Here is a 44,623-nt window from a genome sequence, read left to right on the forward strand (position 1 = left end):
ATGTATGGTTATCTTCTACTGATAAATTATATAACTTTTTCTGATTTTTTTACTTTTATTATACCAGTTTTAGTTTCTATTCCATCATTTTCTTTTAAATCCTTAGCTGGTACACATCAAATACCTTTTGCAAAGAATGGATGTACTTCTGTTGATTCTATTTTTCCTATTATTATATTCTTAAAATATGCTCTATCTCATATTTTCAACCTTTTATAAAAGTTCACTCCAAAATGTAATATGAGTTAATTTTTCATAATTTATATCACTTTGCTTTTTATTTCTAAACTCTATTTCTAAATATGAAACTAAATTTTCTCCATAACAAATTATATCTGTATCATGTATTGAGAATATTGGAACATTCCTTATATTGACCTCTGGAATATATCTATGAAAATATATAGGTTTTAACCTAGAATCTTTTTTAATAAATTTCTAATTATAACTATTTTTTCAGATTCATTATTAGGTTCTTTTCCTCATTCATCACGCCAATATATTTCACCTTCTATATTATATTCTTACAAGGGTAATTTCACTTGATGATATAAAACACTACCTTTTACATAATTAATTATTTCTTCATCTATTATAGTAATCTTATCATTTCCCTTAGTAAGCATACTTTCATCCAAATATGAATAACTAATTTCATCAAACTTATACTTTATAAGTATCCCCTTATATCTACATACATAAAAATAACACCCTAAGTGGAAAAAGTTAGTCTCTTTCTCCTAGGATGCTACTAATTTTAATTGTTGTTATTTAATTTTATACTTTTTAACTCTATCATCATTTATAACACCTTCAAAATTAAGTCCATATGCAAAATCATATACATTACCTAATTCATCTTTATAACATTCCATATCATGTGGTACATCTTCATATTGGTTTTCTACAGTTTCCATATTAATTGGCATTTGGAATGGTAATAGCCCACTTGGTTTTACAGTTTCGCTAACAATATCAAGTATCCCTTGAGTCTGCACTCCAAATTCAGCTATAATAACATCACAATACTTTTCAAATTCCCCAACAACTGTAGGATTAGTCATATTTAAAGATACTATTACAGGCTTATCTCCTATAGATTTTTTGGTTTCTAATATTATATCTAAATCTGCTTCATTACTTGCATAATTTGTTTTACCTTTATATGTTCTATTAATAGATTCTTCTAAAGGATCTCCACCTGCAATACTTGTCTCTCTTGCATTTACAGCAGTATATGGTCTATATTGTAAGCTAACTGGTAAATATCCATCCTCTGCTGTATAACCAACAGTTTTAGGTGATTCTATAAAAATTAAGGCAAAATCTGCTTCATCTATATTATTAGTTACATTGTAGAACTTTTCTACCACCTCTCTATTTACAGGATAAACCTCATGCTCTGGTATCACATTTCCAAACCAATCTTTAGATTCCTTAACTCTTCTTTTTGGTATATATACAGTTTTTCTTTCTTTTATAGGTAATACATTATTTTTATTTTTTAGCATTACAATAGATTTTAGTTGTGCTTCATAACCTTCTTTCATAAACTCTGAATTTCCAACTGTATCCTTAGTTTCTTCTATATCAAGATATGGATTTTCAAATAAGCCTACTCTAAAAATATTACGTAGTAATCTTACGGCAGACTTCTCAAATTTATTACGCATAAATTCTTCACCATATTCTTTTACTCCCATTTTATAAGCTTCAATTACAGGTTCAGCTTCATTATTTCCGCCAAATTGATCAACACCAGCTATTAAGGCTTTATAATGTCTTTCTACTTCTGAAAGCCCTTCAACTCCCCAACATTTACCTGATATAAAAGCATCTAATACAAGATTATCTTTAGTTATTAACCAATCGGTACATACAACACCATCATATTGGTATTGTTCTCTTAATAAATCATTTATTATATATTTGTTGTAAGAATTACCTACATTCTCATTATTCTTTTTATCTTGATTATAAGATATTGTATAATATGGCATTATAGCAGAAGCAATTTTTGTTTTACCTTTTAATTTAAATGCGCCTTCTGTAAAGGGTTTTAAATGCTCATCAAAATTATTTCCTGGGTAAACTGCATATTTTCCATAAGCATAGTGAGCATCTCTACCACCTTCACCACTTCCCCCACCTGGCCAATGTTTAACCATAGCATTTACACTTTCATATCCCCAGCCATCTTTTATCTCAAATTCATCAGTTGAATTTTGGAAGCCATCACAATAGGCTTCTGCCATATGAGCAGATAATTTCGGGTCTTCACCAAAAGTTCCAAAGAATCTCATCCACCTTGGGTCAGTTGCAATATCTACTTGTGGCGATAAGGCTGTAGCTATTCCTAAAGCTCTGTATTCTTTTGCTGCAATTTCTCCAAATCTTCTAACTACTTCTGGGTCAAATGTAGCTGCAAGTCCAAGTGATTCAGGCCATTTTGAAATATCTCCCCCTGATCCTGCATTAAACTCACTATCTGCACTTGCACCATGTCTTGGATCTGTACTAATGTTTACTGGTATACCAAAACCTAATTTTTCAGCTAAAGCTTGCATATTATTATTCCACTTTGCTGATACTTCTCCACTATCTACTACAGTTAGTAGTACATGTCTTAAATTATCATTTATTAAAAATTCCTTCTGCTGATCTGTTAAATCGCTTATGTCAGACTTACTTTCATCTAATTTTTTACCATTGTATGTTCCTGCAAACATCTTAGAAAATGGATCTTCTCCTGATGAAACAGCTTGGTGTGCACTATAAAGCATTAATCCAGCTATTTCTTCTATGCTTAACTTTGATGCTAAATCTTTTGCTCTTTCATCAACTGATAATCTCCAGTCTTCGTATTTTTCTAACTTACCACTTTTACTTAAGTTTTTAAAAGCAAGTCCATCATATTCAATTATTTTAACACCTGAATTAGGGTCATAAGCTATGTTTTGTCCGCCTTCATTTATTATTAAGTTATATCCATCTTTTTTTACTTCTTTCCAACTATTATTCATTCTTATTCCTCCTATTGTTTTATTATTTATAATCTTAATATATTATGTTATATAAGGCATTCCTACTTTTGACTTTATTTCTTCCAATTCAAGACCTTTGTATTCCTTTACAAGTAAAATTATAATAAAAAAAAATCTATCAAAAAGATATTTTCTATTTTAATAATAATTTTCCTTTTCCATTCTCACATATTCCTGCCCAAATTAAAATATTAACTATAGGCGTAATTCTTCTGAACACGCTATCACCTATTTTTTTACCATATACTTCTTTTGCAATATAACCTTCTATTGAATCAGTAGGTAACTTACCAATTCCTAGTCTGAATCCCATTGCATCACCTTTTACTGCACAACCACCCTTTTGTTCTAAAAGTTCTACAGTTTTTTCAAATACATTCCATGTTAAAAGTGATTGAGTATGTAAGTTATCAACCATTACCCCATCTTCTTTTAGTATTACATTGAAATATTTTTCTCCCTTCAAAAGTTTAATTTTTACGTTTCCTCTGTTATTCTCAAGTTTTTCTTTTATTCTCCCAACTACATCCACAATATACACCCTCTCATTCTAAATACTATTGTTATTTTATCTATCAAGAAATGCGCAAATTAGTATTTGCGCAATTTTAAATACATTTAATACCTTCATATATTTCACTTCTTATATTATTATACCTTCAAAATGATCCATTTCATGCTGAATAATCTGTGCAGTAAACCCTGTAAATGTTTCTTTGTGCTTCTTAAAGTTTCTATCAAGATATTCTACCTCTATTGTTTCATATCTCTTTGTTTTTCTGAAACCCGTTAAAGATAAGCAACTTTCTTCAGTCTCATAGCATTTATCTTTTTTTAATATAACTGGATTCACCATAGGAACTACTATTCCCCCTACACTAAATACCAAAATACGTTTTTTTACTCCTATCATGTTGGCAGCCATACCAACACAAAATTCTAAGTTTGCTCTTAACGTATCCACTAAATCATCAATAATTGATATATCATTTTTAGTTGCAAGTTCTGACTTCTGCCCTAAAAATAAAACATCTTTCATAACTGGTTTTATCATCTCAATTCCAACCTTTCTATTTGACTAAGTAGTTTTAGTCATATAACTCTCTATTTATATTTTACGATTATAATAATATACATAAATTAATGTAAGTACAAACTTAGTAAAAATAATTCCAGAAATAATAGCCCATCCAATATAACTCTTCATTAATACTGCTGTTATAAATAATAGGGCAATTAATATCCAATTCATTATTTTTGATACCGAGTGAGATACCTTTTCATTAATTGTCAAAAACCTCTCATCATTCATCAATACTTTTTGCTCTTTTGCTGAGTTACACAACAAACTCCTAACACCTTCACTTTTCATATTATTCCTCCTCATAAATAAAAATTTCCTCAATAGTCATTTTGAAATATTTAGCGATTTTAAATGCTAAAAGTATAGATGGATTATATCTACCCTTTTCTAGTGAACTAATTGTTTGTCTTGAAACTTCAAGCGTAGATGCCAATTCCTCTTGCTTTATTCCTTTTTGTTTTCGTATTTCTTCAAGGCGGTTTTTCAAAGTATCACCTCTCTCGTGCAAAGCTACCTTCCCATATTTTTACAATATCATGTAGCACTACTAATGTCAAGTTAACTTTACATATAAAAATAGCAGACACTTACTAAAGTCTGCTATCACTATATAAATATTATTCATTTATCTTACTTTTTTTCCACTTTCGTATCTTTGTTCTAAATGACTTAAATGGTGCAACAGTATTAATATAAATCCATTTCCATATAGGCCAATTCGATGGGGTGGATGATGCCCACTGCCTTTTTCCTTGCTGAAATAATTCTTCCACTGAATAATTATTAATCAATTCAATAATTTCTTCTTCTTTTTTCATGAATAACATAGTCAACTCTTTAAGACTATACTTATCATACTCTTTATAAAAATTATTATATAATCCACTAAGGTTATTCCATTTGTATTCTGTTGTTGGAGTTACAACAGTATTGCCCTCTTGTTCTTGGCTCTCCCAACTAAGTAATAAATTCATCCATCCTAATTGATATGCAATCATTTGAGCTGGAGTCCTATCAACTTCATCAAGTAATATATCCTTATCCTTTTCATCAATATTATCAAATTCTTCTATAAATAATTTAGCACAATTAGAAATTTCTAAAATCAATTCTTGCTTATTTTTATATTCTCTCATTTTTCCTCCTTCTATTTCCAAAATTATTTCTAACTTAAATACTTTTCTGGATAGTTCAAAATCTGTTCGATATCATTGTAGAACAATGAACAATGATATCCATCTGCTACTGCATGATGAATTTGTAATGTTAATGGCATTAAAATTTTATTATCATGCTCAAAATATTTACCCCAAGTTACCATCGGAAAAAGGAACTGATATTCGCTTTCATTAGAAGCATTAAATGATGTATATGTAATCCATGGCAGGCATGACACTATAAATGAATTAACCTGCGCTTTTGTACCCTTACCATAATTTTTATAAGCATTCAAATCATCTACCATATTATTATAGAATATCTTGAATTCACTATTATATTTAGTACATAGCGTATCCATTATTTTAGTCCTATCATTTAAAACAGAGTAGTCAGGATTAACTGTATCATAATATCCAATATTTCTATTATCATCATACCCCATTTTAAATTCTTTATAATTATTAATTGATCGTGAAACTATCCAAGTAAAAGTTGGGTATAACCTATAGTTATTTTTCTTAATAAAATCAATAAGTTTTGTTATATCCATATTAACAGTCAGACTATAAGTACTCTTTGCAATTGAACTAAAGTGATTAAAACATTCTTTTCTCTCCCAATTTTCGAAATTAATTTTATTAAATACCATTCTATTTTCTCCTCTATAAATTGTATTTTAATTTAATTCATGTTCTATTATAATTATTGATTCTTCATGTTCACCAATCATTTCAACTGATATTTTTCTGACTACAGTGCTGAATTTATCACTATACTTATTTACGTCACCCAATGCTTTATCAAGCAACTCCATTGAATACACTTTTCCAACTGTCATATGAGGAACATAATCCTGTCCTGCTTCGAATTCCTTTAATTTATCTTTATATAGAACATCATGAATACCTTTAATTTCATCCATGCCTTGTACTATATTTAAAAATAAATACTTTCCATATTTATCTTCTTGTTTGCTAAACCCTTGCAATTCAACTTTAAATTGTTTTATGCCCCTCAAACATTCTTCTAAATATAAATTAAGATCATAATTAGTCAACTCACTATCAAACGGAAATACCAATGTAATATGTGGCCTTACTAAATCAGCTAATGGATCATATTTCTTACGTATATCATTAATAATATCTATATTTTCAAATTCAGGAAAAATCATAATAGTTCTTGTATTCATACTCCATCTCCTCTACACTCCGGTATTTAAATATATAATTTTGAATAAATAGATTTAATAAACTCTTCTTTTCCATTTGTATAAGCAACTCTATCATCAGGATATCTTTTAGAAAGTTCTAATTTTAATAGCTCATATTTTTTGGCCTCATCACAGTGATCATTTAGATAATCACGAAAACCGACTAACAGCTTAAATTCCTTTTCTTCTTTATCATAACAATGAATATGCCTTAAGGATATTTCTCTATCACCTCGTAATACAAATAAATGATATTTGAGATTACCAAATTTTGAGCCGCAATAACTATACCCTTGTTGTTTTAATAGTTCAATATTCATATCTGAGATTGATTTTAATTTTATTGCAATATCCAAAATAGGTTTAGCATATATAGCTGTAATCGCTGTACTTCCCACATGTTGAATATCAATTATATTCTCTCCCCAAATTTCTTCCAATTCATTTTTTGTTTGTAAAAATTCATATTTCCATTTCAAATTATTTTGTATCAATCTAACCTTATTACGTTCTACTCCTTCCATAATTTATCACTCCTTATAAATTAAACTTACACCTTATTCTTTAGAATTCTTTCCTTTGCATATTCATAGACTTCTTGAATAATTTAATATTCTTATCCTTTCGACCCAATTTATTATATGTTATGAAAATATCGCTTTGCCTCATTCATCCATTTATGTGGACATAAAAGTTTATTATTATTATATAGATAATTAATATATCTTTTACATGCATATTCTAATGATGTATCTAGCCCATCTATTATAATATCTATATAAGGAGGTTCCCCTTCTTGATCCCATGAAATTTTATCAGCAAGAAATAATACCATTTCATATTTAGTTGGGTTACTTTTCAATGTAGTATGACATTCAATTGATGATAAGATATCTTCATCTGTAATATTAAAATAATCAAATGCTATTAACTTAGAAATCCTTTGATGTAATAAAAAAGGATATTTTTCTTCTGACTTATCTAATAACATATTATTTTCATTTGCTATAATAGTCATATGCTTTGGCTTTATTAACGCACTAATATCATGTAACAATGCTGATTTATAACATATTTCAGAATTCAACTTAAATCTATCAGCCAATTTCAAGCTTGTTTCCGCAACTTTCAATACATGTTTTCTAGTATTATTCTTATCATTTATCTCAAGCAACGTACATACATCTTTAGTGAAATCTCCTGATTTTTCTATACTATTTATATACTCAAAATTATCCAATCTAATTGACATAATTATCTCTCTCCTACAAACACCTATTTATACAATTCATTAATTTCTTCCCCTTAACACAAATAAACTTAGTGATAATTAAATACAAGAGTACTTCACTTAAATTATTTATATTTTACCATATTAAGTATTAATTAGGTTAATATACCTTATTTAAAAATATAAAATCTATACTCAATCTTACAAAAAAAGACCAAGAATAACCTATGTATTCTTAGCCTTTGGCTCTAACCATATTAAAATTATTAAATTAAAATTCTCTTAACGAAAGTATTTTATTCCTCATCTTCAAGTTGCATTTCTATTCGTATTTGCTTTTTCTTATTTACAATATATATTACTTGAAGAACTACAAATGTAAAAACTGATGCGCATATAAATGTAATTACTGACGCGATTATCATATCGGACATATTATCTATAAATAAGCCTCTAAATTTTATATAGTTATGCGTAATATTTATAGCTGTAACTATGACCCCACAAATAATGCTATTTATAATAACAAATTTTTGATTTGCTTTATCAGAGTCAAAAATATCATTTCCAACTATTATATTTCTTACTATAACATACAGCGAACCTACTATAAGTAGTATCACTTCAACTGCATATTGAGAAAACGTAAAATTAAAAATATATGACTGAACAAAAATTGATAAAAATAAACCTAAAAAAAGTATTTGAAATGCATCGCTTCCAATCTTTCTTTTTTGTGATAGAACTCTTTCATCTTGTTTTTTTTCTTTCATCATTACTATTCCTCCCAAAATAAATCATTTAATGTTTTACCAAGCACTTTACATATCGCTATACAAAGATTAAGTGTAGGATTATAATCACCTGCTTCAATTAATCCAATAGTTTGCCTTGTAACTCCAACAGCTTTAGCTAAATCTGATTGCTTCATGTCACATTCAATACGCGCGATCTTCATTCTTTTATTTTTCATATATAATCATGACCTCCTTATATTATATATTGTATTCTATATATTACCAAATGTAAACTATATATTGCATTTTATTAATAAATATTGAATTTTTTATGAATTAGTTGTAAATTTAAAGTATATTTTATAAGGAGGTTTTCATGAATATTATTTCAATTATTCTTATATCAATTATAATAATCGCAAGCATGTTTGCTTTAACATGGTTAATGTTAATAAATTCCGCAACCAAAAGAAAGTTTAAAATCTTAAATGCTTTTGCTACTTTATTTTTTATTTTATTTATTTTGATGATGTTTTGTAATGATAGTACTATCTTATTATTCATTCAAATTATTTTATTCTTTGCTTTAATTAATTGCATTTTGTCAATTATCTATTATTTAGTAAATAATAAATATCAATAATAATTTAGTTCTTGCTCTGCTTATGTTTCATTTTTGTCCAATTGTAGAATCCATATATATCATTACAAAGAAACATAATAAAGCAAATTATCATTGGGAAAAATGAAATATTTTCACTTGTAGCAAGTACCCATAAAATTATTAATACAATATCATTAGCTCCATAAGCCATGGCATATGCAGAGCTACGGAAAAGCATAAGATAAGATGCAAGGAAGCTTGTGGCAATAGAGATTGTACTAATTGTAAGATTTGCTGTATCAAAATAAGCTAGAATGAAATAGAAACAAAATGTTACAACAATAGTTAACATAATCATTATCACTATATTTTTTTTGCTAAGATGTGCAATTTCAACTTCTGCTTTTTCACCTTTATATGGGTGTTTTAACCATGAAACAACTGACATAATAGCAATTGGAGTCGTCATTCCTAAATAGGTAATCATTTCTCCATAATATTGAAACTGATATGAAATAAGAGCATAAAACAAACTGAAAATAACAGTTAATACTTGTCCAACCACATGACCTTTTGCAACAAATATCAGTGCAGTAACACCAATTAATGAAGCACACAGCGTTAGAATACTACCTTCTCCTACAAATACAAATGATATTGTAACTACAGCAATAGAAAGTATCCATAGACAGAATTCAAACTTAGTTAAAGTGTTAAAAAATTTATAAATTTTCATAAAAAAACCTCCAAAAATAATAAGCACCCATATTACACATCTTCAAAGACCTACTGATGTGTATATGAATGCTTACTGCATTACTGCCCGGTGGCAGTTCACTATTTTTTTAATATTATCATTTCTAATTTTAGTTGTCAATCTTGATTTATATGATTCCAACCTTAATAAAGTTAACTCTTTTTTGAATGTATTCACAAATTGTAATTTATCAAGGAGTAAAAACTGTAATTTCTGAATAAGAATTTTGTGGAATAGTTCAATATATAAAAATAGCTATTATCAAGTTATTTTTACAACTTGATAATAGCCTTATAATTTATTAGTTAAGCATAGCTTTATCAATAAATTCACCAACACTATTTACAATATTAAATGGTTCGTATTCTTTCCACATCTCTAAATTAGATAATAGTACAACCTGTTTCTCTTTTCCATCTAATTTATAATTCAATAAATCATCTATCATATCAACTTCTTTAGAATCATTTGACCCGTATACCACTGAGCCTACAGAATTAAAGTTTTTAACTAATATATAATACATTTCTTAAATTCCTCCTTAAAATCATCTTCATTTTCGATTATCCCTTTATCATATAAATCCTTTAACTTAATCCCTATCATATTGTCTTTATATTTATAAATATATTTATGTAACCACATGTTAAAGATATAATCTCTTTCGGTAAAAAACTGTACTTCAATTGGATAATGATAATTACTCTTCTTATAGTAAATGTGATAACCTCTATATCCATCATCATTCTTCTTACCATTTGACATATCTACATGTCTTATATTTTCATCACTTAAATCAATATCGTAATCGAGAACTATAATTCTAATGCCTAATATATCATTAAAGCATGTTCCAATTTCCTTAGCAGGGTAATATCTATCATACTTCAAATTTATAGAATGTAATGACTTTATTCTGTAAGTATATTGGTCTAGCAACCTTCTTCTTTTCTTTAAAAACAGCCTATAATCATTAAGTTCGTCCATTAAGAGATCTTTATCTACTTTTCTAAGAGTATTCTTTAAGTTTTTTCCAAGTTTAGTTTCATAACTTATTGCATCTAAAGTCCTAATTAACTTTTTAGTATCCACGTTATTTCCCCTCTACAAATAAATAATATAAATTGATATTATTTCTATGTCTAATTATAACATAAGGCAATAATACTTTTAATATTATTGCCTTAAATTTTTACTATTAATAAATATCTAATCGAAAACTTTGGATTTATCGGTCAGAGTAATTAACATTATCTGTCCAAATCATAAATAGCCTATAATTTCTACAATCCTTGTTTTTGACCCGTAATTATCCATAACTATATCTGCAGATATCTTAGCAATTTTATAGTTTTCTTCTTCTAAATAAATTTGCGCTATCTCCTTACCATTCTCATTTAAACTTGGACAATTTTTAGGTGCTTTTTCTAAATTATTTTCTATATAAGTTAATTCTTGTTTTGAATCTATTCGTCAACTTGAAATTTGGTTATATATTGAAAACCTTAAATTTGTTAATTATCTAATTTACGTTTTCTATTTCCATTAATAATTCATAGATACTAAATTTTCTATTTCCTAGTATAGTTACCTCAATTTTTTTATTAGGATATACTATTGACTCAAAGCTAACACCAGGGTCTCCACCAGCTATAAAATATTTATAAATACCATCATCTCTTTTTACTATATAAATACCATAACCATAGTATACGTCGTAATTAACATATACTTGTGGGGTCAATAATTCATTTCTAAAACATTAAAGATGTTTTCTTTTACAAAGTCAACAAATCTTATTCCACTTACTTTTTCAACTATATAAGCTAGGATTATATATCCTCCATTATTATATTGGTATTTTTCGCCTGGCTTGCAAACACTTTTTTGTCTTATAATAAGAGGAAGAAAATCTTTTGGTTCTTTCAGCATATACATAGGTGAACTTATTTCAGTAAAATCTACATAAAAATAATCTGGCAATCCTGAAGTATGTGTTAATAAATGCCTTACTGTTACATTTTGATCAAAATTATCACAATCTATATATTCTTTTAATAATGAGTCAAACTTAAGTTTTCCTTGTTCAACTGACTTACATATAGAAATTGCAGTTTAAAACCCATATTATGTATAAATATTATTATAAATTGGAATTTATAAGCAAAATATATTTAATTACTTATTTGATTAAAACAATTAAACCAATACCTATTTATTAAAGATTTTTTCTTTACATTAGTAGTTGACTCTGCTGCTATTCCAATCGGAAGTAAACAAATTAACTCATATTCATCTGGTACATTAAGTATCTTTGATATTTGTTTTCCTATATTATCTGAATCAGTTATGTGACCTTCAATCCAGCAACTCTGATATCCTAATGCGATACATGCAAGTAGCATATTTTCAATAGCAGCTGAATAATCTTGAATATTGTAACATTTATCTCTATATGCATATATTTTTTGAGTTAATACACAAATAACCGCTGGTGCTGTTTTGCCTATAGGATGAATAATTACACTACGTATCTTATCTAAAATATCTTTATCATCAATAACTATTAAACTGGTTGTCTGTTTATTGCAACCAGAAGGCGCAGCAAGACCTGATTCAACAATTTTAATTAAGTCATTCCTTGGCACACTAATATTTTTATATTTCCCCCTATAACTAGTTCTTGTTCTAATTGCATTAATAGTATCCAAACACATCATCCCCTTTAAAATCATTCTTACTCACTTATACAAGTTCTCTATTTTTTATAAAATCCATATTTATGAGATTCATACCACACATTAATTTTTTCTTCAGATTTAACTTTTAAATGTATCATTATTTCTTTAGCAAATTCTAATGTTGCTGTTCCGTTTGCAGTAATAATATTAGAATCATTAACTGCTTGCTTATCCACATAATAACTATCTCCTTTATAATTAGGAGCATACCCTTTTAAAAATTCTAGTGTATTACTTGAATGTTTTCTATAATCTAAATATCCATTATCTCCAATAAATAAAGTTGCACCACAAATAGCAGCTACTGGAATATTATTTTTAACAGCATATTCAACAATAGTTTTAGCATCATTATTTTTTTCTTCTAACCATGCATTTCCACCTATTAATAGTAACATTTCAAAATCTTTAGGATAATCACTCATAGAGTAATCTGGAATAACAGTAAATCCTCCCATTGACTTCTTTGGTTCTTTATCAAAACTTAATGTTTTAATAATATATCTGGAGTCCTGTGCATTAAGCTCTGAACATATGTAAGCACTCTCCCAATCCGCATACCCATCAAAAATAAATGTCAATATCTCTTTTTTCATTTCTATTAAGCACATCCTTTCTTATATATTGTATAAAAGAAAAGATGACACCTATATGTCATCTTTATAAATTTTGTTCATATTTTTTATTTGTAATATTACTTTTTCTTTTAATTCTCTTGGATACAAAACTTTAACTCTACTTTGCAAATTTATAATAAAATCTACAGTCCAATCTAAATCACTTACTTTAAAAACTATTAATCCTTTTTCTTTATTATTAATTCTTTGAAAGAATTTAGCATCAATTTTATCGGTTAATAAAAACTCATTAGCTTTATCATATTCAAGCTTAATCTCATATATAGCATTTGAATCCTCACTAAAACATAAAGGACTGTTACTATTTCTTTTAAATTCAATTTTATCTAATGTCCTGAAAGTAAAGTTTTTATTTAAAGCCTTATAATAAACTATTCTATTAAGCTTAAACAACCTAAAATTGTTGCTCGTCTCACAAAAGCCATATAAGTACCAAAAGGATTGTTTAAACACAAGTTTATATGGATGAATAATTCTAACTTTTCTAGATGTCTTAGATATATATTCAATTTCAATACATCTAACCTCTTCTATTGCTTCGCTAATCCAATTAATTTTTTCTTCAGCTATACTATCTTTAAACCAAGAAGATAAATCTATTAAATATTGACTTTCAGAAAATATCTTGTCAGTTTTCTCTGGCATAATTTTAGCCATTAAATTGATTAAGTCATTGCTTTTCTTGATACTCATTAGTCCAGAAAGTGCAGTAAATATATTTCTAATATCTTTTCTTGAAAAAGAATTATTATTATACTTATACCCTTCAACAACCGATACACCACCACCAATACCTGAATATGTTACTATCGGAATTCCTGATCTATCCAACGTTTCTAAATCTCTAAAAATTGTTCGTTTAGATACTTCGAATTTTTCAGCTAATTCTTTTATTGTAACTCTATCTGTATTAACCAATATTGTTAATATCCCTAATAATCTATCAATTTTCATAATAACTCACTTTCTCGATTTATCTTTTATTTGATTTATAAATTACTATATTCGAACATAAAATTACTAAAGTTGATATAAATATTGTAATTGCCACACCATATTGGGTTCCTTTAATAACTGCTAATATAAGATTTAATGAAGAAAGAGCACATGCAATTAATGAAACAGCTATTCCAAACTTTGAAATCTTAGTACTACTTTTCATCTTTTCACCTCCTAATGCAATATTCATATTAATCCTCATTTTTCTTTAGAAAAATCCACCATTGCTTATTAAAGCCATCAAAATATACTTCCTTGAAATATCCACTTGTAGCTAGCCATGTTCTAATTATAGGTATTAAATTTTCAAATATTTCTCTAGGATATCCTAACTTCAAATCCAATTCAAACATATAATGATTTATTGCTATAATTCCATCCTGTTTTAGCACATAAGAAAGTTCATTTATAAATTCAACAAACGGCTCCTTTAAGCTCTTCTCAAAACTATTCTTATTAACCTCTTTATTTACTAATTCAATCATTTTAGGTAAACAATCCATCCAGTCCGAATTAACTGTATCAATATTTTCACGAGAACAGAGCATTGCTTGCAAAACATCATTTACGCCATGTTGAAAAGCTATTATATCAATCTCATGATCATCTATATAATCTCTTATCTTTGAAGCATCATCATCAATTAGTTGTAACTTTATATTTAAATCATTAGTTTTTCTCAAAAGACTATCATTTAGAATTTTATTCATATTGGCTGATATATACTTTGAATTAGGATTAGAAATTGACAAGGTCTGAGGAATCATATCAGCATCCCCTGAAGCTATTTCTAAGACAGCTACTTCATTAATACTGTGTAATTGATTAAATAGTTTGGCCCACTTTCCTCTAAAGTAAAGCTCTGTCACATCCGTCCAATCATTTATAGGCTCCTCTAGTACATTTACTAGTAAACCTTCCCTTACTTTACTATCAAGATTTTTGAAATTTTTATATTGTTCTTCATCTAAAAACTTCTTTGCATTTTCTAATGATATAATCTCTTTGCTAAAACAATCTATATATTCCACTTTATTCACTCCTAAAATATACTTTTTATACTTATTTTAGCATGTCTTTAGTGGTATATATTTTTTGGAAGTACTAAATATATAATTTGAAAACTATTTCTATATTAAGTTCACTTAATATACCCTACATACTTGGCATTGGTGCTTCATAACAACCAAGTTTATAAAAGTTATACCATTCATTAATCTTACTTTCAGGTGTAACTTCTAATGCAATCATTACTTCTTTAGCAAATTCCAAAGATGCTGTACCATTAGCTGTAATAATATTATTATCTCTAACCGCAGGCTCCATTACATACTTTCCTTCTCCATTATAGGCATCTTCAGCCCATTGCTTTAAGTCATTTATATCATTACTAGTATGTCTAACATCATTTAGCACACCCATTTTACCTAGAAAAACTGATGCATCACAAATAGCACCCAAAACTTTTTTATTTTTTAATGCTTCCTGCACCAAAGGCCCAATTTTCTTGGCTTCCTCAGTTCTCCATGACATTCCACCAACAAGGACTAATCCCTCAAAATCCGCTGTAACAGATTCAATATCATAATCCGGGATAACAGTAAATCCACCTAAAGATTTGATACTATTTTTTGTTAAAGAAACTGTTTTTACCGAAAATGTATCTTGTCCTAATGCAAGGATCAAAGAAGATAAATATGCAGCTTCCCAATCAGAATATTTATCCAAAATAACAAATAAAACATTCTTTTTCATTTAATCACCTCTAAAATTCATTAGTAATAATTATATCATATATAGCAAATTATACCTATTAATGGAAATTTCTTTATTAATATTTCTATTAACCTATAATAATGTTATAATTTATAAAAATATTGAAATTCAAAGGAGGAATATTATGAATCAAGGTCAAGAAAAATTTTTTAGTTTCATAATGCAAAATGTAGATGAACAAAATCAAAGTAAAGCTAACAAACTATTATTAGAAAGTTTCGAAAAACAAAATAATGGTACATTTAATCAAGAATATATGATGACTTTCATTCCAAGAATGTTAGAACTAATAAAGCCAGAAAATATCGAACAAGTAAAAAATATTATGATGAATCATAAAGCGTAAGTTTCTAAAATACTCTCCTTTCTAATATTATCTAGTTATGAATTATGTTAACCATAAAACATCACCGATAATTTATTTATGTAACCTAAAATATTATTAAATAACTTAAAATAAAGATATAAGTGGTCACTAACCTCTTATATCTTTATTAATTAACTGTATTATAAAGTATTTAATTTTTATAAATTATTACTAAACCATTCAGCCGGTGATTGATTAAAGTAATGAGCTGAAAACTCCGTAACTTTATAATCTTGAATGCCAGCAAGTTTAAATGGCTCAGCTGCAAGATACTCTTCTAATTTTTCAAGAGTGTCAGCTTTCATAACAAATATTCCACCACTCATATTAGCCTTAAGTCCAGACATTAATATTAATCCAGAGTTCATTGCTTTTTGAGTATATGCCTTATGTGTTTCCATTAAATTATCATTCATCTTATCTTCGTTTTTTAACATACCTTCAACTATAAAATATTTCATTTATAACCACTCCGTTCTTTAATTCAATTTTTTTCACTACTTTACAATTTTATAATAAAGCTTTGCTGTTATAAAATACACTACTCCATAGCAAATAGCAAAAGCCAAAGAAGTTACAACAGTGTAAATACAATACAGCTTAGTATTAGTAAAGTTTAAAGCTGCTAAAAGTCGTGTTATTGATGGAAAAGCAAATGCTATATTAATTATTGCAAATATTAATGGCATAAAGAATACTATTAAAACTTGACTATTAATAGTAGATTTAATTTCCTTCTTACTCAATCCAACCTTTTGCATAATATCATATCTTTCTTTATCATCATATCCTTCTGATATTTGCTTATAATACATAATTAAAATAGTTGCCATTATAAATAATGATCCTAAGAAAATCCCTAAGAAAAATAATCCGCCAACCATAGAATAAAGTGCATCTCTCATTTCATTTATTGATTCAACATTAATTCTATCATTCTTACTTGTGCTAGAAAGATCACTCTTTAACCTTTCATAAACATTATTTTCTGACTCTTTATTAGCTAAATCAAATCCGTAATAATACTCTACTTCATGCCCTTTTAAAATACTATCAAATATTTTATTATCCTTTACAACAATGTAATTCGTATTGAATATATTAGCTCCTTCACTACCGTTACTAACACATTCATTTAATTTTTCCTTTATATTAAAATTTCTACCTTCTAAGTTAAATGAATTATTTTGATATTCTTTTTTGTTTGAATAAATAAAAACCTCATTATCATTTAAAGTTTTATCTTCATTCATAGCTCTATTATAATCATCTAATGTAGTAATAATTAAATTATTTAAATCCCCTGACCCTATATAGTCTTTTCCATTATGAACTTTAAATTTATCATTTTCCACATATATATATGTTGATTTTGATTTATAATTAACTAAATCTTTTTCTTTTAAATTATCACTTCTTAGCACATTATTCACTGTAGTGTTTACTTTATTTATTGATTTATCTGAAGCATTGCTTACACTAATACTTATATCCCTTGGATATCGTGAATTAACCATATCCTCACTTCCAACATAAAGAGCAATAGTTGAAGATACCATTACTAGAACTGCTGTTGATAGTATACATATATTAGCAAGACCTATAGCATTTTGCTTCATTCTATACATCATAGTGGATATAGAAATAAAATGATTAGTTTTATAATAGTAGTTCTTATTTTTGCGTAGTATTTTTAATACAGTAATAGACCCTGAAGTGAATAAACAGTATACTCCAATACAAACAAGAATTACTGTTATGAAAAATAGATTAACTACTGCTAGTGGATTAGTTGTTGTTACTGAAATATAATAACCTGTCCCTAATGCTATAATCCCTATAATTGTAATAATCCACTTATTTTTAGGCTCCTTTTCACCTATATTACTACCTTTAATTAATTCTATTGTCTTTGACGCATATATTTGCCTTACAGTATTTAATAATACTAATATAAATATAATAGAAAATAAAACTATAGTTCCAACTAAAGCTATAGAAGAAAAGTGAAAACCCATTGTTACTTTGAACCTTAATATCTTTAAAAGAAGTAAAAACATTAATTTATTTAATAATAAACCAAAGAAACTTCCTAGGACTAAGCTTCCAAATGATACATATAGATTTTCAAAAAAAAGTATCCTTGCTATATGTCTTTTTTCCATTCCTAAAATATTAAATAAACCAAATTCCTTTTTTCTTTGCTTAATTAAAAAACTATTTGTATAAAATATAAATACCGTTGAAAGAATCGCCATTACTCCAACGCCCAAATCTAATAAGATTTTTACTCCTGTAGCTCCTGGTAATTCCTTTATGCCTGGATTGTTTGCAAGTTCAAAAATAACATAAAACATTGAAATAGTTATGATACAAGTTAATATATAAGGTATATATAACTTTGAATTTTTCTTAATATTAGTTGCTGCAAGTTTTGGATAAAGTAGGCTATTCATCCCTGTCACCACCTGTAGCGATTATAGTTAAAGTATCTGAAATCTTTTGATACATCTCTTCATTACTCATATCGCCCTTATAAATTTGATGGAATACCTCACCATCCTTTATAAACAGAACTCTCTTAGCATGACTTGCTGCTTTTGTACTATGAGTTACCATTAAAATTGTTTGACCTTCTTCATTTATTTCACTAAACATTTTAAGTAATCCCTCTGTAGATCTAGAATCTAATGCTCCTGTTGGCTCATCTGCTAAGATAAGTTTTGGCTTTGTAATAAGTGCTCTAGCTACAGCCGCTCTTTGCTTTTGACCACCTGATACTTCATAAGGATATTTTTCTAATATATCTTCTATACCTAATTTTTTTGCTATAGGCATAAGTTTACCATTCATTTCATCATATTTTTCACCTGATAAAACTAATGGTAAAAATATATTATCCTTAAGAGAAAAAGTATCTAATAGGTTAAAATCTTGAAAAACAAACCCTAAATTTTTTCTTCTAAAAGATGCTAATTGTCTCTCTTTAATTTTTGTAATATCTTCTCCATTTAATAAAACTTCACCACTAGTTGCCTTATCTAAAGCTGCTAAAATGTTTAATAAAGTAGTCTTTCCGGAACCAGACTCTCCCATTATAGCAACATATTCTCCCTCTTCTACTGAGAATGAAACACTGCTTAAAGCTTGAACAGTATTCCCTCCAAGTAATGATGAATATACCTTTTTAAGACTTTTCACTTCTAAAATTGTCATATACTCTCCTCCTTAACTGTTAATTTAAGTATAACAAGCTAAAGTTTATGCCTCCATAGATTCACCTTACAATATGAAAATAAACCTTACACTGTTGTAAGGTTCATTATTTCTAGATTAATTTTAATCCTAGTATACTTTGAAACTTCTGATTCTATTTGGATTTGATGAGATAATTTTTTAAGAATGTTCTTACATAAATATAGACCTATCCCTGTAGACTTCTTATCATCTCTTCCATTAAAACCTGTAAATCCTTTTTCAAATACTCTAGGTAAATCTTCAGCTTTAATTCCGATTCCACTATCTTCAATAATTAATGTTTTAGACTTTCTCTTATCCATATATATAGAAATAGTTCCACCTTCACAGGTGTACTTAATAGCATTTGAAATAATTTGCTCAACAATAAAAACTAACCACTTTTCATCTGTTAATACTGTAGTATTTAACGCCTTAAAATCGAGCTTAATATTTTTACCAATAAACAGCCTTGCATACTTTCTTACAGCTTGCTTAACAATACTATCTAAAGAATAGTTTTTTAAAACTAAGTCTGATGATATGCTCTCCATTCTAAGATAACTTAAAACCATCTCAACATATTGCTCTATTTTAAATAGTTCATTCATTAACACCATATTATTTTCACTCTCTTCACTTTGGAGTAAAATGTTCATGGCAGCAATTGGTGTCTTGATTTGATGAGCCCACAGAGTATAATAATCAAGTATATCTTTTTTATCTCTCTCACCTTTATCAATTGCTTTAGCCTTTTCTTGAAAAATCATATTAACTAAACCCTTATAATCTTCTTCAATTAAACTATTGGTTGCTGGTAAATTATCAATAGAAGATATTCCAGTCTTCTTTATCATACTTAATGTATGGTGCTTCTTTTTATATTTTAATATATCTATTAACGCATAAATAATACATACTACTAAAAATAATATAATTCCATATAAAATTGGTTCAAGGGGTAAGTTATATAGGTAAAATACTATTAAATATATAATTGAAAAAATTATACTAAAAACAATTACCTTTAAGTTATCTTTTAAATAATTCAAAATAAGTTTCATCTATTCCACCATATATCCTATACCTTTTTTAGTTATTATAAAATCTGTAAGCCCTATATCTGTAAGCTTCTTTCTTATTCTAGTTACGTTAACAGTTAACGTATTGTCATCTATGTAGTTATCACTCTCCCAAAGCTTAGTCATTATACTACATCTTGAAACAATCTTTCCTTTATTTTCAAAGAGAAGCTCTATTATTTTAAATTCATTTTTTGATAAATTTATTTTTTCACCATTATAAGTTAAGGTGGCATCACTAATGTTTAATATAACACCTTTATGTTCTATAAGATTGGTTTGTACTGAAAAATCATAAGTTCTTCTTAGAAGAGCTTGAACTTTAGCAGTTAAAAGATTTAAATCAAATGGCTTTGCAATAAAGTCATCTGCTCCTTGAGTTATTGCTAACAGAATATTCATGTTATCTGAAGTAGAAGAGATGAATATTATTGGTACTTTTGAGATCTTTCTTATTTCGCTACACCAATGGTATCCATTGAAAAATGGTAATGAAATATCCAAAAGTACAAGCTGAGGATTAAAGGCTGCAAATTCTTTTAAAACATTATTAAAATCAGTTACAACCTTAACATCATATCCCCAATTTTTCATATGATCCTTTAGTGTTTTACTAATAACTAAATCATCTTCTACTATTAAAATTTTATACATAATATAACTCCTTCCCAATATTTTCTTATCGTGATTTTATTATACTATATAATTTTAATTTTTTAGACTTAATCTTAGGATAACTATAAAAAGCACCTCCCCCAAAAGGAGTGGTGCTTTAAGTTCTTAATTTTCATTATTTATTTTATCACTAAATGAAATCATATCATCTATACTATTAAACCCTTCATTAGGTATATTAGCTAATATACCTCTATTTTTTTCTATCACTATACTATAATCTTCAAAATTTATGCAATGAATTCTATCTGTTATTCTTTTCTTGATCATATTATATTCCGTATAAATATAAATATATTTATCATCAATATAAATATTATATTCTTTATTAAGTTTCCAACTCTTTTTTAAACTTTCTTCATTTCCTTTATATAATAATTTGTTAAGTTTAAAAAGTTGACTGTATAATATTAGAATCGTAAATATTATACAAACTATAAATAAAGCTGACTCCCAAAATAAATATACGATTATTAAAATAAATAAAAGCAAAATCACTTGAAATAATAAAATGCATCTCTTGATACTTTTTACTGAATCCTTATAATAATCTAATTTACTTATAAACTTTAGTTCTATATATAAGTTATTAATATCAACTTTATATTTTATAGTATTTATTATTTTTTCTTTCACCTTAAATTCTAGCTTTATATCATTATCTTTATTATCTTCAATTATATTTATAAACCGATTAATTTCCTCATCATCTTCAAAGTACTTTAAAGGAATAATATCAAAGCTATTATCCATAAATTCAATATAAATATATTCACCTAATTTTTCAATTAACTTTACAAAGCTTAGCATGCTTTTTGTTACACAGTCATTACTCTCAATTATTAATTGTTCATCTGAAAGTCTTGCTATACATATATTTTCACATGACATATTATTCTGTGATTCATTAATTGTATCTATAGCATTATTTTTTAATCTTTTAGCTACTATATTTTTAATAGTTTTATATGCTAATTGAATAATACACATAAACAATATATAAAATATTACAGTTATTTCAAGACTTTCTTTTAACGCACTTGCTCCATCAGCTAATATGCTAAATAGAGGGAATATAAAAAGTAATAGTGGAGCTTTATATTTAAAATTTTTTATCTTCTTATTTTTATTAAACAGTTTATCAATTTTATATTCAACTAGTATATCTATTGCTTTTTTATAATCCTCTGTAGTTTTTTTATACCGTATATCCATAACATCAATCCAATCTTTTACACATTGCTCTTATTTCAAAATTATACTTTCCAATATTATTTCAACTTAAATGTTTATTTGTACTTTATATTAAACAAGGCAAGATCTTATTTTATAAATTGATTTTTTTACTATATATACCTATTTTTAATATATTTTATATATTATAGGTTGTTTATGTCCATTGCGCGAACAATTTGTATATTTTAGTTTAATTTTAAAATTTAAAATCAACTCGCCTAATTAATTTAATACTAAAATGATACAACAAAAGCCCTTGAAATCTTGTTATATGACAAAACTTCAGGGCTAATTTTATAGAATTGCACTTTATTAGTGCCCTCATTAAAAATCATTTATTTTTTCTGTTTTACTCGCTATATCGCGATTTAGCTTTTCACCAAATTTATCAGTCCATTTTTTAGTATCACGTAAAAACTCATCACAAAATCCAACTACATCTTTCCCTGTCACTTCAAGTACATTTTTTCCATCAGCTGCACTAAGTTCAAATAATTCTAAAAGTTCTTGTTGAGCTTTTAGCATATCAGACCCATCCCCTCCAGCTAAGCTCCACATGTATCCATGAATTTTTTCAAATACAAATCTATAATCTTCTGGTAACTTTTCTGCTCTTGCCATTTGTTCTTTATACTCTTTTTTATCACCGATCATTTTTTTAATGAGATTAATCATAGTTATTCTCCCTCCTTATTAAGCTTTTCCATAATTTCTTTATTTAGTTTATCTTTTAATGATTCTTTATTAGGAATATGAGCACTCATAAATTCATCAGAAAATTTACTTACATCACTTCCAATTACATCAATAACTTTTCTTCCATCTGCCGCACTTGATTCAAATAAATCTAATAAATCCATAAACATTGTAAGGTCATTAAATATTGTCATATTACCACCAGGCGCACCAACACTATACATATATTTTTGTATCTTTTTAAATGCGTATTTATAATCTTCTGGCAACGCATCAACTCTCTTCATCATTTCTCTATATTCACGTTTCTCATCTAAATCACCTATTACTAATTTAATAAATTTATCAATCATTTTTGCTTTCCTCCTTTAATTGATTTATTTTTGTAGAAACAAACTCCCATTTATCCCAAAACTTCTTAAGTTCCTCACGTCCTGCGTCATTTAATGTAAAAAACTTTCTTGGTGGTCCCATTTCTGATTTCTTTTTCGTCGTTTCTACTAATTTATTTTTCTCAAGTCTAACTAAAATTGTATAAACAGTACCATCTACAACATCTGAAAATCCAATAGTATTTAGCTTCCTTGTTATTTCATAACCGTATGTTTCATCATGACTAATAATCTCAAGTACACAACCTTCTAACACGCCTTTTAACATTTCTGTTATATTGTCCAAATAATTCACCTCTTTACTACTTAGTATTACTTAATACCACTATATAGTATCACTTAGTAGTGGCACTGTCAATAAAAAAACCTCATTCACAATATTAAAAGTAAATGAGGTTTATTAAATATTATTCTGTTAAATACTTTTAATAAATTTTGCTGGAACTCCAGCATAAACACAATTATTGGGTACATCTTTAGTAACAACAGATCCAGCTCCAATGACAGAATTTTGTCCAATAGTTACTCCTGGACAAATAGTTGCACCCGCTCCAATCCAAGCGTTTCTTCTAACTTTTACTCCTTTTAAAATAACTCCACGTCTATTTTCTGGATTTATAGGATGATTAACTGAAAGTATCTTTACCTCTGGTCCAATTAGAACTTTATCTTCTAATTCAATACCTCCTAAATCAACAAACATACATGATTTATTAATAAAAATCTCCTTACCTAACTTAATATTGGCTCCAAAATCAGTATTAAACGGTGTTAATATTTGAACTGATTCATCAATTTTATTACACGTAATTTTTTCTAAAATATATCTTATTTCTTCTGCATTTCTATATACTCCATTTAATTCTGAAATTAACTTTAATGTACGATTAAGTACAAAATTAATTTCTGTAAATATAGTATCCTCATATGGAATATATTCTCTCCTTTCTATCTCATTTAATAATTCTTTATACATTACTACCTCCAAAACAATACCTAATATTTATAAAATTTATTTTTATTATATAAATATTATAAATTTCAGTTTTATATATTCCAAATACTTATATAGCATTGATACATATGCTATGATATTTTATAAATAATACGTAATTTGGAGGTTTTATATGGAAATAAGGTTATTAAAATATTTTTTAGCAGTTACAAAAGCTGGTAGTATTTCAAAAGCGGCTGAAACTCTTCACTTAACTCAACCAACTCTATCTAGACAATTAAAAAATCTTGAAGAACAACTTAATACTACTCTTTTTATACGAGGCAATAAAAATATAACTCTTACAAATGATGGTGTTTTATTACATAAAAGAGCAGAAGAAATATTAATGCTAGTAGAGAAAACCGAAAAGGATTTTCTAAGTAACAATGATATTATAAGTGGCGATATTTATATTGGTTGCGGTGAGACTGATGCAATGCGAATAATCGCACGTATAATTAAGAAACTTCAATCAGACTATCCACATGTAAAAGTTCATTTATTTAGTGGTAATGCTGATGATATAACTGAAAAATTAGATGAAGGACTTTTAGATTTTTGTGTTCTAATTGAACCTGCTGATATACGAAAATATGATTTCATACAACTTCCAATAAAAGATCAGTGGGGACTATTAATGCATAATAATAGTAAATTAGCTTCTAAAGATGTCATTACTAGCAGTGATTTATTAAATATTCCTCTTTTAACATCTAGACAGACATTAGTAAGCAATCAAATCTCAGGCTGGTTTGGATCAGACTTTGAAAAACTTAACATAGTCGCTACTTACAATCTTATTTATAATGCTTCCTTAATGGTTGAAGAAGGTTTAGGCTCCGCACTTTGTCTAAATAAATTAATAAATACAACTGGGAACAGCAACTTGTGTTTTAGACCACTTTCACCAAAACTTGACTGCTTCCTTGATATTGTCTGGAAAAAGAATCATATTTTTTCAAGTGCTGCTTTAAACTTTTTAAAAAGATTAAAAGAAGAAATAATAGAAGTATAGTTTGCCTTCTATTACTTTCTTCCAGATATAATTACACCATTTCCTAACACTTTTTTATTTAATAAACCATATGGTAATTCTATTACATCCTCAATATTTTCAACCCTTAACTCTTCAAGTCCTAGTGAGTCTATACCATTAAAGAATTTGTTATTATCTCCAAATATTTTTTCATCACGAAAAAGATCTAAAAATACAAACTCTCCTCCTTTTTTTAATACCCTTAAAGATTCTTTAATTAATTGTATTTTATCAACTTCATCTTTAACTTCATGAAATGTCAAACAACTAACTATTCCATCAAATTCTTCGTCCTTAAATGGTAATCTCGAAGCACTTCCCTTTATAAATTTTATTCTCTCTGATACTCCTTCATATTTTGCATTGCCTTCGCATATATCTTTCGAGTACTCCCAATCATTTCCCCAATAATCAATTCCAACGAAGGCTCCTTTTACGAATGTTTTCGCAAGCTTAATAATTAGTGCTCCACTACCTGTTCCTATATCCAATATAGTACCATTCTCTGTAGTTTTAATTCTCTCCACAATTAAATTATGTATTTTAGATTGAAAGTCTCCACCAAAAGTTGAAAACTGATAGTATGAATATACGATCATAAATGTTGTATACAACAATGGTATTGACATAACTCCTGCAATAATACGGACAAAAGAATTAATAGGAAGTAATGCTATTAATACTAAAGAAAGGGATATTAATGAGAAGATTATTATCCTATTTATTCTTATCCACGTTTTATAAACTGGTTTTTTATTCATTTTTTCCCTCCACACAATAAGCTATTTAATTTTTCTAATTATATCAACTATCCATTCGCTTTCTGGACATGGATAATGAGGATTCTTTGAAATCTGTTCAGCTATTCCATTTATAGCGCACCAAAAGGCTATTCCAAGTGCTAACGGATTACCTTCTTTAATTTCATCTCTCTCTTGACCTTTTTTTATAATTTCTGCTGTGAATTTAAATATATCAAATTCATTAATAATTCTCTTTACACACTCTGGTGCTGATTCATTGTAATGTGCCTGGTTAATGAGTACAAAGTACTTTGAAAAAGATGGTCTTTCTTTTATCAATCTAAATAATTGCTTTGTTATAACTTCAAAATAAATTAAAGGATCCATTCCCTTATCATCCATAATGCTATTTGGACCTTTTAATGCATTTTTTATAAGTTCTTCATATAAGTTTTCTTTTGATTTAAAGTAATGAAATAATAATCCTGTACTCATTCCTACGCCTTTAGCAATATCAGTTATTTTAGTTGCTGCATACCCCTTTCTTATAAATAAATCAAGAGCTACTTCAATAATTTCATTTCGTCTTATATCTTTCTGTTCTTCTCTTATTCCCATGTCATACTTCTCCTTCAAATTATATTGAATAAAACTTCATTGAATATATATTCAATAAACCTTTTATCATAATAAACTATATTGAATAATAATTCAATTAATTTTACTTTTACAATAGGGCTAGAATTTTTTGCTTACACGTACATCATTTAATTCCAAATAACATTTTTGTAATATTGACTAAGTGAAAATTTCATAATTCAAAATACAAAGTCCTTTAAATTTCATGAACTATATGCCATTATTTTTAGTTATCATTCGTATTGATTAACTTATTTGAATGTTTTTCTTGCATTTATTGAATTAAGCGAAGGATTTTCATCAATTTTTACGTTCTATTTTCTATTTTTTTCAAATTAATAACCTATATACATATATTTAATTAAATTTTCCCTAAAAATATTTGGATAATAATATTCTTTTGTGATATACTATAATCCATAAAATGAAATTTCAAACATGCACTTCTTGCATATTTGAAAATTTATACAAATTACTTTTAAGTTAAAACTACTCGAAGGGGGCTATTAAACAAATGAAAAAATTCGGACTAGCATTCCAAATTATACTTGGACTTGTACTAGGAGTTATAGTAGGAGCTGTTTTTTATGGTAATCCAACGGTTACTTCATATTTACAGCCATTTGGAGATATTTTTATAAGATTAATTAAAATGATAGTTGTACCAATTGTATTCTCATCACTAGTTGTTGGTGTTGCTGGAGTTGGTGATATTAAGAAATTGGGGAAAATCGGTGGAAAGACAATACTATATTTTGAAGTAGTAACTACATTTGCTATTATAATTGGTTTAGTTGTTGCTAATTTAGTTCACCCAGGAAACGGGGTAAACATTAGTAATCTTGCAACTACTAATATTGATAAATATATGAGTACAGCAGAAGCTGCCTCTAACCATGGTTTCATGGATACATTTATAAATATTGTACCAACTAATATTTTCGAATCTCTTTCAAAAGGTGATTTACTTCCTATTATTTTCTTCTCAGTTATGTTTGGATTAGGTGTCGCTGCAATTGGAGAAAAAGGGAAACCTGTTCTTGCAATATGCCAAGGCGTGGCTGATGCAATGTTCTGGGTAACTAATCAAATTATGAAAGTTGCGCCACTTGGTGTATTTGGATTAATAGGTGTAACAGTATCTAAATTTGGTTTAACTTCATTAATTCCTTTAGGGAAACTAATAATTACTGTTTATGGAGCTATGTTCTTATTTGTATTTTTTGTTCTTGGCTTTGTTGCAAAAATGGCTGGAACAAGTATTATACAACTTATGAAACTTTTAAAAGATGAACTTATTTTAGCTTATACTACAGCAAGTTCTGAAGCAGTTTTACCAAGATTAATGGAGAAGATGGAGAAGTTTGGATGCCCTAAGGCAATTACATCTTTTGTTATTCCAACTGGATATTCATTTAACTTAGATGGATCTACATTATACCAATCTATTGCAGCACTTTTCATTGCTCAAATATATGGAATTCATCTTCCACTTTCTGCGCAAATTAATTTAGTGCTTGTATTAATGCTTACTTCAAAAGGTATGGCAGGAGTTCCTGGTGCATCTTTCGTAGTGTTATTAGCAACTGTTGGTTCTTTAGGAATTCCAGTAGAAGGTGTTGCCTTTATTGCAGGTATTGATCGTATTGTTGATATGGCAAGAACTGTAGTTAATGTACTTGGAAACTCATTAGCAGTCGTTGTTATATCTAAGTGGGAAAATGAGTTTAATCCTGAAGAAGGTAAAGATTATATTGAATCTATTAGTGAAATAGCATAAACAAAAAAAAGATATAGTTCTAATTAGAACTATATCTTTTTTCATATTAACCCATTAAAAAGTCTAGTATATTCCAGCCATCAGTAGTTTTTGCTTTATATAACTCTGTATATCCGCATCTTGTACAACTTACTGTTATAAATTTCTTATTTTGAACATCAAATATCTTTGCAAAATTTCCTCCTGTTGCTTGGAATTGATCTGACTCATAGTGATCATTTCCACACTTTGGGCAAATATATTGTCTTTTTTCCATAATTATCTCTCCTATTTATATTAATTAAATTATATTATATCTCTTTATTCTTTTGTGGTAAATATACTGTTATCCTTGTACCGATTTCTTTTCTACTTAAAATACTAAAATATCCTTTATGATTATCAACAATCCACTTTGCTATAGATAATCCAAGACCAGTACCCCCATCTTTTCTAACTCTTGCAGTATCTGCTCTAAAGAAGCGTTCAAATATATGAGGTACATCAGTTGAGTCAATTCCTATTCCACTATCTTGAATAGAAAAATACGGTTCTCCTTTATCATTTTTCCCTACTCTAAATATTATATCTTCTCCTTTTTCTGTATACTTCGCTGCATTTTCAACTAATATTCTAGCTGTTTGCTTAAGTAGACCTGCATCACCATAAACACTTATATTTTCTGAACTAATATAACTATATATATGATTTTCATCTATCATTTTAGACTCCTCTAAAACTTCATTCATCATATCATTAAGTAAAAATTCAGTCATAGTAAGCTGAGTCTTCCCATTAATACCTCTAGCTAGAAATAATAATTGCTCAACTAAATTTTTCATATTTTCAGATTCAGACTTTATTGCTGTAATAGATTCTTCTAATACACTTTCATCATTTTTTCCCCAACGGTCTAGCATATTTGCATATCCTTGAATCACAGATATAGGAGTTCTAAGTTCATGAGATGCATCTGAAACGAATCTTGCCTGCTGCCTATATGAGTCTCTCATCTTATCTAAAAGTTTATTTATTGCATCTTCTAACCCTTGAAGTTCACTATCACCTATCTGTATTTTTTCATCAGATGTTATAGGACTAATTTTAGAAATAGCATCCTCAAGGTTATGGAATTTTTCCTCATCAAAAACCATATTACTAAGTCTACTAGCTGTTTCTGCTATTTCATTAAGTGGCTTTAAAGCCTTTCTAATTTTTGCTGTACCAAATATTATTTCTTCTAATAAAAGTATTCCTTCTATTATTCCTAAAACTATAATCATTTTTCTAAGAGAATATAAGAAAGTACTAGCTTCCTTAACCATAGTCTTTCCATTATCCCAAACAACTGTATAATTTGATGTTTCTATAGGATGAAAATTAAATGACCTCTGTGCACTTTGAACAAGATCCCCATAAAAATTCTTTTCTGAATCAATACACCAAAGAGCAATTAAAATACCCATTAAAAGTATATCTATTAAAAGAAATTTGAAAAATAAATCTCTTACAGAAATAGCATTAAGTTTTATTGCAATAGATGTGACATTTTTTTGTTTATTCTTCTTACTCATCTTTTATTACATATCCTACACCACGTACAGTAGTTATTATTTTAATATTAAAAGCATCATCAATTTTAGTTCTTAAATACCTTACATAAACATCTATTACATTTGTCTCTCCAAAATAATCATAACCACATACTTTTTCTATAAGTATATCTCTAGTTAGTACTATATTTTTATTTTCCAATAATATTTGTAGCAAATTAAACTCTCTATTAGTTAATTCAATTTCTGTACCATCATACATTACTTTATGTCTCATTTTATCTAAAGATAATAAGCCACAACAAATTACATCTTCATCTTTTTTAACTGTAGCTATCCTCTTTTTAAGAGCTGTCCTTATTCTTGCAAGTAATTCTTCTATTGCAAATGGTTTTGTTACATAATCATCTGCTCCTGCATCAAGTCCTGATACCTTATCCATAACTGCATCTCTTGCCGTAAGCATTATAATTGGAATATCAGAAACTCTTCTAATTCTTCTTAATACTTCAAGCCCATTAATTTCAGGAAGCATAACATCAAGAATTATTAAATCAATATCCTCACTCTCTGCAATTTCAAGGCCTGTTCTTCCGTTATTTGTTTTTATTACTTTATATCCTTCATGCATTAACTCTAATTCTATAAATCTTGCTATTTTTTCTTCATCCTCAACAATTAAAATCTTAATCATTATTTAAACCCCTTTATAAGTTTCTCTTTTATAATTCGGGCATTTTTTGACATCTCGCTAAATGCCTTATTAACCTTATCTATCTTATCTGTATTAATTTTTTTAGTAGACACTATAAATTCAATATCAAAGAATAGTCCACCAATCATTAAAGGTATGATTATCCAAAACATAAATATTAAAAGTAATATTAGTACAGTAAATGGAAGCTTTAAGAATACTCTATCTTTTCTTCTTATTTCAATGAATATATTATTGCATGTATCTATAATTTCACATATATCTTCGAAAATTCCATCAAAATCTTTTTTGCTTTTATCCCTTTTACTATCTCCACTTTCGCTAATATTAACTATTTCTCCTTGATTTTTGTAACTCTCTTTATATTCATTAGTATAAAAAATGCTAATGGAAGGTTTTTTAACTATTCCACGCTCTTCTAAATACAAGATGGCATCTAACATATCCCAATTGCTATTTTCTAAAGCAATATTAGCTTCGTCATAACTTATATTAGTTTTAGTCCGTAATTTCTCTACAAGTTCAATTTTTTCCATAAATAATCCTCCATACCTATGGTATAATTCTATCCTTAACTATTAAATTATATCATCTCTCCTAATATTTCCACAGTATAAAAATAAAGAGACTTTGAATATTCTTCAAACCCTCTTTCTAAAATCTATATATTAGCTATCGTATCCTTCTTTGAAATCACTTTTTATATTATCTGCTGATTTTGATATTTCTTCAAAAACGTTATTTACTCCGTCATAATTAACGTTAGGCCCTGCTATTGAATATTTATATCCACAGAATAATCCAACTATTAATAATATTACACTTGGCATTGTTAAGAATATTAATAAAAGTACTGATATTGTTAGTGATACTCTTATTGGTTTCTCATCAGTTTTTCTTATTTCAAAGAAGTGACTATTTCCTTTTTTTATTACCTTACTTATGAACTTAAATATTTTCCCTACAATTTCTCCAATGCCACCAAACTTCTCTTCATGCTTTTTGTGGTTTTCTTTTTTCTCGTGCTTTTCTTCTTGGTCTTCTTTCTTCATTTCGATTATTGTTGTAGTTTCTTTGTTTTCTACTTTCCCACTTTTCTCTAAATAAATAATTGCTTCTAAAAGATCCCAATTACTTTTTTCTAGCGCATCTTGTGCTTCTTCTCGAGTTACTTTAGTTTTCTCCATTAAGATTTCAATCATTTCATTTCTTTCCATATATATTACCTCCACAAATTTGTTTTACGTTTCATCATGGTTATATAATACTTTTTGAAAATTAATCTAAAATATAAGAAAGATTAAAATTAGATTAAAATCTTATTTTTTTTATTATTTTATCTTCACTACACCTCTAAGTTACTTATTACTAATCTTAATTTATTTCCTCAATGATACTATCTTTTATATTTAAGTCTTCTTCCTCTATATCACCTAAATGTTCTAATTTACTAAAAATTTTTTTTGATATAAATGTAATTATTCCACCAACTAAGAATGCTCCAAAAATTATTAATGAATTGTTATTTTTTAATGTTTCAAAAAGATATCCATATACTAATTGACCTATTGGCTGAGCACACATTCCTATAGTTATGCATATCGACATTACCTTTCCTATTAAATACCCTGGTGTTTCTCGTTGTATGAAAGTTATCATCTGAATACTAAATATAGTAGATACAGTCATAATAAAGAAACAACTAACAGTTATGATAATATATGAGATAGTAGCTGGCAGTTCAGACATAAGCGTTAATCCTATAGGGATCAATGCTAATATATCTAAAAATAATAAAATATAACTATTAGATATTTTCAACTTTTTAACTAATACTCCTGTTAAAACCCCTCCAAACAGACCACCTGAAGCTATAACTCCTTGTGTTATTCCATAAGCCTCACTAGACATTTTTAATGTAGTTGTGATAATTACTGGAATTCCTACTATAATCACTGAAGTTAAAGCTAAATTAAAAAGTGCGATTATAATAATAGTTCTAAACAATATTGGCTTTTCTTTAACTACAAAGCCGATACTAATTTTTATATCATTCTTTACTATTGAAACCACGCTGTTATTAGTTTCATTTTTTTCATATGGTATTTTCATAATTATTTCCATAATTATTGCTAAGATAAAACAAGCTATACTTGCTATCAGTATTGGTGTTAATCCATATACTCCATATAAAAGACCACCTATTATTGGTCCAATTAAGTTAGCTAAAGCACTAACTTGATTTATAATTGCATTTCCTTTTAATAAATCTTCTTTATCTACTAAGAAAGGTAAACTAGCTTGTACTGATGGTTGATACGCTCCCTGTATTCCATATAAAATCATTAAGGTTATAATTATTAATACTACTAAATTTGCCTTTCCAATAAAAATAGTAAAAACAATCATTACTAAGGCTGTAATAAAGTCTAATGCAACCATAACGTACTTTTTATTTACTCTATCAGCTATAATTCCACCAAATGGAGTTAATAAAATCATCGGAATAAATGAGCAAGCTGATACTAATCCAAATAATGCAGCTGATCCAGTTTCCTTTAAAAGATATAATGGTAAAGCAAACCTTAAAATTGCATTCCCAAAAAGAGATATTATTTGTCCTACAACCATTAGTGCAAAGTTTTTGTTTAAAAGTTTTATTTTATTTCCCATACTTTTCTCCCCCTAAATAAATTACATACATTCATTCGGTATGTATAAATTTTAAATTAAACTGCCACTTAGGCAGTTATTTTTTACTATTTTCAACAATATTACGGTATGTTTCCATTACATCTAAAAATTCATCATCTAGAACTGGCATCCCTATACCTGTTAATACCTCTTTTAAAAATTCAAACTTTTGTCTAAATTCTTCTTTACTAACATAAAATATAGATGGATTCAACCATACATTCATAAGTATAAGGAAACTTTCTGCAATCTCTTTTGGATTGTTAGTTTTTATAGATCCATCATTCATACCTTCTCTAATAATTGGTTCAATTACATTAGGTACTATTGTTCCTATAACATCAAAAAGCTGTTGAGTTAATATCCTTGGATTTTTCATTAAATTAGGTGCTGCTTTAATAAGCTTTTCTTGAGCAGGATTCTTTAAAGATCTAATCAATGTCTTTCTTAGCTTATCTAACCCATTTTCATAGATAATTTCTTCTGATTGTGAAGAATCTTCATCGCTACCTCCATAAATCCTAGGTATTACAGCCTCCATTATTTCTTCCTTTGATTTGAAGTGATGATAAATTGCTCCCTTACTTAAATCACCAAGTTCATCTACGATATCTTGTATAGTTGTATTATCATAGCCTTTTTTTAAAAATAAGTCCATTGATGTATCTAGTATACGATTTATTGTAATCTCAGGATTTTTATTTCTTGCCATCCTAATCCTCCTTTACATACTTTCGTTCGGTATGTATTAAGGATATCATCTGTTTTTATCAACGTCAATACCTTTTATTAACATTTTTCAACTGTCTCATTTTTATTTATTAGTTATTCGTCTTGATATATTCTTTCTTACTCAATTTATAGTTCCATTTTTTCACACCATAAATTGAATCAATTAGTATTATATTTTATAGTTTTCTCCACTTAGAATTCCTTCCCCTACCTACAGATTCTATTTCTCCCGTAGATCTCAACTTTTCAAATACCCTATTAATAGTTGATTCTCCTACATCAGGACATATAGTTCTTATTTCATTCTTAGTGAAATATCCAAGTTTGCCTTCTATCGCCTTTTCTATTCTTTCACTTTTACTACCCTTAGTACTTTCAATACAACCAACTCTATCCTCTAATTCCTTATATGCCTTTATAATAACACCAAGAAAGTATTCAAGCCATATATACAAATTATTTTTCCCATCATGCCATAACATAGATGATTTATTTAATGCTTCATAATAAGTCTCTTTACTCTCCTCGATTATTTTTTCTAAACTAATAAATCTTCCTACTTCAAAACCACCTTGATATAAAAGTAAAAGAGTTAATAATCTAGACATCCTTCCATTACCATCATTAAAAGGATGAATGCAAAGAAAATCTAAAATAAATGAGGCTATTAAAACTAATGGCTCTACCTCTTCTTTTGCAATTTCTTTTCTATATTCTGCGCAAAGTCTATCCATATAACCTGGTGTGCTAAATGTATCTACAGGCTTAAATCTAACATAGCTAGTTCCATCTGGCAAAATCTCCTCAATTACATTATCAGTATTTTTATAATTTCCACCCTTAGCTGATGAGAACTTGTATAAATCTCTGTGTAATTGTAATAATACAGATGACTTTATAGGTATGGCATCAAATGCACTATGAATAGTATTTAATACATCCCTATAACCAGCTATTTCACTCTCACTTCTATCTTTTGGTTCTATTTTATTATCCATAATTTCACGTAATCTTTTATTAGAAGTATAAATACCTTCTATTCTATTAGATGATTCTGCACTTTGTATAATTGATACATCTTTAAGAGTGTTCAATATTTGTGGTGATTGTTTTTTATACAAATCTTGCTTACCTTTATATTCATTTATAATAGTTAACATTCTTACTATATTCATTGGTAATGCTAAATTATTTAATTTATTATTTTCAAAAGAAATCATTCTATATTCTCCTTTTTTACTTTATACTTTATTATTACCATTTTACCATAAACATATTCATTTGACCTTAAATGAATATGTTTATTACTAAATTAATATATTAAAAACTAAATAAACATCATCATTTAGTTAAAAATGATAATGTTTATTTAATATTTCTATTTTTAATGCTAATAAAAAAAAGGTACTAAACTAATAGTACCTTTAATATTCATTTAATATTTAGCCAGCCATTCCAATATACATTCCTACGAAGTATGGTATTAACCATATAACCCATACTACCATACTGAATTTATGGAATGCTTCCTTAGCCTTTTCGCTTCCTCTATTTAACACCCAAGTTGCCCATACAGCATGAAATAACATTAATAATATTGCAAGCATACCTGTTGATTGGTGAATAAAAAGTTGAGTAGCTGTTATTGTTTTATCAGTACCAGCTTCTGCAATTCTACTCATTGTAAATGTTCCTAATGTGTCACAAACTAGACCACACCAGAAAATAATAACGTGTTTCTTTTTTAATACCTTTGATCTATGCTCACCCCATACACCTACTGTGTAGAAAATTAAAGCACATGTTATAAATATAATTGCTGGAATTAATAATTTTGGCATATAAATCTCTCCTTTTTCATTTTAATTTTTTTGTATTAAATTACTTAGCTTTTCTAAATTATTTTCTATAAGTATTAAATCATCTTCAGAAATGCTATTAAATATCTCTTTAAAACATCCATTTATATCTTCTTTTATTTCATTTGATAAGACTTGTCCTTTTCTAGAAAATATTATGTAAGTTACTCTCTTATCATTTTCATCTTTAACTCTTTGCAGAACTTCCATCTTTTCTAATCTATCAACAATTCCTGAGCAAGTAGATTTTTTAATTGACATATATTCACTAAGTTCTGTAATTGTTAATTTTTTAAAATGTGCAACAAACTTTATTACTGTAATTTGACTTTGTGTAAGTCCTCTCTCTTTAAGTTTGTTATTTATCTTATTATTTATTATCGAATTGATTTCTTTTAAATAAAGACATATCCTAAATTCATGCGCGCCTTTCATATCAGCCTCCTAGGATAAAATTAGTTAGTATCCTAACTACTTTTTCATAATAATACTTTTTCAGAGTAAATACAATGAACATACTATTAAATAACATTTAATAAAAAAAAGACTGATAAACTAAGAATACTAATCCTTAAATATATCAGTCCTTTTAAATATAAGTACTATAAAACTAATTCTTCTATGTCCTCTTCTATCTCGATTTCTCCACTCTTACATTGTTTAATATATGGATTTCTATAAAATGCATATGCAAGTTGTATACACATAATACACCATATAATTGGTTCACATATCATTACTCCAAAGTAGCCTAGTTGTGGTATGAAAATTACAACAAATAATATTTTCCCAAAGAACTCTATAACACTTGATATTAATGGCAGTACCTTTTCTCCTATTCCTTGAAGAGAGTTCCTTAAATTCAATAGTATTCCTAGTACAGGGTAAAATGAAATATTGATTATAAGATACTTTATTCCATTTTCTAAAAGCTCTGATTCATTTGATCCTGTTACTATTTTCATAACTGTTGAACCAAATAGTAGTACTAATCCTACTGCTATTATTCCCCACACTACTGAAATTGAATTTGTATATTTAACAGCTTTTCTTATTCTATATCCTTGATTAGCTCCCTTATTTTGTGATACAAAGGTCGCTAAACTCATAGCTAGTGCACTTACAGGAATCATTACAAGTCCTCCAATTTTCCTAGCTGCTGTATGTCCTGCTATAATTAGATGCCCAAACCCATTTATAGCTGTTTGTAGTATAATTGTTCCTGTTGAAACTATCAATAACATAATTCCCATAGATAAGCCTTGTCCTAATAACTCTTTGTATAATTCTTTATCTATTATAAAATGTTCTTTCTTTGGAATTAGTATAGGACATTTTAAATAAATATAGACAACACAAGCACCACCTGCTATTATTTCAGCTGTAATTGTTGCAATTGCTGCACCTTTAATTCCCATACCAAAGTTTGCTATTAATACTATATCAAGTACTATATTTAGTATTGCAGATGCTACTAAGAAAACTAATGGAACTATGCTGTTTCCTATTGCTCTTAAAAGTCCAGCACATAAGTTATATAAAAAGACTACTCCGATAAACATCGCTATAACAAAAATATAAGAATATGCTTCATCTATAATATTTGCTGGTGTGTTAAGAAGCTCTAATAATGGATATAAAAACATTAGTGCTAGTACCATTACTAAAACTGTAATTCCAGCTCCAATAACTAATGAACCTGCAACAGATTTTTTAACTAAAGTTTCATCCCCTGCGCCATATCCCCTTGCAGTTACAATACTTAATCCGTTTCCAACACCTAAAGCAAAACCAATTAAAAGCTCATATATAGCTGCACTTGCACCTATTGCTCCAAGAGCCATATCTCCTAAATAATTTCCTACAATCATAATATCTGCTGTATTATATAACTGCTGAAATAAGTTAGATATAAAAATTGGTATTGCAAATATTATTAACCCCTTTAATATATTTCCCTTTAATAAATCCACATTACTTTTAACCATCTTTCCCTCACTTAAACTAAATTTTTCTTAATTCATACACTTAATTATATCCAACTTCAAGTATTGGGTAAATGGTTGTATTGAAATTAAAAGCAAAGAAAAAGATGCTCCATCCTGAAAAAAGTAGCATCCTTTTTTGTTAATATTAATATAAATACTTTATACATCAATTTCGTTTAGTTAAAGCTCCCTTTTCTATATTAATTATCTTCCACTCATTATCATTTTTTTCTAAATAATATATTCTTTTTTCTTGATAAACATCTTCTAAGCTCATTTTATTTTTATTTAAATATTCATTATTTGCTTCTTTAATTGTAAACTCTGATTCAACAGTTACCTTACATGTAGTTATATCCTCATTAAAATAATTACGATACCAAATTAAATTTTCATGCTTTAATGCTAATTTATTACTTTCATACATAGCTTGTACTGATTTTTTATAATCTCCCTTATTAAGTGCTTTAATAAACGTATCATTATATAAATTATATTCATCTTCCACTTTTAACTTTTTAAAATCTCTATTATCTACTAATACGCAATGTTCATTTATAAGTTTCATTACTTTTTTTACATCTTCACTATTATTCTCACTTAACATCTCTTTATCATTTCCATCAGCATCTAATACAGTCCATAATGTCTGTTTGCTTCGTTCTTCTTGTTTCCTCTCTTCTTCTTCATAACTGACACCGTTAGTTTTTTCTGATGAATTATTTAATTCATCAGCATTTCCTTTACTTACACTACACCCTGAAAGCATTGAAACTATCAAAAAAATTATAGACATCTTTAAAATTCTCATAAATATATCCCTTTCATTTTACAAAAGAACCTAGAAAACTCTAGATTCTTTTGCTTATTTAAATCTATTTAGGTATAAGCTCCCATTGGCTACTCCAATATCCTTTAGGTACATTTCCATATTGCACTGCACCCACTTGATCTTCCATATGCATATATGAAGTATCTTTCCACCTATTGTTAAACCTTAAATAATTTCCTTCATTTTCTACTTTCCATTGAGCACTGTAATATGTCTGTGGAACCTTGCCATGCTCTAACATACCAGTTTGATTTTCTAAATGAAGATATTCATCTGTCTTCTCATTCTTTAATCTTATATAATCACCAGCCTGTTCTTTTTTCCAAAGTCCATTCGTATCAAAATCATCAAGATCTCCATATAGTACTTTATCGTTATTTTCATCTAAATATAAATACTTTCCTGTTTCTCTATTCTTTATATGATAGGATGGTACTTTGTATCCTTCATCATTTTTCCAAACACGGAAGTAATCTATTGCCCACTCTTTAGGCCAAACTTCATTGTGTTGTCCAGAGCCTGCATCAGTATATATATTTAGTATTGTACCCATTGGATAATCTGGTGCTTGATTTATTTCTTTATACAACTCATTATCATAATAGAATTTTAGACTTCCTGGTGACCAATCAAGTCCATATATATGGTACTCAGATGTTGGGTCTCCTGATGGTACAGGTTCTTCAGAAAGCATCCAGCTTGTTTGGAAATTTGGATCATTCCATCCATATGCTGCAATTCTCCAAGTATCTGGCTTACTAAAGAAGGATTCTATTATATCTATTTCTCCTGTTTCTTTTGAATTAAACCAATCATCAGTATCATTTTGCATACCTACCATCCACCAAGCTTGATGGCCTCCACCACCACAATCAGCAAACTTTGCTCTTATTTCAAAATATCCATAAGTAGTTGCATATCCTGTCCATGGTTCTCTATTTTCATTGTTTGTAGTACCACTAAAATTATGAATCCAGTTTTTATCAAATGACATTATAGCAGATGATCTAACTGTTCCATCATGTTCTGGACTCCAAGGTTTTTGATCTTCAGTTATATATTCTATTAAAGAACCATCCTCGAATCTATATTGTGCTTTTGCATTTTCTGGATTTTTAGTCCAATGAGGCAAATAATAATCTGTCCACTTTGATTTATCTAATTCTGTGCCATTAAACTCATCTGAAAAATCCAAAGTATAGCCTTCCTTTATTAATGGATTGGGTGGCTGATCTGCTGCATAAACTACTGAAGTAAATATAGTTGATACTGTAATTAACAAAGTCATAAAAGTTACCAAAAACCGTTTTAAAACTTTATACATAATATAACCTCTCTTTTATAATATTTATACTTTATTTTAGAATTGGCCAGTATTCTTTATTAGCCTCCATTAATTCATCAAGCACAGCCTTACCTACACTATAAGAAGGTATTGTCTTATTTAATAATATTGCTTCCATAGCAGTATTATAAGAACCTGTTAAAGCAGTTTCTACTGTTAACTTTTCATATGCCTTTTGCATTTCCATCATCCCTTTATGGAAAGTTGGTATATCTCCAGTTGTAACAGGCTCTGCACCAGTAACCCCAATATAACAAGGAATTTCTACAACTGCATCTTTATTAAAATTACTGATTGCTCCATTATTTTTCACATTTACTATAAATCTTTCTTTACTATCATGGATAATTGCACTAGTTATATCCACTATATAATTTCCATGAACCCCACCTAATAACTCTGAATCTTTAGCTGTTCCTAGCTCTATAACTCTTTTGCACTCTTCAAATACTGTTATTTCTCTAGTGCTTAATACGTAAGACCCTCTTGTAAATTCAATATTATCAGATTTAACCATTTCATCTGCAAAGTAATAATACTGCAAGTAACAATTAGGGAAAAACTGTGGATACATTTTAAATGCCTTAACTACATTTTGGAAAGTCTTAGTCCAATAATCATCTCCAACGATCTCCTCATTAGTTTGCATTAATCCTTTTAACTCTCCAGATTGTACTTTTTCTCTTATTCCAGGCAATAAATCTTTTCCTTGTTTATCATATATATTTGTCCACCATCCAAAGTGATTTAATCCAAAGTATTTAAATGTTAAATCATTATATGGTATATTTAAATACTCTGCTAAAGTCTCCTCTATACTTATTGGCATATCACATATACATAAGCATTTAGCATCTGGGAACTTTTTATTTATAGCTTCTGAAATTATAGCTTCTGGATTAGTATAATTTAAAATCCAAGCATCTGGACAAACTTCTTGTGCAACTTCTACAATCTTTAATATTTCAGGTATTACTCTTAAAGCAAAGGAGAATCCGCCCAAGCCGCAAGTCTCTTGACCTACTACTCCATGCTTTAAACATATTTTTTCATCAATTTCTCTTTGATTATTAAGGCCTGGCCTTATTTGAACATATAAGAAATTAGCATCTTTAAAAGCTTCTCTTATATCTGTTGTGTATGAAACTTTAACAGATGAATTATTATCTCTATAATATATTTTTGTAAATTCACCTATTAAATAATTTCTATCTTCCTTGTTATCATATAAAACTATTTCTTCTAAATTTAAATCATCTACACGATTTCTAAGAACCTCTACTATTCCTGGAGTATGTGTTGATCCTCCACCTACGATTACTATTTTATTTCCCATATTATCTTACCTCATTTACTGATTCATTTAATAATGCTTTAAATTCTTCCATAACATTTACAACATCTGTTCCTATTATGATTTGAATATTATTTTTATTTACTTTTACTATCCCTCTTGCACCAGTTTTCTTTATATTGTCTTCATTTATTAAATCAATATTTTTTATTTCTAATCTCATTCTTGTTACACAGTTTTCTGCATTTACTATATTTTCTGCTCCACCAAGATTTTGTAATAATTTTTTAGCCATGTATGCAAAATTTGAGTGAGATAATTTGATTGATTTTTCATCTATATCTTCTAATACTTCGCTTCTTCCTGGAGTTTTTAAGTCCTTTTTAAGGATAATTGTTTTAAATGTAAAGTAGTATAAGAAGAAGAATGCTATTCCTACAGGTATTACAAATATTACATTATTCCCCATGTTCCAATTCAATCCTAAATCTATAATATTAAATCCAAAATTAAATCCAAGTCTTGAGTCAAATAAATACAATATTGCGCCTGCTAATCCAGTGAATAATGAGTGCATGAAATATAAAAGTGGTGAGATAAACATAAATGAAAATTCTATTGGTTCTGTAACTCCTGCAAATATTGAAGTTAAAGCTCCACTATTAGCTAAACCTTTTACATCTTCTTTATTTTCAGGACGTGCTGTTTTATATAAGGCAGCAGCAATACCTGGTACTCCAAATACCATTATTACGTAGAACATTACTAAGAATGCTCCTGCACTTGGATCTCCTGCTAAAAATCTTGTCATTTCCCCTGTTACTACTGTTCCAGTTGCAGTTGTATAACTTCCTAATTCATAGAATATATAAGCATTAAAAACATGATGTAATCCAGTTGGAATTAAAATACGATTTAAGAAACCGAATAAAAATACACCAAAGATCCCCATTGATCCAAGACCAGTTGCAAAAACGTTTAATCCAGCTTCAATAGGTGGCCAAACATAACTAAATACTCCTGCTAACATAATTGAGAATATTGGTCCTAAAGTTAATACTAACTTTTCACCAGCGAAAAATGAGAACATACTTGGAACTTTCCAGTTTTTACTATGATTATATATAATAGCTGTACTTACACCTGATACTATACCTCCAAATACCCCCATACTAATGTTTTCATCTAAGTAAGTGAGAGCTTGTCTAAATACCATAACTGAAAGAACTCCAGCTAAAACTGCTGTTGATTTATCCTTTCCTTTCGTGTATGCAAGTATACATCCTACCGCAAATAACATGTCTAAATTTCCGAAAATAACATCTGAAGCAATTTTTAATATTTCTAAATTTAATAAGTCCGGTTGACCAAGTCTTGCTAAAAGCCCTGCTACAGGCATTGCAACAACTGGTATTAACATAGCTTTTCCTAGTTTAGATAATTGATTACTTACTAATCTAAATAAATTTTTCAAAATAATGTCCTCCTTAATTTATATATTTTTATAATTACAAAGTTTTATATCATATTTATTTATAAGTTCTTTCATATATGGATCGCATAATATATCCACTTCTCGCATCCTAGCAATATTAAATGATGATCCTTCAAATAAAGGAGTATCTACAAAAGCTGGATGGCACATTGCTTCACTTTTTTCAAACTTAATATTCTTAAGTATATTTGCTTCAATAATTTGAAAACATTCTTTTCTTGCTGATTCATATTTAAGATTCATATCTCGAATCGTTCCATAATTACATAAATCCAAGAAATTTATTTCACTATCATTTTCTATAGAATTACAATTTCTAACTGGCAAGTTGTATTCTTTTGAAAGTACTTCAACAACCTCTTTATATTCTTTAAAAGTATGAATATGATGATGAGAATCTATATGACTTAAATTAATTCCAGCTAAAACTAATTTTTCTATTTGAGCCTTCCATTCATTATATAGTTCATCTAAATCTATTTTTGGAATTCCCTTTTCAAATTCATTTAACTTATAAAAATCTCCTGTATCTTTTATTAATGAACTTACTCCTTTCTTTAATATTGGTTTTCCACATGTTAATGTCAAATGTATTCCAACTGCTAAATTAGGTAAACTTTTAGATAATTCAATTGCATGATTTGTTCCTTGCATATTTGCCATTAAAGTCGTTGATGTTAGTACACCATTTGTATGACTTTTTGCTATTCCTAAATTTACAGCTTGAGAATAACCAAAATCATCTGCATTAATTATTAGCTTCTTAATTTTAATCTCCCCCCCTCTTAATATATTTTTATTATATATACTTTTTTATACTTTGAATACATTTACATACTGTTATGTAACAAATATACAATAGCGTAACATGTTTCACTCTATATTGAATTTATGTTATAATTTAACTAAACTTATAATTTAAGTATTTTAGGAGGTTGAAATGAGTAATCCCTTCCATGTTGGTAGAATTTTTAAAAATGAAAATCTTTCTGAATCAGAAATAAAATTATTAGAATACATATTTGATAGTCCTGAAAAGATTAAAAAAGAAGGAATAAGAAAGCTTGCTAAAGAAACTTTTACTTCAACAGCATCAATTATAAGACTAGCCCAGAAGTTAGGTTACAGTGGCTATAACGAATTAATTTTTGATATAAAGAGGATGACTTCTAATAATGAAACTAAGAGCGTCGGTAATGAAAACGGTTTTTCTTGGACTTCAAAATTTCCTCTATCTAGTTTAGAGGAGTTATCAAAAAAGTATTTAACTAA

56 protein-coding genes are annotated in these 44,623 nt (G+C 27.8%); 5 read left to right on the top strand and 51 right to left on the bottom strand.

The window, feature by feature from the left end; genetic code table 11:
• Positions 1-219 (top strand): hypothetical protein (locus RSF37_RS07745; RefSeq protein ID WP_332563832.1); only part of this gene is annotated, 219 nt, incomplete at its 5' end.
• A 548-nt stretch (positions 220-767) separates the two neighbouring features.
• Here the strand turns inward: RSF37_RS07745 and RSF37_RS07750 are convergent.
• From RSF37_RS07750 to RSF37_RS07860, 23 genes are all read right to left on the bottom strand, one after another.
• Positions 768-3,023, bottom strand: coding sequence for a glycoside hydrolase family 3 protein (locus tag RSF37_RS07750; RefSeq protein ID WP_332563833.1), 2,256 nt, complete (start codon positions 3,021-3,023; stop codon positions 768-770).
• Positions 3,024-3,177: 154 nt separating this feature from the next.
• Positions 3,178-3,576, bottom strand: coding sequence for a hypothetical protein (locus RSF37_RS07755; protein WP_332563834.1), 399 nt, complete (start codon positions 3,574-3,576; stop codon positions 3,178-3,180).
• Between the two features lie 111 nt (positions 3,577-3,687).
• Positions 3,688-4,098 carry a peptide deformylase gene (locus RSF37_RS07760; RefSeq protein WP_332563835.1) on the bottom strand — a complete coding sequence of 137 codons (411 nt, stop codon included), beginning with the start codon at positions 4,096-4,098 and terminating at the stop codon, positions 3,688-3,690.
• 54 nt (positions 4,099-4,152) lie between these two features.
• Positions 4,153-4,416, bottom strand: coding sequence for a hypothetical protein (locus tag RSF37_RS07765; protein WP_332563836.1), 264 nt, complete (start codon positions 4,414-4,416; stop codon positions 4,153-4,155).
• Position 4,417: 1 nt separating this feature from the next.
• Entirely contained in the window at positions 4,418-4,615 is a 198-nt protein-coding gene (locus RSF37_RS07770; protein WP_332563837.1) for a helix-turn-helix transcriptional regulator, read from the bottom strand.
• Between the two features lie 130 nt (positions 4,616-4,745).
• A complete protein-coding gene (locus RSF37_RS07775) occupies positions 4,746-5,264 on the bottom strand; it encodes a ClbS/DfsB family four-helix bundle protein (protein ID WP_332563838.1) in 519 nt (172 codons plus the stop codon).
• A gap of 29 nt (positions 5,265-5,293) precedes the next feature.
• A complete protein-coding gene (locus RSF37_RS07780; RefSeq protein WP_332563839.1) occupies positions 5,294-5,938 on the bottom strand; it encodes a CatA-like O-acetyltransferase in 645 nt (214 codons plus the stop codon).
• 27 nt (positions 5,939-5,965) lie between these two features.
• Positions 5,966-6,481, bottom strand: a complete 516-nt coding sequence (locus RSF37_RS07785; RefSeq protein WP_332563840.1) for a 2'-5' RNA ligase family protein — start codon at positions 6,479-6,481, stop codon at positions 5,966-5,968.
• 26 nt (positions 6,482-6,507) lie between these two features.
• Positions 6,508-7,026: a GrpB family protein gene (locus RSF37_RS07790; RefSeq protein ID WP_332563841.1), complete on the bottom strand. Its 519-nt coding sequence runs from the start codon at positions 7,024-7,026 to the stop codon at positions 6,508-6,510.
• Between the two features lie 113 nt (positions 7,027-7,139).
• Entirely contained in the window at positions 7,140-7,754 is a 615-nt protein-coding gene (gene yqeK, locus RSF37_RS07795) for a bis(5'-nucleosyl)-tetraphosphatase (symmetrical) YqeK (protein ID WP_332563842.1), read from the bottom strand.
• 275 nt (positions 7,755-8,029) lie between these two features.
• A complete protein-coding gene (locus RSF37_RS07800) occupies positions 8,030-8,509 on the bottom strand; it encodes a DUF6773 family protein (protein ID WP_332563843.1) in 480 nt (159 codons plus the stop codon).
• Positions 8,510-8,511: 2 nt separating this feature from the next.
• Positions 8,512-8,706, bottom strand: coding sequence for a helix-turn-helix transcriptional regulator (locus RSF37_RS07805; RefSeq protein WP_332563844.1), 195 nt, complete (start codon positions 8,704-8,706; stop codon positions 8,512-8,514).
• Positions 8,707-9,117: 411 nt separating this feature from the next.
• Positions 9,118-9,810 (bottom strand): nicotinamide riboside transporter PnuC, encoded by a 693-nt coding sequence (pnuC, locus tag RSF37_RS07810; protein WP_332563845.1) that lies wholly within the window; start codon positions 9,808-9,810, stop codon positions 9,118-9,120.
• A 322-nt stretch (positions 9,811-10,132) separates the two neighbouring features.
• Positions 10,133-10,357, bottom strand: coding sequence for a DUF6718 family protein (locus RSF37_RS07815; protein WP_332563846.1), 225 nt, complete (start codon positions 10,355-10,357; stop codon positions 10,133-10,135).
• The gene (locus RSF37_RS07820; RefSeq protein ID WP_332563847.1) at positions 10,342-10,923 is read right to left on the bottom strand and encodes a hypothetical protein; all 582 of its coding nucleotides are present in this window, start codon (positions 10,921-10,923) and stop codon (positions 10,342-10,344) included. Before RSF37_RS07820 ends, RSF37_RS07815 begins: the two co-directional genes overlap by 16 nt.
• Positions 10,924-11,353: 430 nt before the next feature.
• On the bottom strand, positions 11,354-11,575 hold the full coding sequence (locus tag RSF37_RS07825) for a hypothetical protein (protein WP_332563848.1): 222 nt from the start codon (positions 11,573-11,575) through the stop codon (positions 11,354-11,356).
• Complete coding sequence (locus tag RSF37_RS07830) at positions 11,572-11,940, bottom strand: serine hydrolase domain-containing protein (protein ID WP_332563884.1); 369 nt, start codon at positions 11,938-11,940, stop codon at positions 11,572-11,574. Before RSF37_RS07830 ends, RSF37_RS07825 begins: the two co-directional genes overlap by 4 nt.
• Before the next feature lie 65 nt (positions 11,941-12,005).
• Positions 12,006-12,542: a nitroreductase family protein gene (locus tag RSF37_RS07835; RefSeq protein WP_332563849.1), complete on the bottom strand. Its 537-nt coding sequence runs from the start codon at positions 12,540-12,542 to the stop codon at positions 12,006-12,008.
• A gap of 47 nt (positions 12,543-12,589) precedes the next feature.
• Positions 12,590-13,168 carry a type 1 glutamine amidotransferase family protein gene (locus RSF37_RS07840; protein ID WP_332563850.1) on the bottom strand — a complete coding sequence of 193 codons (579 nt, stop codon included), beginning with the start codon at positions 13,166-13,168 and terminating at the stop codon, positions 12,590-12,592.
• Between the two features lie 51 nt (positions 13,169-13,219).
• Positions 13,220-14,164 carry a helix-turn-helix transcriptional regulator gene (locus RSF37_RS07845; protein ID WP_332563851.1) on the bottom strand — a complete coding sequence of 315 codons (945 nt, stop codon included), beginning with the start codon at positions 14,162-14,164 and terminating at the stop codon, positions 13,220-13,222.
• A gap of 19 nt (positions 14,165-14,183) precedes the next feature.
• Complete coding sequence (locus RSF37_RS07850) at positions 14,184-14,372, bottom strand: hypothetical protein (RefSeq protein WP_332563852.1); 189 nt, start codon at positions 14,370-14,372, stop codon at positions 14,184-14,186.
• 28 nt (positions 14,373-14,400) lie between these two features.
• The gene (locus tag RSF37_RS07855) at positions 14,401-15,240 is read right to left on the bottom strand and encodes a hypothetical protein (protein WP_332563853.1); all 840 of its coding nucleotides are present in this window, start codon (positions 15,238-15,240) and stop codon (positions 14,401-14,403) included.
• A 124-nt stretch (positions 15,241-15,364) separates the two neighbouring features.
• The gene (locus RSF37_RS07860) at positions 15,365-15,964 is read right to left on the bottom strand and encodes a DJ-1/PfpI family protein (protein WP_332563854.1); all 600 of its coding nucleotides are present in this window, start codon (positions 15,962-15,964) and stop codon (positions 15,365-15,367) included.
• Positions 15,965-16,109: 145 nt separating this feature from the next.
• On the opposite strand from RSF37_RS07860, the gene RSF37_RS07865 reads away from it, so the two are divergent.
• Complete coding sequence (locus RSF37_RS07865; protein WP_332563855.1) at positions 16,110-16,331, top strand: hypothetical protein; 222 nt, start codon at positions 16,110-16,112, stop codon at positions 16,329-16,331.
• 179 nt (positions 16,332-16,510) lie between these two features.
• Here the strand turns inward: RSF37_RS07865 and RSF37_RS07870 are convergent, their stop codons facing one another.
• The 10 genes from RSF37_RS07870 to RSF37_RS07915 form a co-directional block, all read right to left on the bottom strand.
• Positions 16,511-16,813, bottom strand: a complete 303-nt coding sequence (locus RSF37_RS07870; protein WP_332563856.1) for a YciI family protein — start codon at positions 16,811-16,813, stop codon at positions 16,511-16,513.
• A gap of 36 nt (positions 16,814-16,849) precedes the next feature.
• The gene (locus RSF37_RS07875; protein WP_332563857.1) at positions 16,850-18,808 is read right to left on the bottom strand and encodes an ABC transporter permease; all 1,959 of its coding nucleotides are present in this window, start codon (positions 18,806-18,808) and stop codon (positions 16,850-16,852) included.
• Positions 18,801-19,568: an ABC transporter ATP-binding protein gene (locus tag RSF37_RS07880; protein ID WP_332563858.1), complete on the bottom strand. Its 768-nt coding sequence runs from the start codon at positions 19,566-19,568 to the stop codon at positions 18,801-18,803. Before RSF37_RS07880 ends, RSF37_RS07875 begins: the two co-directional genes overlap by 8 nt.
• An 86-nt stretch (positions 19,569-19,654) precedes the next feature.
• On the bottom strand, positions 19,655-20,653 hold the full coding sequence (locus RSF37_RS07885; protein WP_332563859.1) for a sensor histidine kinase: 999 nt from the start codon (positions 20,651-20,653) through the stop codon (positions 19,655-19,657).
• A complete protein-coding gene (locus tag RSF37_RS07890) occupies positions 20,654-21,325 on the bottom strand; it encodes a response regulator transcription factor (RefSeq protein WP_332563860.1) in 672 nt (223 codons plus the stop codon).
• Between the two features lie 126 nt (positions 21,326-21,451).
• Positions 21,452-22,561, bottom strand: coding sequence for a hypothetical protein (locus tag RSF37_RS07895; protein ID WP_332563861.1), 1,110 nt, complete (start codon positions 22,559-22,561; stop codon positions 21,452-21,454).
• Between the two features lie 345 nt (positions 22,562-22,906).
• A complete protein-coding gene (locus RSF37_RS07900; RefSeq protein WP_332563862.1) occupies positions 22,907-23,257 on the bottom strand; it encodes a DUF1048 domain-containing protein in 351 nt (116 codons plus the stop codon).
• A gap of 2 nt (positions 23,258-23,259) precedes the next feature.
• Positions 23,260-23,631: a DUF1048 domain-containing protein gene (locus RSF37_RS07905; protein ID WP_332563863.1), complete on the bottom strand. Its 372-nt coding sequence runs from the start codon at positions 23,629-23,631 to the stop codon at positions 23,260-23,262.
• Positions 23,624-23,956 carry a PadR family transcriptional regulator gene (locus RSF37_RS07910; protein ID WP_332563864.1) on the bottom strand — a complete coding sequence of 111 codons (333 nt, stop codon included), beginning with the start codon at positions 23,954-23,956 and terminating at the stop codon, positions 23,624-23,626. Before RSF37_RS07910 ends, RSF37_RS07905 begins: the two co-directional genes overlap by 8 nt.
• Positions 23,957-24,085: 129 nt before the next feature.
• Positions 24,086-24,646: a DapH/DapD/GlmU-related protein gene (locus RSF37_RS07915; RefSeq protein ID WP_332563865.1), complete on the bottom strand. Its 561-nt coding sequence runs from the start codon at positions 24,644-24,646 to the stop codon at positions 24,086-24,088.
• Positions 24,647-24,797: 151 nt separating this feature from the next.
• On the opposite strand from RSF37_RS07915, the gene RSF37_RS07920 reads away from it, so the two are divergent.
• Positions 24,798-25,682 (top strand): LysR family transcriptional regulator, encoded by an 885-nt coding sequence (locus tag RSF37_RS07920; protein ID WP_332563866.1) that lies wholly within the window; start codon positions 24,798-24,800, stop codon positions 25,680-25,682.
• Positions 25,683-25,693: 11 nt separating this feature from the next.
• Here the strand turns inward: RSF37_RS07920 and RSF37_RS07925 are convergent, their stop codons facing one another.
• Both RSF37_RS07925 and RSF37_RS07930 read right to left on the bottom strand, forming a co-directional pair.
• Positions 25,694-26,464 (bottom strand): class I SAM-dependent methyltransferase, encoded by a 771-nt coding sequence (locus RSF37_RS07925; RefSeq protein WP_332563867.1) that lies wholly within the window; start codon positions 26,462-26,464, stop codon positions 25,694-25,696.
• Positions 26,465-26,485: 21 nt separating this feature from the next.
• Positions 26,486-27,064 (bottom strand): TetR/AcrR family transcriptional regulator, encoded by a 579-nt coding sequence (locus RSF37_RS07930; RefSeq protein WP_332563868.1) that lies wholly within the window; start codon positions 27,062-27,064, stop codon positions 26,486-26,488.
• Between the two features lie 535 nt (positions 27,065-27,599).
• Here RSF37_RS07930 and RSF37_RS07935 point away from each other — a divergent pair.
• Positions 27,600-28,865: a cation:dicarboxylate symporter family transporter gene (locus RSF37_RS07935; protein WP_332563869.1), complete on the top strand. Its 1,266-nt coding sequence runs from the start codon at positions 27,600-27,602 to the stop codon at positions 28,863-28,865.
• 46 nt (positions 28,866-28,911) lie between these two features.
• Here RSF37_RS07935 and RSF37_RS07940 read toward each other — a convergent pair whose 3' ends face one another.
• From RSF37_RS07940 to RSF37_RS08015, 16 genes are all read right to left on the bottom strand, one after another.
• Positions 28,912-29,121: a zinc ribbon domain-containing protein gene (locus RSF37_RS07940; RefSeq protein WP_332563870.1), complete on the bottom strand. Its 210-nt coding sequence runs from the start codon at positions 29,119-29,121 to the stop codon at positions 28,912-28,914.
• Positions 29,122-29,155: 34 nt separating this feature from the next.
• The gene (locus RSF37_RS07945) at positions 29,156-30,418 is read right to left on the bottom strand and encodes a sensor histidine kinase (protein WP_332563871.1); all 1,263 of its coding nucleotides are present in this window, start codon (positions 30,416-30,418) and stop codon (positions 29,156-29,158) included.
• Positions 30,411-31,091, bottom strand: a complete 681-nt coding sequence (locus RSF37_RS07950) for a response regulator transcription factor (RefSeq protein ID WP_332563872.1) — start codon at positions 31,089-31,091, stop codon at positions 30,411-30,413. The genes RSF37_RS07945 and RSF37_RS07950 overlap by 8 nt, the downstream gene beginning before the upstream one ends.
• Positions 31,091-31,648: a ubiquitin gene (locus RSF37_RS07955; protein ID WP_332563873.1), complete on the bottom strand. Its 558-nt coding sequence runs from the start codon at positions 31,646-31,648 to the stop codon at positions 31,091-31,093. The genes RSF37_RS07950 and RSF37_RS07955 overlap by 1 nt, the downstream gene beginning before the upstream one ends.
• Positions 31,649-31,780: 132 nt before the next feature.
• A complete protein-coding gene (locus tag RSF37_RS07960) occupies positions 31,781-32,329 on the bottom strand; it encodes a DUF4342 domain-containing protein (protein WP_332563874.1) in 549 nt (182 codons plus the stop codon).
• A 157-nt stretch (positions 32,330-32,486) separates the two neighbouring features.
• Entirely contained in the window at positions 32,487-33,785 is a 1,299-nt protein-coding gene (locus tag RSF37_RS07965) for an MFS transporter (protein ID WP_332563875.1), read from the bottom strand.
• A 76-nt stretch (positions 33,786-33,861) separates the two neighbouring features.
• The gene (locus RSF37_RS07970) at positions 33,862-34,518 is read right to left on the bottom strand and encodes a TetR/AcrR family transcriptional regulator (RefSeq protein WP_332563876.1); all 657 of its coding nucleotides are present in this window, start codon (positions 34,516-34,518) and stop codon (positions 33,862-33,864) included.
• 196 nt (positions 34,519-34,714) lie between these two features.
• Positions 34,715-35,758, bottom strand: coding sequence for a Fic family protein (locus RSF37_RS07975; RefSeq protein ID WP_332563877.1), 1,044 nt, complete (start codon positions 35,756-35,758; stop codon positions 34,715-34,717).
• A gap of 222 nt (positions 35,759-35,980) precedes the next feature.
• A complete protein-coding gene (locus RSF37_RS07980) occupies positions 35,981-36,379 on the bottom strand; it encodes an HsmA family protein (RefSeq protein ID WP_332563878.1) in 399 nt (132 codons plus the stop codon).
• Positions 36,380-36,400: 21 nt separating this feature from the next.
• Positions 36,401-36,832, bottom strand: a complete 432-nt coding sequence (locus RSF37_RS07985; RefSeq protein ID WP_332563879.1) for a MarR family winged helix-turn-helix transcriptional regulator — start codon at positions 36,830-36,832, stop codon at positions 36,401-36,403.
• Between the two features lie 167 nt (positions 36,833-36,999).
• Complete coding sequence (locus tag RSF37_RS07990; RefSeq protein WP_332563880.1) at positions 37,000-38,385, bottom strand: MATE family efflux transporter; 1,386 nt, start codon at positions 38,383-38,385, stop codon at positions 37,000-37,002.
• A 166-nt stretch (positions 38,386-38,551) separates the two neighbouring features.
• Positions 38,552-39,196: a hypothetical protein gene (locus tag RSF37_RS07995; RefSeq protein ID WP_332563881.1), complete on the bottom strand. Its 645-nt coding sequence runs from the start codon at positions 39,194-39,196 to the stop codon at positions 38,552-38,554.
• A gap of 64 nt (positions 39,197-39,260) precedes the next feature.
• Complete coding sequence (locus RSF37_RS08000; RefSeq protein ID WP_442878711.1) at positions 39,261-40,541, bottom strand: family 16 glycosylhydrolase; 1,281 nt, start codon at positions 40,539-40,541, stop codon at positions 39,261-39,263.
• Positions 40,542-40,572: 31 nt separating this feature from the next.
• Entirely contained in the window at positions 40,573-41,898 is a 1,326-nt protein-coding gene (locus RSF37_RS08005; RefSeq protein WP_332563882.1) for a family 4 glycosyl hydrolase, read from the bottom strand.
• Between the two features lies 1 nt (position 41,899).
• Positions 41,900-43,330 (bottom strand): PTS transporter subunit EIIC, encoded by a 1,431-nt coding sequence (locus tag RSF37_RS08010; protein WP_332563883.1) that lies wholly within the window; start codon positions 43,328-43,330, stop codon positions 41,900-41,902.
• An 18-nt stretch (positions 43,331-43,348) separates the two neighbouring features.
• Positions 43,349-44,158 carry a carbohydrate deacetylase gene (locus RSF37_RS08015; RefSeq protein ID WP_332563886.1) on the bottom strand — a complete coding sequence of 270 codons (810 nt, stop codon included), beginning with the start codon at positions 44,156-44,158 and terminating at the stop codon, positions 43,349-43,351.
• Positions 44,159-44,291: 133 nt separating this feature from the next.
• On the opposite strand from RSF37_RS08015, the gene RSF37_RS08020 reads away from it, so the two are divergent.
• Positions 44,292-44,623: MurR/RpiR family transcriptional regulator (locus RSF37_RS08020; RefSeq protein ID WP_442878712.1), on the top strand; the 332-nt coding region annotated here is incomplete at its 3' end.

The organism is Clostridium sp. (genome assembly GCF_036643715.1).
Lineage (GTDB): Bacteria > Bacillota > Clostridia > Clostridiales > Clostridiaceae > Clostridium.

Excerpts from the sequence above, each read along its gene's own strand:
- RSF37_RS07780 (WP_332563839.1), bottom strand. The coding sequence starts at position 5,938 with ATGGTATTTAATAAAATTAATTTCGAAAATTGGGAGAGAAAAGAATGT.
- RSF37_RS07995 (WP_332563881.1), bottom strand. The coding sequence starts at position 39,196 with ATGAGAATTTTAAAGATGTCTATAATTTTTTTGATAGTTTCAATGCTT.
- RSF37_RS07965 (WP_332563875.1), bottom strand. The coding sequence starts at position 33,785 with ATGGGAAATAAAATAAAACTTTTAAACAAAAACTTTGCACTAATGGTT.
- yqeK (WP_332563842.1), bottom strand. The coding sequence starts at position 7,754 with ATGTCAATTAGATTGGATAATTTTGAGTATATAAATAGTATAGAAAAA.
- RSF37_RS07945 (WP_332563871.1), bottom strand. The coding sequence starts at position 30,418 with ATGAGTAAGAAGAATAAACAAAAAAATGTCACATCTATTGCAATAAAA.
- RSF37_RS07790 (WP_332563841.1), bottom strand. The coding sequence starts at position 7,026 with ATGGAAGGAGTAGAACGTAATAAGGTTAGATTGATACAAAATAATTTG.
- RSF37_RS07950 (WP_332563872.1), bottom strand. The coding sequence starts at position 31,091 with ATGATTAAGATTTTAATTGTTGAGGATGAAGAAAAAATAGCAAGATTT.
- RSF37_RS07850 (WP_332563852.1), bottom strand. The coding sequence starts at position 14,372 with ATGAAAAGTAGTACTAAGATTTCAAAGTTTGGAATAGCTGTTTCATTA.
- RSF37_RS07785 (WP_332563840.1), bottom strand. The coding sequence starts at position 6,481 with ATGAATACAAGAACTATTATGATTTTTCCTGAATTTGAAAATATAGAT.
- RSF37_RS07975 (WP_332563877.1), bottom strand. The coding sequence starts at position 35,758 with ATGATTTCTTTTGAAAATAATAAATTAAATAATTTAGCATTACCAATG.
- RSF37_RS07935 (WP_332563869.1), top strand. The coding sequence starts at position 27,600 with ATGAAAAAATTCGGACTAGCATTCCAAATTATACTTGGACTTGTACTA.
- RSF37_RS07885 (WP_332563859.1), bottom strand. The coding sequence starts at position 20,653 with ATGAAACTTATTTTGAATTATTTAAAAGATAACTTAAAGGTAATTGTT.
- RSF37_RS07955 (WP_332563873.1), bottom strand. The coding sequence starts at position 31,648 with ATGGAAAAAATTGAACTTGTAGAGAAATTACGGACTAAAACTAATATA.
- RSF37_RS07805 (WP_332563844.1), bottom strand. The coding sequence starts at position 8,706 with ATGAAAAATAAAAGAATGAAGATCGCGCGTATTGAATGTGACATGAAG.
- RSF37_RS07760 (WP_332563835.1), bottom strand. The coding sequence starts at position 4,098 with ATGATAAAACCAGTTATGAAAGATGTTTTATTTTTAGGGCAGAAGTCA.
- RSF37_RS07980 (WP_332563878.1), bottom strand. The coding sequence starts at position 36,379 with ATGCCAAAATTATTAATTCCAGCAATTATATTTATAACATGTGCTTTA.
- RSF37_RS07900 (WP_332563862.1), bottom strand. The coding sequence starts at position 23,257 with ATGATTAATCTCATTAAAAAAATGATCGGTGATAAAAAAGAGTATAAA.
- RSF37_RS07845 (WP_332563851.1), bottom strand. The coding sequence starts at position 14,164 with ATGAAAATTGATAGATTATTAGGGATATTAACAATATTGGTTAATACA.
- RSF37_RS07875 (WP_332563857.1), bottom strand. The coding sequence starts at position 18,808 with ATGAATAGCCTACTTTATCCAAAACTTGCAGCAACTAATATTAAGAAA.
- RSF37_RS07815 (WP_332563846.1), bottom strand. The coding sequence starts at position 10,357 with ATGTATTATATATTAGTTAAAAACTTTAATTCTGTAGGCTCAGTGGTA.
- RSF37_RS07925 (WP_332563867.1), bottom strand. The coding sequence starts at position 26,464 with ATGAATAAAAAACCAGTTTATAAAACGTGGATAAGAATAAATAGGATA.
- RSF37_RS07985 (WP_332563879.1), bottom strand. The coding sequence starts at position 36,832 with ATGAAAGGCGCGCATGAATTTAGGATATGTCTTTATTTAAAAGAAATC.
- RSF37_RS07970 (WP_332563876.1), bottom strand. The coding sequence starts at position 34,518 with ATGGCAAGAAATAAAAATCCTGAGATTACAATAAATCGTATACTAGAT.
- RSF37_RS07940 (WP_332563870.1), bottom strand. The coding sequence starts at position 29,121 with ATGGAAAAAAGACAATATATTTGCCCAAAGTGTGGAAATGATCACTAT.
- RSF37_RS07800 (WP_332563843.1), bottom strand. The coding sequence starts at position 8,509 with ATGATGAAAGAAAAAAAACAAGATGAAAGAGTTCTATCACAAAAAAGA.
- pnuC (WP_332563845.1), bottom strand. The coding sequence starts at position 9,810 with ATGAAAATTTATAAATTTTTTAACACTTTAACTAAGTTTGAATTCTGT.
- RSF37_RS07920 (WP_332563866.1), top strand. The coding sequence starts at position 24,798 with ATGGAAATAAGGTTATTAAAATATTTTTTAGCAGTTACAAAAGCTGGT.
- RSF37_RS07915 (WP_332563865.1), bottom strand. The coding sequence starts at position 24,646 with ATGTATAAAGAATTATTAAATGAGATAGAAAGGAGAGAATATATTCCA.
- RSF37_RS08000 (WP_442878711.1), bottom strand. The coding sequence starts at position 40,541 with ATGTATAAAGTTTTAAAACGGTTTTTGGTAACTTTTATGACTTTGTTA.
- RSF37_RS07930 (WP_332563868.1), bottom strand. The coding sequence starts at position 27,064 with ATGGGAATAAGAGAAGAACAGAAAGATATAAGACGAAATGAAATTATT.
- RSF37_RS07905 (WP_332563863.1), bottom strand. The coding sequence starts at position 23,631 with ATGATTGATAAATTTATTAAATTAGTAATAGGTGATTTAGATGAGAAA.
- RSF37_RS07870 (WP_332563856.1), bottom strand. The coding sequence starts at position 16,813 with ATGAAATATTTTATAGTTGAAGGTATGTTAAAAAACGAAGATAAGATG.
- RSF37_RS07890 (WP_332563860.1), bottom strand. The coding sequence starts at position 21,325 with ATGTATAAAATTTTAATAGTAGAAGATGATTTAGTTATTAGTAAAACA.
- RSF37_RS07865 (WP_332563855.1), top strand. The coding sequence starts at position 16,110 with ATGAATCAAGGTCAAGAAAAATTTTTTAGTTTCATAATGCAAAATGTA.
- RSF37_RS07990 (WP_332563880.1), bottom strand. The coding sequence starts at position 38,385 with ATGGTTAAAAGTAATGTGGATTTATTAAAGGGAAATATATTAAAGGGG.
- RSF37_RS07840 (WP_332563850.1), bottom strand. The coding sequence starts at position 13,168 with ATGAAAAAAGAGATATTGACATTTATTTTTGATGGGTATGCGGATTGG.
- RSF37_RS07895 (WP_332563861.1), bottom strand. The coding sequence starts at position 22,561 with ATGGATATACGGTATAAAAAAACTACAGAGGATTATAAAAAAGCAATA.
- RSF37_RS07750 (WP_332563833.1), bottom strand. The coding sequence starts at position 3,023 with ATGAATAATAGTTGGAAAGAAGTAAAAAAAGATGGATATAACTTAATA.
- RSF37_RS07765 (WP_332563836.1), bottom strand. The coding sequence starts at position 4,416 with ATGAAAAGTGAAGGTGTTAGGAGTTTGTTGTGTAACTCAGCAAAAGAG.
- RSF37_RS07775 (WP_332563838.1), bottom strand. The coding sequence starts at position 5,264 with ATGAGAGAATATAAAAATAAGCAAGAATTGATTTTAGAAATTTCTAAT.
- RSF37_RS08005 (WP_332563882.1), bottom strand. The coding sequence starts at position 41,898 with ATGGGAAATAAAATAGTAATCGTAGGTGGAGGATCAACACATACTCCA.
- RSF37_RS07880 (WP_332563858.1), bottom strand. The coding sequence starts at position 19,568 with ATGACAATTTTAGAAGTGAAAAGTCTTAAAAAGGTATATTCATCATTA.
- RSF37_RS07960 (WP_332563874.1), bottom strand. The coding sequence starts at position 32,329 with ATGGAAAGAAATGAAATGATTGAAATCTTAATGGAGAAAACTAAAGTA.
- RSF37_RS07860 (WP_332563854.1), bottom strand. The coding sequence starts at position 15,964 with ATGAAAAAGAATGTTTTATTTGTTATTTTGGATAAATATTCTGATTGG.